Here is a 57671-nt window from a genome sequence, read left to right as displayed (position 1 = left end):
GTCGAGATCTTTGTGAACTGTGCCTATGGTTACGACATTCAGTGTGAGGTGGTTGGCGAGAGCGGCATTGCCCGCCTGCCTGAACCAATGTCGGTGCAAACCCGCCACGCGGCGCAGCTCTCCACTGGCATTCTGACCGACTGGAAAAAACGTTTCATCGCTGCCTATGACGTTGAGCTGCAGGATTTCATTAACAACGTGCTGTCAGGCAATATGACTGGCCCGTCGGCGTGGGACGGCTATGCCGCCGCCGTGGCGGCCGATGCCTGTGTTGCGGCACAGAACAACGGTGACATTGTCCCGATTACCATGCCGCCACGTCCGGCTTTCTATCGTTAATCCCGTCACATCGCGGCTGGCGCACCCTAACCGGTGCGCTTTGTGTGACGTTGTCACCTGTTGACAGCTGTCTTTCCGTCAGTCACCGCCGCGCCTCACATTTGTTACCGATCCCGTGTATCATCGCCGCCTTTATGTTGTGCAAGGAAAAGTGTGATGACGGAGAGCGTAATGGCGCGCCGCCAGCCCTCGGTATGGTGGGGCGCCATGATCATCTGTGGGACGGTAGTGGGCGCCGGTATGTTTACGTTACCGATCGTGATGGCCGGGGCGTGGTTTGGCTGGGCGCTGCTGCTGCTGGGCATAAGCTGGGGCGCAATGCTGCTGTCCGGGCTGCTGTTTATGCGTGTCAGCCTGCATTATCCGCCGGGCGCAGGTTACGATACGCTGACGCGCGATTTGCTTGGGCGCGGCTGGGCCAGCATTAATGGCCTCAGCATCCTGTTTGTGCTGGGCATTCTCACCTACGCCTATATCTCAGCCAGCGGTCCGGTTTATCAGCACTCGCTGAATCAGCTTGGCGTGCCGCTCTCAACCGCCGGGGCAAAAATCGCGCTGACGTTGTGTGTCGCCGCTGTGGTATGGCTCGGCACCACCGGCGTCAGTCGTTTGATGACGTTCTGTGTGCTGGCAAAAATCCTGCTATTGATTTTGCTGTTCGGCGGGCTGTTAACCCAGGTGGATGTGCCCTCGCTGTTCGCTGCCGCCGCGCCGGGAGACAGCTACTGGCCTTACGCGCTGGGCGTGCTGCCGTTCTGTCTGGCCTCTTTTGGCTATCACGGTAACATCACCGGGCTGGTGAGTTATTATCAGCGCTGCGAGTCGCCGGTGACACGCGCGCTGGTGCTGGGCACGCTGATGTCGCTGGCGCTGTATCTGTTCTGGATTGTCTGCACCATGGGGAATTTGCCGCGCGCCGCGTTTCCTGACATCGTGCAGCAGGGTGGAGATATTGCCGCGCTGATGGCCGCGCTGCGCGATCATCTGCACGTGCGCGCGTTATCGCTGATGATGTCGGTGTTCTCACATTTCGCGGTGATAGCCTCGTTTCTCGGCGTGACGGCAGGCCTGTTTGATTTCATCGCCGACCGCCTCGGCTGGGGACATTCCCCGCGCGCGCGGCTACAAACCGCCTGCCTGACATTTTTGCCGCCGCTGCTCGCTTCGCTATGGTGGCCGCATGGCTTCGTCGCCGCCATCGGTTTTGCCGGTCTGTTTGCCACGCTGTGGGCGGTGATTATTCCAGCGCTGCTGGCACGGCGTGCGCAACAGCGCTTCGCCGATCGGCCGCGTACGCCACTGGCGATTGGCCTGGTACTGCTTTTCGGCGCGCTGAATGTGCTGGCATGGACGCTGAGCTGGCTGGGTGTGTTACCGCAATTTGCTGCGGCCTGAGTGGCGTGAGCCATGGGGTTCAGAGGTGAGGTTGCACACTATTCGTAGCGTAGCGGCGCGATTTATCGCGCGAATCTGGCCACCGCAGCGTTGTAAATTGCGCAATGAATTGCGCCGCTACCCGGCGCTGGGGCTACGAATGGGTTGAATAATTCACTCTGCTCAAGTCAGCGATAAGACCCGGTCCGTTGGGCTGCCAGTTGAGCTGCTGCCGCGTCCAGGCACCGCTGGCACGCAGATCCAGCCTGGCGAAAGCAGCGAACCAGCCGAAATGCTCCGCGGCCTGATCGGGATTGGCATGCTGAAAGACCAGCTGTTCATCGCGCAGCGCCTCGACGCTGACAATGACCGGGCGCAGGTTGAGCTGCGCCAGAAGTTCGCCGTTCCCGGGCAGAAGGCCCTGCGTCGGGAGCGCACGATTACGAGGTTACTAAATGAAAACGAAGAGTTACGCCGCTGGTATGGCACTGAGCTCCCTGCTGCTGTGCGTAGCCTGCACACCCGCGCCACCTGCGCCTCCGCCGGTCGTTGTGCTGAACGCCTGCCCGAGGGTGAGCCTGTGCCCGATGCCGGGCAGTGACCCGAAGACTAATGGTGACCTGAGCGCCGACATTCGTCAGCTCGAAACCGCGCTCGAATGCTGTGCGCTTCAGGTCCAAACAGTCAAAGAATGCCAGTACAAAACCGATGTTCAAACCGAAGAGCCTGCGCAACGCCTTAACTGATGCGGTGCCGGTGCTGAAACAGAACCCCGAAATGCTGCGCGTGTTTCTCGACAGCGGAAACTCGCCTCTACGCTTGCGACCTCGCTGTAGTTCGAAAACAGGTACACGCTTAATATTATCGTGACTGATTTTCCGGGCGATATTGATTTGATCCTCGTACCGATTCTGGCATGGCTGCGGGTCAATCAGGCCGACATTATGACCACCGATGACGGGCAAAAGCGCGGCTTTACCTATGAGGCGGATATTAACAACGATGACAGCGCAGACCTCAGTATCAGCCCGATGCTGACCGAGCGCACTATCGTTAAAGAGGTTGGGGCCGAATTGCATATCGAGCATGCGCCAGATCCGCAGTCAAACGAGCTGGTGAGGCGCCCAACGCAGTTCTATGTCCATCATGAGCTTGTGAGCGAATGGCATGAATGAGTTTAAGCCCTTTGATGACCGGCTGGCCGGGCTGATTGCGGCACTTTCTCCGGCAGGCCGTCGGCGGATGGGGGCGGAGATGGCAAAGACGCTATGCACCCGACAGCAGAAGCGCATTAAAACGCAGAAAGCGCCGGATGGCTCCCCGTATGCTGCCCGCAAGCGCCAGCTGGTCAGGGCCAAAAAGGGCAGGGTGAAGCGGAAAATGTTCATCAAACTGAGTACTAACCGCTTTATGAAAACCGCCGGTAGTGACGAGGCGGCAGTCGTGGAATTTACCGGCAAGGTGCAGCACATGGCACAGGTGCATCAATACGGATTAAAGGATAGGCCAAATAGTAATGGCGCTTGAGTAAGCTATCCTGCCCGTCAACTTTTAGGCTTCGAAAATGGGACCATTGATATTATACAGGGAATAATAGTTAGAAAGATCAGTAAATAATATAAGAATTGCAGCAAGATTAACTCTTGCTGCATATGATTAGATTAACCCCTCAGCTCTTGCCATATTCTCTATCTCAACTCTCACATCATTGACAAAAGATAGCCATTCGGGTGTTGTGGCAAACAAATCAATTACGTCTTTGATAATTACTTCACTCGACTCGGGGTAAAGCGGATAGATAGCATTTACGTAATCGTGTGAGTTTAAAACAACTTGGATTGCTCCTAGTGAATTGTAAATATCCAGTTTTATATCGTTTAGAGTCGCTGGGTCAAGCCTTAGAATACACTCGCGTATATACTGCTCAGGTTTAACACCTTGCGGGAGTTGATATTGCATAATTCTTGGTAGTAGGTCATTTCTCCATGCTCGAGATCTAGCATCTGTGCCACTGATAACCTTGTTGATCTGATCTTGTTTTTCTTGAGGTGTAGAATAAACATCGCCATCAATTATTGAAAGAATTTTATTCTTATCTTTTCCGCTCATTATTAACCCAGCGGTCAAACTAAATGCATTAATGGCACTACCAAACTCATTGATATCAACATATGTTACGATATTCAGTTGTTGGCATATTTTTTTTATAATTCTAGCAGAGAAATCATCTTCAACGAAAAATGAGAGCGGTTTTTCCAATACTCCAGTAAGCGCGCGCATGGCGTCATGGGTGATCTGTTGTATGCATAGTGTTTGCGCGCCAGTTTTATAAATATACCGTATGTTTATTTTATCTGATTTCTTTAGCACCCCCTCCCTATGCGTAGTGAAAATGACTTGCAATCTCCGATTTCTGGAAATTTCAATAATTACTTCAAGCAGCCTTTGGAAAGCATCCTCGTGCAATAGTAAATCAATTTCATCAATTAGAATGAGAGAGTACTCAGGTGCTTCGTATAATACATTAAGAATTTTGATGACACGTTGTTCTCCAGCTCCCATGCTTACTTGCGAATATGTAACGCCATTAATGCCTAGCCCATAAACGACTTCATTCCATTTTTGAATAGTATGCTTGTAAATTTCACTGTAAGCTCTATTAAATACATAGCCTGTTTTGTTTTTAATGTTGATGCTATCAGTATCTGTTAATAGTGTCGTTGTATACTTAACATTCTGTGAGCCGGTGCGGCTTTTATTTTTAATGTAATTTATGTATTCAAGGGTAGGTGTTGATGTATAAATCCCTATAAAAAATATACTGCGATGGGGTTTAGATTCTTGTCTAGGGGACCAACGAGTATTTCGTTTTTCGCTGGGAGCATCGGTTACCACTACAGGAGCATTGGGACTTGCTCTGTCAACATATGTGTAGCTTAAGTAGAATTTGGTTCCTGACCATAATGCGTGGGGGTTTGGTTTGAAATACTCACTCATTTTATGTGTTTCTGAGAGGTCGTTTCCATCAGGTCTAAAACTAGATGCAAGGGCATGAAGTAAACTGGATTTTCCAACGCAATTTGCCCCAAGAATCGCGGTAACTCCATGAGGAGTAAAAGTGAGGCTATTCAAATCTTCAATGTTTTTGAGTTTATCAATTTTAATTGACATTAAATTTTGCTGTGTAAAGCGGCCCATCATCACTCCTTTAAAGTTATGCTGCATTAAGTTTATGCAATTTGCCGTATTCCATTGTTTGGTAACTCATATATCGCTAAATCATAACCTCTGCAACACAATTTTGGCATCATCATTTTCATGATGAATCTAAATGCTATTCAAGAGGTCGCGCGTCAAATCCGCAACCTCATTCGTACCGGTGTCATTATCGAGACCGATCTTGATGCGGGGCGCTGTAGCGTGCAGACCGGCGGCATTGTCACCGACTGGCTCCAGTGGCTGACCGCCCGCGCCGGGCGCTCGCACACATGGTGGACTCCCTCGGTGGGCGAGCAGGTACTCATTCTTGCCATTCGCGGCGAGCTCGATACTGCCTTTGTGCTGCCCGCCATTTTCTCTAACGATTTCCCCGCGCCCTCGGCGTTTGCCGATGCGTTTCACATTGCCTTTCCTGACGGGGCGGTCATTGAGTACGAGCCCAACACAGGGGCACTCCTGGTTTCCTGTATCACTACCGCCGACGTCACCGCAAAAGAGTCCATTACCGCCACTGTGCCGATCGTAATGATTAAGGCTGACACCCGCGTCACGCTCGACACGCCCGAGGTCGTGTGTACCAACAAGCTCATCACCGGCTCGATTGAGGTGCAGAAAGGCGGAACGATGAAAGGCAACATCGAGCACAGTGAAGGCTCGCTGTCTTCTAATGGCAAGGTGCTACATCTCCATAAACACCCCGGCGACAGCGGCGGGCAAACGGGGACTCCGTTATGACGACACGCTACATCGGCATGAATCGCAACACCGGGCGCACCATTACCGACGCTGACCACATCAGCCAGAGCATGAGCGATATTCTGCGCACGCCGGTCGGCTCGCGGGTGATGCGCCGCGATTACGGCTCGCTGCTGTCCTCCCTGATTGATATGCCGCAGAACGACGCGCTGAACCTTCAGCTGATGTCTGCCTGTTACATGGCGCTGCTGAAGTGGGAGCCCAGCGTCACCATTACGTGGCTGACGATTGAGCGCCAGTTTACCGGTCAGATGGTGGTTGACCTGACCGGCGAAATCAAAGGCTCCGGCGACCCGTTATCCCTGACCATTCCAGTGAGTTGAATTTATGGCCTCAATTGACCTGAGCCAGTTCCCCGCGCCCGACGTGGTGGAAACGCTGGATTATGAATCCATCCTCGCCGAGCGAAAGGCGGTGCTGATTTCGCTTTTCCCGGAAGACCAGCAGGAGGCCGTCGCCCGTACCCTTGCGCTTGAATCCGATCCACTGGTCAAATATCTGGAAGAAAACGCTTTCCGGGAATTGCTCTGGCGCCAGCGTTTGAATGAGGCCGCGCTTGCCGTCACGCTGGCCTATTCCGAGGGCAGTGATCTCGATGTGATGGCGACGAACAATGACACGGAGCGCCTCACAATTACGCCCGGCGATGACACCACCATTCCGCCGACACCGCCGGTCATGGAATCCGATGCTGATTTGCGCCTGCGGGCACAGCAGGCTTTCGAGGGGCTGAATGTCGCCGGTCCGGTGGGCGCGTATGAATACCACGGACGCAGCGCCGACGGACGGGTTGCTGATATTTCAGTCGACAGTCCGACGCCTGCTTGTGTGACGATTTCCGTGCTCTCCCGCGAGGGTGACGGCTCGGCGTCTGATGACCTGCTGGCTGCGGTTGAAAAAGCGCTGAATGCGGAAGATGTGCGACCTGTGGGTGACCGCGCGACCGTCCAGAGTGCCGCCATCGTGTCGTACCAGACTGACGCGACGCTCTAATTTTATCCCGGCCCGGAAGCGAAACCTATCCTGCAGGCGGCGGAAGACAAGCTGAAGAGCTACATCAGCTCGCAACAGCGCTTAGGCCGTTACATTCGTAAGTCTGCCATTTATGCCGCGCTGCATGTTGAAGGCGTGCAGCGTGTCGAGCTGGCGGCACCACTGGCTGACATTGTGCTCAGTAAATACCAGGCCTCTTACTGCACGGAGTACAGCATCACCGCCGGGGGTACGGATGAGTAACCCCCGGTTTTTACCGACCGGCTCGTCGACGCTGGAGGTGCTCGCGGCAAAAGCCGCCACTGATATTGACCGCGTACCGGGCGCGAAGATATTTATCCTGAAATGCCGGTGCGAGTCTCAGGCTTTAAGCGCGTCATAGACGAACAGGCGTGGTTAATCAGTAAGGTGACACACAGCCTCAATAATAACGGCTTCACGACGGGCGTTGAGCTTGAGGTAAGGCTTTCGGATGTGGAGTATGAAGCCGATGAGGATGATTGATTTAATGAATCTATCTGTTTGTTTTATATTAATTTAATGGGTAAAATGTTGGCGTTAAATCATAAAGGAGAGGTGATAAAAATGTTCCATTGTCCGTTATGCCATACCGCAGCGCATGCCCGCACGAGTCGTTACTTTATTGACACGACAAAGGAGCGTTATCACCAGTGCACAAATATCAATTGCAGCTGCACGTTCGTCACGACCGAAACGGTCGAACGCTTCATTGTGAAGCCGGGCAAAGTTACGTCAGCTCTGCCTCACCCGACATCATCTGGGCAGCAGCAAATAACATGGATGTGAATAAATGTAATAGCCCCGAAACTTTGGGGCTATTGCTTTACAAATTTGTGATTAAATCTGTTTAGCTTTGAATAGTGAGTTGGTTAAGTAGATACTCCATACTTTCTCGAGACTCAGGGGTATGTGAGAAGTCCACCTCATTACTGTTTTCTCTTAATGCCTCAAGAAAATCTTCTAGCTGACACGCGCGATGATATATATTCCATAGGACATAGAGTACTTCCCATTGACTGTCAGTGTAGCGTGGTGTTTCAAGTTTACGGCAATACGCGTCTTGTACGTTGGATGAATATGAGCTATAGAAGGCGTGAGGATCATCTACACGTTCTGGTCTTATTTCTTCAATGTGTTTGAGCAGTGTTGCATCAGCATCACTTTGATTTTTCCTGCCGCATAACTGCCATACTCGGTAGTAATCTTCAGGGCGATGAAACCGTGCGCAAAGCATAAGTTTGATTTCAGCATCACCAGTGAGTTGGGCTCTGACTTTATCCTTCAACTGATTGCAATACTTCAGTAAGGTTGGGTCTCGCCCGAGAGAACTATCTTCATAGGCAGCACGTGCATATATAATGAATAATAGCGATTCAGTGTACATGCGACCCGTTTGCTCAAGTCTATCGGCTAGGTCATAGTTCCAGTCTTTTAATGGAACGCGGTCAGGCATGTTATCACGTAGATGAATCAGCAACTCTCGTGACATCTTGACAACATCATCCCACTGAGAAAGTTTTTTCTGATCATCTTCCACAGAACTTGCGTAGTTCCACTGATCGAAAAGCAGTTCATACTTTACAGCTAGTTCCCGGACAAACGCTTGCTCCTGCTCTTGCTTGACCATGTGATGTATGGCATTCAACTGTTTATCAAATCCGGCTTGAATTTGGTTGTATACCACATTAATTACGGGAGAAAGGTCGGGAAAATGATAGCGTTTTTGATTATTCTCGTTATCAAACAGACGAATGAGGCTTGTGATCTTCTCATCATCCAAATCAATGTGTGGCCCAAATTTTCCATCATTATGACGAGTGCCTAAAAAAGATCTGCTCTTTCTCATTTTTTAGCCTTCTGTTGACGAGGGTATCAATCACAACACCCTATACACGCCCAAATCGATTATGAGTCTCATATTAACCTTTTAGAATCCGGCGTAAAGGTCAGAAAACGCTTGATGATATAACCTTCAATCTTGTCGGAGGTTTGGATGTAAGGGTTCAAAGAATGCAGTTTAAAGCAAATGCTTATGAAAGGTTCATTTTTGGTTATCAATTTGGAAGAATTGATGGGCAACTGCGCGCTCTGTATAAAAATCAAAGCCCCGCATATGCAGGGCTTCTCGTATCGATGTGGTCAATCAGTGGACGTGACCTGAAATAAATACTTTTATTTCAATATATTACACACAAAAAATGAGTCCGCGTAAGAGCGATGTAATAGCTGATTAATCCCTGACGTTCAGTGTTGTGAACCTGAGGTAAACGCACCACACGCAGATCGATTCCCGATTCAAAGAGCTTAATGCCTTCCAGCTCCGAGGCGACGCGTGGGTTAGGGTGTGCCGGGTTGAAATTCTGCTCAACAGCGGGCTGGCCACTGCCGTCATCACCCATTCCGGTACCAGAAGTGATGAGCAGCGGGCGCTGACTGCCCTGCAATACAGAGCCAATCGCGCGAATAACGCGGCGGTCTTTTTCGCAATTGTCGATAAAACGGCTGAAATCATGATCGAAAGCGGTGTGGATCACCGCATCACATTGTTCTATGCCAGCAATCCACGCCTGGGGATCTTCCAGCGTACCGCGCTGGGCTGTGGCGCCCTTATCGTTTAACTGCTGAGCTGCTTCTTCTGAACGTACAAGACCGGTCACCTGACGGCCGCGAGCCAGCAGGGCCGATACAACGCGTGAGCCGATAAAGCCCGTCGCACCCGTTATAAAAATACGCATAGCCTGTCTCCTGAGTGATTTAGTGCGACAGCGTAAGCGCGGATCTTTTACTATTAAAGTAGTGAGGTTATCAGGGTATAAACATTAACAGGGTGATTTATGACGCTGCTTTCTGAAAATCCGCTGGGTGAGTTTTTAAGGGCACGCCGTCTGGCAATTGACCCGGCTTCGTTTGGTTTTTTGCCGGGCCGCCGCCGTACGCCGGGCCTGCGCCGCGAAGAGGTTGCCCAGCTCGCGAATATCAGCCCGACCTGGTACACCTGGCTTGAGCAGGGCCGGGGGGAGCGCCCTCGCGTGAGGTACTGAACCGCATTGCTGCCGGGCTGCGGCTTACGTCTCCCGAGCGCGATCATCTGTTTATCCTCGCGTTTGGGCATCCGCCAGAAAACCGGGTAAGTCGGTGCGACAGCATAACCCCACGGCTGCAACGCGTACTGGAAAGCCTGACGATTCCGGCGATTATTAAAACCGCCACCTGGGATGTGGTGGCATGGAATCACCCGGCGACGGTTGTGCTGAAGGATTACGGGCAACTTCCGCTCGCGCGGCGCAATATTCTGCGCCTGCTGTTTACCGATCAGGAAGCGCGGGGGATGCAAGACGACTGGGAGGGCGTGGCCCGTCTCATCGTCAACGCCTTTCGGGCGGATGCCGCGCGCCTGGGTGCTTCAGAGGAAATTGATCGACTGGTTGAGGAGCTATCCGCTCAAAGTGCTGACTTCGCCCGCCTGTGGCGTAACAACGATGTGGCCGGGCATGGCGAAGGGTTTAAGGTGCTGCATCATCCGCAAATGGGAACGATTGCCCTGGAGTTTTCGACCTTTTCAGTTGAAGGCAGGCCGGATTTAACGATGATGCTCTTTAATCCGGCAACCGATGAAAGCAGAGCGAAAACAGAGCGCTGGATTTCACAGAACTCAGCTCAGCGCGTAGTCTGAGTCAGACAGTTTTTAATGCGTCAGCCAGCACGCTATAGCAATCACACCAGCCGAAAAAACAGGCTTACCCTGTAATGGGCAGGAGCAACGGAATAGAGATTCTCCTGCCTGATTCAATCGCTTAACGAGGCACCTGTTCAACAAAACGTACTGGTATAAATATACCGTCCGCAGCGCCTTTTTGCTTAATTGCCGCGATAGGTGGAGTAGCCGTACTGGCTGAGCAGCAGTGGAATATGGTAGTGCTGATCGGCATTATCCAGGTTGAACATCACCGGGATTTCCGGGAAAAAGGTCGGCTGAGCGTTTTTTTTGTAATAGTCACCGGTTTTAAAAATTACGCGGTAAATCCCGGTCTGCGCCTTCTGGCCCGCCGGGTAAAGCGCTGGAATACGTCCCTGTTCGTTGGTGGTGCCCTGCGCCAGTTTCACCCACTCTTCACCCTGTTTTTTATCCAGCTCGACCTCAATACCTGCGGTCGGTACGCCGGTTTGCAGATTCAGCACATGCACGCTCAGAGGATTTTTCATCTCAGCGGCCAGGCCGCTCATGCTGAAAGCGCAGAGCGCGCCGCCCAGTAAATAATGCTGCAATTTCATCTCATCTTCCTTTTGGTTAATTGGCCGGGAAAGCATAAGACGAAAACAGTGCAGTCGCGCACAATGGGCTGAAATCTGTGAAATTTCCCAGAGCAGAACCGGCAACCGGGCGGCTGCCGGTCAGGGGAACTACTGGTTGCTAATCAGGGTGCCTTTCAGGCCGTGCGGTTCGGAACGCAGATACTGAGGCGGCGCTTTGGCCTGCGCACCCAGTTCGGCGGCGGCGTGCCATGGCCAGCGTGGGTCATACAGCACCGCGCGTGCCAGCGCGATCAAATCGGCATCCTGCTCCTGCAGCGCCTGCTCGGCCTGTTTCGGTTCGGTAATCAGCCCCACGCCAATCACCGGAATCGAGACCTGCTGGCGAATCTCGCGAGCGAACGGCAACTGATAACCTGGACCGACGCTGATTTGCTGCTGCGGTGCCAGCCCCCCGCTGGAGACGTGAATATAGGCGCAGCCTGCGGCTTCGAGCTGCTGGCTGAAAACAATCGATTGCTGATTATCCCAGCCGCCCTCGATCCAGTCGGTGGCCGAAAGCCGCACGCCAACCGGGATTTCCGCCGGCAGCGCAGCGCGCAGCGCCTTGAACACCTCAAGCGGGAAACGCAGACGGTTCTCTAATGAGCCGCCATATTCATCGTCACGCTGGTTGCTGAGCGGCGACAGAAACTGGTGCAGCAAATAGCCGTGCGCAGCATGCAGTTCGACCAGCTGAATGCCGATGCGTACCGCGCGCAGAGCGCTATCGACAAAGGCCTGTTTCAGCTGCGCCAGATCCTGTTTGCTGAGTGCGGCCGGCGGACGCTCATCCTGTGCAAACGGCTGCGCAGACGGCGCGACGGTCTGCCAGCCGCCGTGTTCCTCAGAGAGCTGCGCACCGCCTTGCCATGGCGCAGCACAGGACGCTTTGCGCCCGGCGTGACCCAACTGAATGCCAATCGGCAGGGTAGCGTAGCGCCGCACGTCCTGCAGCACGCTGGCCAGCGCGGCTTCTGTCGCGTCGTCCCATAACCCCAGGTCGCCCGGCGTGATACGGCCAATAGCTTCCACCGCCGTTGCCTCGATAATCAGCAGTCCCGCGCCGGAGAGCGCCAGCTGGCCGAGATGAATGCGGTGCCAGGCCGTTGCCTTACCTTCTTCCGCTGAGTATTGGCACATCGGTGCAATCACAATGCGATTTTCCAGCGACAACTCGCCAAGCTGCGTCGCGCTAAACAGTAAACTCATGCATACCTCATATCCGCACGTTAATGACTCCCTACAGCATAGGAGCTGCAGCCGGATTTGCAGCAATGCCAGATGTAAGCGGCAATGACACACATTAATTACAACATACTATTAGTGATTAAAGTAATGGTGCCGGGTTCGGCTAACGTGCCGTTAAGGCTAACTAGCGCCCTTTATTCAAACCAGGGGCTGAGGCTCAACAGAATGCAAGCTAACGCTAAGGGATGCTGAATTGTTGGTAGGGTGTACAAGCAAGGATATTTTATAGCGCAAAACCACAGATAAGGATGACAACGGTGTGCATTTCCGGCGCTCCTGTTTGCATGGTAAAGCAACCGGCGAGCGATCCCGCCGGTCACGCCTGTTATCCTTCACACGACGGTGCTTTCGCTAGCGTCAGAAGATCGGACAATCCAACCCGATGTAGCATTTCGGCGCGCAAACGGTCGATGACCGCAAAGCCGATATTCGCGCCGTCTTCGGACGGATCGTTATGGACACGAAATGGACGTGTACCAAATGGCATACCGACAACATCGGTTATTTGTGCTGCAACGCGCGCGGGATCGGCATCCTCCGGCACTATCCCCGCAAAGGCCTTTTGCACAACATCGCCGAATCCGGCATAAGAACCTGCTTCATACTCTGCGACACGCCCGGTGTCGGCAGGACTTCCTGAATGGGCAAAATGGTTCGTTCCTTTGGTAAAGGCTCCCGGCACGATGATTGTCGTCTCAATGCCGAATCGGCTGAGCTCGCGCGCATACTGAACGGCAAGCGCATCCATCGCCGCTTTGGCGGCAAAGTAAGGGGCCAGATAGGGCGGTGTGCCGCCGGTCACGCTGGAACTGGAAATCCAGACCAGCAGGCCTTCACGTCGGGAGCGCATATGCGGCAGTATGGCCCGGTTGACGCGCTGCGTTCCCAGCACGTTAACGTCATATTGCTGGGCGAACTGCTCTGGCGTGAAGGCTTCAGCCGGGCCGAACATCATGTGGCCAGCATTGTGTACCACCACATCAAGCTTCCCGGCGTCGGATATTACCGTTTCAATGGCAGCATCAACCGATATGTCGCTCTGAACATCAAGTTCCAGCGGCCGGAGGTCAATTCCTTCCCGCGTGGAAAGTTCGCTAAACTGGCGGACATTTGCGGCATTACGACCCGCAATATCCCGCATTGATGCATAAACGGTATGGCCAGCACGAGCCAGCGCTTCGGCAGTCAGGCGACCGAAGCCGCTTGACGATCCGGTCACAAGGATAATCTTCTGAGACATAACAGTACTCCTTTGACTAATTCTGCAGTTTGCGGCTCAGACCATTCCGCCATTGGCGCGCAGGATCTGTCCGTTCATCCAGCTGCCCTGTGGTCCGGCGAGGAAAGAAACAACACTGGCGATATCCTCAGGCGTGCCGAGGCGTTCCAGCGGATTCATTTTGGACATGCGCGCGATCAGTTCATCGCTTTTCCCGTTGAGGAAGAGGTCGGTCGCAGTCGGACCGGGCGCGACGGCATTGACGGTGATGCTGCGTCCGCGCATCTCTTTGGACATGATGGTTGTCAGTGTTTCGACGGCCGCCTTGGTCGCGGCATAGACGCCATAATTCTCAAGCTTAAGCCCGACAACCGACGTGGAGAAGTTGATGATGCGTCCCCCAGAACGCAGGCGATTTGCCGCTTCGCGCAGGGTGTTAAACGTTCCCTTCAGATTGATGTCGATCTGCTTGGTAAAACTCTGATCGTCGGCGCTGGCCAGCGGAGATAGCATCATTACGCCGGCATTATTGACGAGCACATCAATACCACCAAACGCAGATTCGGCTAAATCGAACATGCGTTTTACCTGGCTGGCATCAGCAACGTCCGCCTGCGCGGTGATGGCTCTGCCACCGGCGGCTTCGATCTCCTCAACCACGGCGGCGGCAGCCTCTGCGTTGCCGGCATAGTTCACCACGATGGCAAAGCCGTCCGCAGCAAGCTGCCTGGCAATGGCGGCACCAATTCCGCGGGATGCACCGGTTACGATTGCTACTTTCTCTGAAGTGGACATAGATATTCTCCGATTTTCGCGCGGTATCGCGCCTGAACACGGAGAAAATCTAGCACTGTATTCTTTCCGGATAATCAGTCATTATCTGGTATCAGAATCCGATAATGACGAACAATGCCATGGACAGAATTGATACGATGCGCGTTTTCACGCGTGTGGTAGCGCGCCGCAGCTTCACAAGGGCGGCGGAAGATCTCGGCCTGCCACGCTCGACCGTAACGGACGCGATTAAGCAACTTGAGTCGCGCCTGGGCATTAAGCTGCTGGAACGCACCACGCGTCACGTCAGCCCGACGCTGGACGGTGAAGCCTATTACAAGCGCTGCGTTTCTATACTGGACGATATCGAGGATGCCGAGGGCGCGTTTGCCGGCGCCCGGCCGAAGGGATTGCTGTGTGTCGATGTTCATGGCACGCTGGCAAGACATTTTGTTCTGCCGCACCTACCTTGTTTCCTCGAAGCTTATCCTGATATCGAAATCTATCTTAGCGAGGGTGACCGGCTGGTCGATCTGGTGCGTGAGGGAATTGATTGTGTCCTGCGTGTCGGAACGCCGCAGGACAGCGATATGATCGCGCGGTGCGTCGCCACGCTGGAAGAGGTCACAGTCGCTTCGCCCGGTTACGTCTCCCGGTTCGGGCTTCCGTCGGATCCGGATGAACTGCATTCCGGCCACAGGATGATCGGATTCCGCACCACGGGCAGCAGCGGTATCCTGCCGCTGGCCTTCAGGGTGGACGGCAAGCGCATCACCACGACGATCAAAACTTCAATTACCGTTAATGCGGCTGATACCTTTGTATCCGTGGCGCGCATGGGACTCGGCATCATCCAGGTGCCGCGTTATCACGTGGAAGATGATCTGAAGACGGGGGCCCTCGTCGAATTGCTCAAAGCCTTTCCACCTGAACCGTCTCCCGTCTCTGTCCTGTATCCGCGTAACCGACAGCTATCGCCCAGAGTCAGGGTCTTCATCGAATGGCTAAAAGAACTCTTCCTGCAGCACGACGTGGATAGCAATGCCGGCAAGTGATCTGTGTGAAAATCGAAAACGGTGCAGAGGAGTCTGGCGCCGTCACAGATTACACAGATATTGATAGAGCTCCGCGTCCCGCTGATCCGGCGTAAAGCGCGGGCAGCTGTGGCACTGCTGGCTCAGCGTGCGGTAGTGCTGCAGTAAACCAAGTTCACGCAGCATGCGCAGCCAGCCCATCGGGCCATAACACTGCTGCTCATAAATTTTGTCGCGGATACTTTTCACATCCACGCGCAGCAGTGCGGCGTTAAGGTCACTGTAATCCGGGTGCTTTTTCGTGCCGCCGACCTGTTTGAACAGGAAATTGCGCTCGTAAAACGCAGCAACCTTCTCTTTAACCTGAATAAAGATGTCATCCACCTGTTCAATGAAAATGGTGTAGATCATGATTTTCAGGTACAGCATAAACACGATGTTTTCACTGTCTGCCTGATAGCGTACCGACAGCGTGCCAAGCTCTACCACTTTGCGCTTTTCCAGCTGCAGGGCGGCCATCTCTTCACGAAAAAGTTTGCTGCACGGCAGACGGTTATTGTGATTGGCGATGACGCTTAGCGTGCCGAGGATATCCTGGCCTTTGCGGGCGAGAAACAGCGTGCTTTCCGGATTCAGCAGCCCTTCGTTATAGAGAAAAATTGAGCGTTTTTCCTTAACGATTCCACTGCGCCGGTACTGTTCGTTGGTCACCTCCATCCCTTTAAGGAAGTCAATCAATCCGCTTGCCGGTGTAATGCTAATGCGCTGATCGATACCATTAAGTATCCTGCACATTCTGTGGGTTCTTTTTGTCAGTACGCCATCAGAGATAGCGCTGCTAATCACTGATTTCCTTGTTAAATGCACTGTAATCCTCAACCAGTCCACATTAAAGTTTCGCTAATATAATAAATATAATTTAATGATTGAATAAATTTTTGCTGCAAATTTAGATCTTCAGAAAAGCGTGGCGGCAGGGGATAAGGCGCGTTACAGGGGAGAAAATACCGGCGGTAACAACCGGAACGACAGCAGGGTTAATGATTAGCGTGATTTAATATTCGTGGCGGGACCAGCAGCATGGCGCTGGCTGATTTCAACGCCTCGTCGCGACAAAGGATTTTAACTGGTCAATAAACGCTCTCAGCGAGGCCGACATATGGGGATTGTTAACGTAATAGAGATTAAGACCTGAAAACACTGCAGACCACTCGCCCAGTACCTGCCTGAGTTCGCCGCGTTCAATCCAGGGTTGGGCGAACTGATCGCTGGCGATTTATGCAGCATTCACCCGTCGTCCAGTGGCCATCGCCACGCCTGACATCATTACCGTCTTTAATCCTGAAAATCCCGTCGCTGATTATGTGCTTAACTTAGCGTTAACACGGCAACAGGGTGAAACATGACGTTTAAAAGGAAAAATGAAGCGGCAATCATTTCAGGTTCCTCGCTGCTGCGCAGTATTTTGCTGTCCGGCGGATTGCTGATATGCGCGATCATTGCGCTCACCCTGTGGACGCTGCGCGAAGACTGGCACGGCGCGGTGCGCCAGACGGAAGAGATGGCGGTCAATCTTTCCCTGTCACAGTCACGTCAGGCGGAAGATACCGTGCTCCAGACCGAACTGGCCCTGCGTGAAGTGCAGCGCGACCTGCAGGCGCAGCCGCTGGAAAAACTCAACGCCGCCAATCTGAGCCAGATTATGCGCGATCTGCAAAGCCGTCTGCCGCAGCTGCATGGGCTGTTTTACTATGATGAGCAGGGCCGCTGGATCGCCACCTCCACGCGCAGCGTGCCGGTGGGCACCAACAACTCTGACCGTGAATATTTCCGCTATCACCGCAACAACAGCCGTGACAGTTTGCACATCGGCCCGGTGATTCGCAGCCGCAGCACTGGCGATCTGGTTATTCCGGTTTCCCTGCGCGTCAGCGATGCCGCGCGTGATTTCAAAGGCATCCTGTTAGCCACCATTAAAGTGGATTATTTCCGCCGTTTTTACAGTTACTACGAACTGGGGCCGCGCGACGTGCTGGTACTGATGCTGGCAGACAGCACGGTGCTTTATGCCCGTCCGATGCCCGACAGCTATATCGGCAAAAGTCTCTCCGCCAGCCATCTGTTCCAGCAGATGCTGGTGAAAGCCGATCGCGGCAGCGGCGAGTGGAACGCGGCGCTGGATGGCCAGGTGCGCATCTTCGGCTTCGCCAGCTCAGAACGCTATCCGCTGGTCGTCGCGGCGGGTTATGACAAGCGCAATCTGTATCTGCGCTGGGTGAAAGGAAGACTGCAGGATATTTCCCTGAACGTGGCGCTGCTGGTCGCGATTATCCTGCTGGGACTGTTTGTCATTCGTCAGGCTCGGCATAGCCAGCATTATCAGGAAGCGCTGCTCAAACTAAAAAACGACCTCGCCGATGCCAATCACCATTTGGATCAGCTGGCGTTTTTTGATGGGCTGACCGGTCTGGCTAACCGCAGACAGTTTGACCGCTTTTTGCAGAATGCTCTGCATAATCTGCGGGAAAAATCAGCACCGGTGTCGCTGATTTTGATGGATATTGACTACTTCAAACACTACAACGATCGCTACGGGCACGTGGCAGGCGATCACTGTTTACGCCAGGTGGCCGACGCGCTTAAACGCCTTAAGCTACGGCAGAGCGACATGGTCGCGCGCTATGGCGGCGAGGAGTTTGCCATCATCCTCGCCGGTGCCGATCAGCATGCGGCGCTGAATATTGCGCGTCAGGCAGTACAGGCGATTGCTGACCTGCATCTGCCTCACGCCGCCTCCGCACTGCCCGACGCGCAGGTGACGCTCAGCGCGGGCTGTGCGACCACCTGGCATGACGATCAGGCCGGCAACCTGATCGAGCATGCTGATGCGGCGTTGTATCAGGCCAAGCATAGCGGACGCAATCAGGCGCAGGCCTGGCGGGCAGTGAGTGATTAACGGTTAAAACCTGGAATGAAGCGTGAAACATCGACTTCCATAAACTGCGAGCGCTGGAAGTTGTGTTTCAGGTCATACGGCACCGTACAGTCAAAAATGGTTTTACAGGTGATGCCATGAGCGCGAATCGAGTTGCTGAAGGCCGGATCCTGTGAGGGATCGAGCGGGTGACAGCGCACGCCGGGAATGAAGATGGTATCCGCGTCGCCCTGATAACGCGTGGTCATCGCCCAAATCACGTCATTTAAGTCGAACACATCAACATCTTCATCGACCAGGAACACGTGCTTCAGCTCTGAAAAGGCCGAGAAAGCCAGCAGGGCAGCCTGACGCTGGCGTCCCTCATCCTGTGGGCCGCGCTTATTGATTTGCAGCACCGCAACATATTTCCCGGTGCCTGGCGAAGGGCAATGCACATTCTTCACCAGACCGGGTAACGCACGCTCAACCATATCGAGAATGCTGGCTTCGGTCGGGATACCGGCCAGATTGGTGTGCTCGTCGCTCGGTCCGATGCAGGTTTGCAGGATGGGATTTTTGCGGTGCGTCACGGCTTTGACTTTAATTACCGGCACTGCCGCCTGCGCTTCACCGGTATAACCCGGGAATTCCGGCATCGCTTTACCGCTATGGGTATGCTGATCTTCCTGTACGCGATAATCCGGCACCAGTTCACCCTCAATCACGATCTCTGCATGGGCAATGGCGCGGGCATCAACGGCGACACCCTTAACCAGCTCAACCGCCCGACCGCGCAAGCCCCCGGCTATCGCCAGCTCATCAAAACCGAGCGGTGTAGTCGGCGGCTCGAAACAGGCGCCAACTTCGATGGCCGGATCGACACCAATACTGATGGTAATCGGCAACGCTTTGCCCGCCTGCTCAGCCTTAATGCGGAACTGATCAAGATGGCGGCCCGGCACAAAGTACATCGAGATCTCATCTTTGCCCTGTACACACAAGCGGTGAATAGTGACGTCATGTTCGCCGGTTTCCGGATCGGCGGCATAACACATCCCCATGGTGAAATAAGGGCCGGCATCTTCAGGCGTATTGGTAGGCGCAGGCAGCAGGCGGCGGATATCAAAACCGTCTTCCGTGGCGAGGTGCACCACTTCCTGACAAACCGCCTGCTGCTGGCTTATTTCCACCGGCGCAATGGCGTTGTGTACCGATGAACGCAACAGATGCGCCAGCTTTTCTTTCGGCACTCCTAGCAGGCGCGCCACGCGCTGCCGTGAAGCCAGCAAACCAATCAGTACGCGAAAGTTGTCGTAACCTTTGATGTGATTAAACACCATCGCCGGTCCGGTCTGCGTGGGACGCATCACGGTACCGCCCGCGCCAACGTAACGATAGACACCGGACAGTTCCGCTTCGGGATTTACCGGTTCATCGGTCTCAATATACTCACCATCAAATTGTTTCAGCAGTTCGATGGCAGAACGCAGATCGTAAACCTCACTGCTGTGCGAAGAGGGAGATGTGTTTGACATAGGCTGTTCCTTAGTTTGGGAGTGTCAGGTCATCACTGGCGGGATGTAAACCCTGCCAGCGCGTGGCGCCAGCAGTGTCGATACCAAGCTGATCCAGCACGCGACCCACGATATGATTTTCCACATCGGCAATCGTGGCCGGATGGTTGTACCAGGCCGGCATAGGCGGAATCAGGCTGACGCCCATGCGTGACAGCGCCAGCATGTTTTCCAGATGAATGGTGTTGAGCGGGGTTTCGCGCGGTACCAGAATCAGTTTGCGCTGCTCTTTCAGGACGACATCCGCCGCGCGGCCAATCAGCCCTTCCGCATACCCGCTGCGGATACCGGCCAGCGTTTTCATGCTGCAGGGAATAATCACCATCCCGTCGGTGACAAATGAGCCCGAAGAGATAGTCGCGGCCTGGTCACCGGCGGGATGAAACACATCGGCCAGCTGTTTGATGTCGTTGAGAGAACAGTTGGTTTCATGTTCCAGCGTCACTTTTCCCCAGCGTGACAAAATGAGATGCGTTTCGATGTGCGGAATGTCCGCCAGCTGCCGCAGTAATCGCAGCGCGAGTGGGGCACCGGTAGCGCCGGTTACGCCGACAATGATGCGCATAAGGCCTCCTGTGAAAGGCAAAATATTTCCGGCGCGTTCCTGCCGTCGCCGTCCTGCAGGCAAAGATAATGCGCTCGCTAATCAGGGTCTAATTGGTATTATGCTTTCATTAATAACGAATCCTTATCAGGTGTGGCATGGATTACCGTAAGCTGCGTTCTTTTCTGGCACTCGCCGATACGCTGCATTTCGCGCGAGCGGCGGCGGCGGTTAACCTGACGCAACCGGCGTTGTCTCAGCATATTCAGGCACTGGAGCAGCAGTGGGGCGTGAAGTTATTTGCGCGCGACAAGCGTAAGGTGAGTCTGACGCGCGAAGGCGCATTGCTGCTCGGGGAAGTCCAGCAAACGGTGCAGCGTGTGGAGCATCTGCAGGACACGATTAAGCAGGTGGCCGCCGGACGACGCGGCATGTTACGCATTGGCTATGTGGGCACGTCCATGCTGGAGCCGGCGCTGGTCAAAATTATCCGTGCCTTCAGACGTGATTTTCCCCAGATCGCGCTGCAACCCGTGGAGTACAGCGTCAACCAACAGCTAAGCCTGCTGGAGAGCGGCGATTTGGATATCGGCATCCTGCGCGGGCCGCTGCCGGAACGTCGCCAGATTAGCCGGCAAATTCTGCATCAAACCTCGCTGTGTGCGGTGCTGGCCGACGACCATCCGCTGGCGCAGCAGGCCTGCGTCTCGCTGGCTGATTTAGCGGCGGAGCCGCTGATCTTGCAGGAAGATCCGGAAGGCATCGGACTGGGTGGCGCGGTACTTAATCTCTATGCCGCCGCCAGGCAGATTCCCGCCAGCGTGCTCCGCGCACGCGATGTGGCCACCGCCGTTGACCTCGCTGCGCTGGGACTGGGCGTGACCTTCATCCCCCACGCCCCGGAGAGATTTTTGCGGCAGGATGTGGCACTGCTGCCGCTGGCGCAGCAGGATGTCACGACGGCACTCTACCTGTGCTGGAAAACCGGCGCGGCTAACCCGGAGATCCGGCGCTTTACCGGGTACGCGCAGTCACACTATGGTGAGGAACCCGCTGCGTAATCAGACGGGCATTCCAGCCTCAGCGGCGTTATAGGGATCAATATGGCGAATTGCTATGCCATATCGGCTAAATTGTGATTCACTGACGTATCTATTGTCAGATTATGCGTGAGAAGCGTAGTCATGAAGCCAACACTGAATCAGCTAATGAGTTTTTGTACCGTGGCAGAAGTGGGGAATATAGGCCGGGCAGCAGAAAAACTGAATATTTCGCAGCCACCGCTAAGCAGACAAATAGCCCAGCTCGAACGTGATGTGGGTGCGAAACTGTTTACCCGTAATGCCAAAGGCATGAAACTTACCTTTGCCGGCGAGCAATTCCTGAAAGATGCTTACGCCGTATTAAGAATGATGCAGCAGGCGTGTAGTAATGTGCAGGCTGTTTCAGAAGGGCAAATGGGATTGATTAAGCTGGGCGCAACCATGTACGCATCGTACAGTGTGGTGCCACAGCTGGTCATGAAACACAGAATGAATTATCCCAGTATTGATCTGCAATTCCAGGAAATGATCCCGACCGGGTTAAACGCTGCGCTAGAGGATGGGCGGCTGGACGTTGCGATCAGCTTTTCGGAAGTTACCAGCTCCGCGATTAACTCGCTGGTGTTATTGTGTGAACCGTTAATTGTTGCGCTTCCTGCGGACCATCCCCAGGCAAATGTCGAAAATTTCACCCTGGAAACGCTGGCCAATGACCCGTTTATCATTGTGCCTCGCCCTATGTCGCCGCTGCTTTATGACAGAATTTTTAATCAATGTCTGAAAGCTGGCTTTAGTCCACATATTGGCGTTGAGGTTTCGGTCCAGCAAACCATCGTTAATTTCGTCGCTCATGGATTAGGGGTGGCCATCATTCCGGCAAGTATGGCGACGGCGCAGATAAGAGGCATTAATTATCGGAAGATTGCGGACGCAAATACCATCGAAAATATCCTGATGTGGTCTTCTAATAATAAAAATCCAGCGCTGGAACACTTTGTTAACCAATGCCGTGCCCTCGCAGAGGAGTTAAGCACGGCATCGGATACCCGCATCAGTTCTTAGCAATCACGATTTCGATCAGGCTGGGTTTACCGCTGGCGATAGCCTCCTCGACAGCCGCAGCGATCTGTGAAGCCACCTCAATCTTACGCGTTTTCAGCCCCAGCGCGGTGCCAAGTGCCTGATAATCAATCACAGGATCTACCAAATCCATGGCGATAAAGCGATTGGTTTGCGCCGAGGTATAATCGTCTTTAGACCGCATAAAGTTCTTAAGAACATTATATTCAGTATTGTTCATCACAATAAAGGTTACCGGCAATTGCTCATGAGCGGCGGTCCACAGCGACTGAGGCGAATACATTGCCGCACCATCCCCAACAAAACAGACAACAGGGGCTTTGCCCAGTCCGAGGGAATATCCCACTGCAGCGGGCATGCCCCAGCCCAAACCGCCACCGCGCATAAAAGCATATTGATCTGCTCTGTTACTCGACAGCGATCTACGCAGCGATTGTGAGGTCGCAATGGCCTCGTCAACAATTGTTATATCCGGACCAATAGCGCGCGCGGCCTCAAATGCGGCGATCAATGGCGTGATCTTCGTGGCCGACTGCTGCTCTTGTACCGACTGTAATAAGTTCTCTTTAGTTTGTTCGAACTGTGCTGCCGCAGCCGCGAAACGACGCTGATAATCCGGGCGATTATGCGCGGTAGCCTCTTTCAGCTCAGGTAGGAGCACCGCCAGCGATAATTTAATATCGCCGAGAGTAGAAAGCTCGCTACGATAAGTTCGTCCCAAATCGCCGGCATCAGCTGAGAGCTGGAACACTTTACAATGCTCCGGCACGGCACGCCCCTCGGTGTAGAGGATGGTGATGAGCGATTTACCGCCGAGCGCAAAGATTGCATCGTATTGATCAAGCGCTTTGGCAATGTCTATCGCCTGAGTAGAGAGATTGCCTCGCCACAGAGGATGCGCGGTGGGATACGGAATCCGATTCGGCCAGGTTGAGCCATAAACGTCAGCGGCCAGCAACTCAGCCAGTGCGACAACTTCCGCAGCCGCGCCGCTTTGATGAATCTCATCGCCGGCAATAATCGCGACCTTGCCGGGGGTGAAGGCGGCTAACTTTTTGGCTAACAGCGGCAGTGAACCTGCGACCGCTTTACGATCAACGTTAGACGGCGCGCCGATGTCAACGGAGCTCATGGCTTCCATCACATCCATCGGTAAAGAGAGGAAAACCGGGCCTTTGGGTGCGGCGTCCGCATCATGAAAAGCACGGCGCACCAGGATTGGCAGCTGGTCAACGCTGGTGACTTCCTTCGACCATTTGGAAAAAATCTTACCCATACCCACTAAATCCCCCAGCAGCAGAGGATCGGTGATGCTGTGGCGTAAATCCTGCTGGCCAGCCGTCACCACTAATGGCGTTTGCGAGCAAACCGCATTGTGCAGATTGCCCATGCCGTGCCCCAGACCACCGGCCGTGTGCAGATTGAGAAAACCGGGCTTACCGGCAGCCTGCGCGTAACCATCGGCCATCGCAACCGCACTGGCTTCCTGCAAGGCAAGCACATAGTTGATGTTGGTATTTCGGAGCAGGGCGTCCATGAACGGTAATTCAGTCGTACCTGGGTTACCGAACACATACTCAACGCCTTCGCTCTCTAACACTTCCAGCAGGACATCACCACCGCGGCGTACCGGGGTGTCGTTTAATTTTGCAATGGGTTTATTCATCGTTGTTCACCTCTGACTATCGGTTAATAATCCGCCAGTTTCCGGGCTGAATTTATCTTAGAAGCAGGGTGAGCGTTGATTCCAATACTAAGATTGGCCTGTTTGATACCCTAAAAGGTATGGCTATGAAGCAAAGCCGCGTGATTAAAGGTGCCCATTCATCAGATCCACCATCGCCCCGGCATGGGCATCAACGTGGCGAATATAGCGCATCACCGTTTCCGGCTTCTTCCAGGTGCCTTCCTGCATGATCTGCGCGGTGCTGTACTTATTGCTGGCCATGTCGATGGCGGCACCGACCCGGGTGCTATGTCCCGACCAGCCGCGATAGCGATTCTTATTGGGTTGCACGCCGGTGCCCGGTCCCGCTTCACGCCAGGCGCGGACGAAAATATCCTCCAGCGCGCGAGTCGAGAGCGGTTTATCGCAGACAATCTGCGCCTGGTTGGCGCGGTGCACCGGGCCAAAAATGAACGCGTCGGGTTCTGCGATCAGCCCGGATACCACCAGCCATTCGGTCAGCCGTTGTGATGAGAGATCGCCGAGTGCCTTAATCAGTCCCCCGGTCATCACAATGGTTTTGGTCCAGGCGACATCAAGAATGATACGGCCATCGGCCGAACGCGAAATGTCACGCACCCGCAGGCGGCTCAGTTCACTGATGCGTAACAGCGTGGCGTAAGCTACATGCAAAAATGCCAGATCGCGCTGCTGTTGCAGGCGATCGGAACCCGCCCAGCGCTGATCCAGCGTGAGTAAATCCCGAATGCGAAAGGGGATGGCCTGACCGGCACGTTCACCGGCTATCACCGCGCTGCGATTGATTTTTTTCACCGCGCGGAATACCAGCGGCGAAACATTGGGCGGCACCAGACCGGCGTTACGGTGTAACATGGAAATCAGTGCAGCATGAGTTGCGATGGTCGAAGAGGCGCGTCCCGATGCCTGAAGCCATAGCAGATAATCACGCAGATCGGCAGGATCCATCGGCAAAAATTGCCGGCCATGTTCAGTCGCCCAGCGGCTGCCGATGCGCATAACGCTCAGCAACTGTCGCCACGTGTTATCAGAAAACGCTTCTTTATCACTGACAAATTCTCTCAGGCGTTCAGCAATATCCTCATCAGCACTGTGCATCAGGGCCGGGCTGGCGGTAATCCCGGGCAGGGTGTCCGTTTTACTCATTAATTTATGACGTCGCTACGTGAATTCTGTGCATGTTGCAGGGGCATCACCCGCCAAATTTAACGTAGCAGTGCCGGTTTTTTATGCACGGCGTGGCGCTGACACACTGCATCATGTTAACCAAAGGTGATGATCCTGCGGATCCTGACTTCATATAATGCCAATTATATGAAGTCAGCTATTCTAACCGCTGAAAATCTGGATGGACAGCGGTAAAGGGGATGGAAAACGGTGATGGTGAAGTTTTTTCACCTGACAATCGCGCCGTCAGCTGTCAGGCTAAGGATGGGCAGTGTGATAGCGCAGATTAGCGCCTGATTTTGCAGGTTTTTTGCGCAAGCGCGGCCTGCTTTACTTCAGCGCGAGCCTGGTGCAGGCAACATGAAGTTAGCTCATCTTGCTTTGAAATTTAATCACTTTTCCTCACGCAGGGACTCTGGCATAACTAAGGTCATGTTAAATATTTTCGACAATATGACCACTGCTGAATTTGCAAACCTGTAAACGTTTTGAGAACTCCGGTAAAGGAGAGAACAGCGTCAGGTTGCAAGCAGAAATCAGGATGCCCGCTCGCGATGAAAAATGATTTTACCTTTAGTATAAAAAGCACGCGCTTCGATGAGAATTACAATCCCTCCAAAGATACGCGCATTACCACCAATTTTGCCAACCTGGCGCGCGGCAGCAATCGTGAAGAGAATCTGCGCAACGCGCTGATCATGATGAACAACCGTTTCAATTCGCTGGCGAACTGGGACAACCCAAAAGGCGATCGCTATGCGGTTGAACTGGATATCATTTCTGTAGAGATGAATCTGGGTGCTGGCGGCGAGGGTAAAAGCTTTCCGGCGATTGAGATCCTGAAGACGAATATTGTTGATAAAAAAACCAGTGAGCGCATTGAAGGGATCACCGGCAACAACTTCTCTTCATACGTGCGTGATTATGATTTCAGCGTTCTGCTGTCCGAGCATAATAAAGGCCGTTCTGGTTTCAGTATTCCGGATGACTTCGGCGTGCTGCACGGCAATATTTTCCGCCATTTTGTCAACTCAGAGACGTATAAAGCCAACTTCCGCAAAGCGCCGGTCATTTGCCTCAGCGTCTCCAGCAAAAATATTTACCGTCGTACCGGTAATCAGCATCCGGTGCTGGGCATTGAGTATCAGCAAAATGAATCTTCATTGACCGATCTCTATTTTGCCAAAATGGGACTCAGAGCGCGCTATTTCATGCCGGCCAGCAGCGTGGCGCCGTTCGCCTTCTACTTCGCCGGTGATTTGCTCAGTGATTACAGTAACCTGGAGCTGATCAGCACCATCAGTACCATGGAAACCTTCCAGAAGATTTACCGCCCGGAGATTTACAATGCGAACTCACCGGCGGGCATTGAATATCAGCCAGACCTGTATCATCAGGATCACTCGCTGACCAAAATTGTTTACGATCGCGAAGAGCGTACCCGCCTGGCGATTGAGCAGGGTAAATTTACCGAAGAGCAGTTTATTAAGCCTTACCACAGCATTCTGAAACAGTGGTCTGATCATTTCGCTCTTTGATTAACGAATAAATAAGGTTATTGATTAATGAAAACATTATTACCGACGTCAACGGCTGGCAGCTTACCGAAACCCTCCTGGCTGGCGCAGCCGGAAACATTATGGTCGCCGTGGAAATTGCAGGGCGATGAGCTGATTCAGGGCAAACAGGATGCGCTGCGTTTATGTCTGGACGACCAGCAGCAGGCCGGTATTGATATCGTCAGCGACGGCGAGCAAACGCGCCAGCACTTCGTCACCACCTTTATCGAACACCTTAACGGCGTTGACTTTGAAAATCGCAAAACGGTGCGCATCCGTAATCGTTATGATGCCAGCGTACCCGGCGTGGTGGGCGAAGTGAGCCGGCAGAAACCGGTCTTTGTCGATGATGCCAAATACCTGCGTCAGCTGACGCAGCGTCCAATCAAATGGGCGCTGCCGGGCCCGATGACCATGATCGACACGCTGTATGACGATCACTATAAAAGCCGTGAGAAGCTGGCCTGGGAATTCGCTAAAATTCTCAACCAGGAAGCGCGCGAATTAGAAGCCGCTGGCGTTGATATTATTCAGTTCGACGAGCCCGCGTTTAACGTCTTTTTCGACGAGGTGAATGACTGGGGCATTGCCGCTCTGGAAAGAGCCATTGAAGGCCTTAAATGTGAAACCGCAGTGCACATTTGCTACGGCTACGGCATCAAAGCCAACACCGACTGGAAGAAAACGCTGGGTACCGAGTGGCGCCAGTATGAGGAGATCTTCCCTAAACTGCAGAGTTCCGGTATTGATATCGTTTCGCTGGAGTGTCAGAACTCACGCGTGCCGATGGATTTGATTGAACTGATTCGTGGTAAAAAAGTCATGGTTGGCGCGATTGATGTCGCCACCAACACCATCGAAACACCGGAAGAAGTGGCTGCCACGCTGCGTAAAGCGCTGCAGTTTGTAGATGCCGATAAACTTTATCCAAGCACCAACTGTGGCATGACGCCGCTGTCGCGTCATGTGGCTTACGGCAAGCTGCAGGCATTAAGTGCCGGCGCGGAGATTGTGCGGAAAGAACTGCAGGGCTAACGCGTAACGCCTTATTTGTCTCTGACTCAGTCCGCAGGGTTTAAATACCCTGCGGACTGAGCGTTTGTAATTAACTTCCCTGCCTGACTCGCTGGCCTCGCTAAATAATCCTGTAAAACACCCAGCGGCGACGGTCATAAATTCCCCATTTTTATCTGACTCCCTCTCTGCATCTAATCCGGCGGGCAGCCTGAATATCATCGTCTATACTCAGCAACGCGAAGTGATATATGCCGCTGCTTTTCACGCTGCGCTGGCGTTAATTTGATTAGCCCGCGCGAACAACAGCCGCATTGACTCATCAGTACACGCTGTTTTCCGTGCTTTCATCCTTAAGGGACTTCCTGGTATGTTGCAATCTCAATCCTCCCGTTTGGGCAGTTTACTGCTGCTGCTGGCGGCACTCATCGGCTTTGCCGTCGCGCTGTATGCCTGGCTCACGCCACTCACCGGTGTCACCGGCACCATTGGCGCGCTGGGCGTCGCTATTGCCAGCGTCGTGCTGGCGGTGCTGACCTTCCTGCTGCGCGCGGCCACCGGCCGTGCCGGTCGTATTTTCCTGATCGTCATTACGCTGCTGCTGTTATGCGCGATCGGTTTTGCTGCCGCGCTGCTGCATCAGGGGATCATTACACTGGCAATGGTCATCGGGCTGATGGGTCTGATTATGCTGGCGCGCAACCCGGCGCATCGCGTTCGCCACGCCACCGCACAAGGAGCTAACCGTGCATAATGAAAAATACGTTCCGCTGCTCAAAGTCGGCATGACTGCCCTGGCGCTGCTGATGGCACCTGCCACGCTACGCGCCGAAGATAAAGCCGCTGAGGCGTCGATGGGTACGCAGGAGAAACTCAACGTGGATGCGGCCGAACAGCAGGCACCCGGCACCACGCACGCCACCGATGATGTCTCCAGCGGCAAGCGCGACGGCGAGAAAGTGGCCTCTGCCAGCCAGCCGGCCACGCCGCTGGTGCCCTCCACGGCGACGTGGGACAGTTTTCACGGCCAGCTCAACGCGCAGAAATACAGCCCGCTGAAACAAATCACCGCCGACAACGTCAGCAAGCTGAAAAAAATCTGGGAGTTTCACACCGGTGACGTTTCGGATGGCAAGGGCGACACGCCGGCGACCGTCTGGTCCGCCACGCCAATTTTTGCCAACGATACGCTGTACATCGGCACGCCATTTGATCGGCTGATTGCGCTGAATCCGGGCACCGGCAAGGAGAAGTGGCATTACGATACTAAATCGCCACGTCAGGCGCTGACCCAGCCGGTACTGAAAAATCGTGGCGTCTCTTACTGGCAGGCGAAAAATCCGCAGGTGGGTCAGGCCTGCCAGAAAATCGTTTATATGGGCACCGTTGACGGCAAGCTGTACGCACTGGATGCCGATTCCGGCAAGCCGTGCGAAGACTTTGCAGATAAGGGCGTGCTCAACGTCAACCAGTGGAATACGGTTAACGCTAAATTCCCGCTGTCCCTGCTCCAGCCGCCGACGGTGGTGGGCAATCACCTGATCGTTGGCTGGGCGGGCAAAGACTGGGCTTACGCTGAAGCGCCCCCGGGCACGGTGTTTTCAATCAACGCGCAGACCGGGGCACGTGAATGGACTTTTGACGCCATCCCGGCCAGCATTCGCCAGCGCACCGGTACGGCTAACGTCTGGACCCACATGTCGGCCGACGAAGCGCATGGCCTGGTTTATCTGCCGGTGTCATCACCTTCGCCAAACTACTGGGGCGGCAACCGCGTCGATCCAATTCCGTTCGGCACCTCCACGACTGCGCTGGATGTAAATACCGGCAAAGTGGTGTGGTCGCGACAGTGGGTGCATCATGATGTGTGGGATTACGACATCAACTCAGCACCCACGCTGATGGACATTACCGTGAACGGGAAGCAGATTCCGGCGCTGATTCAGGCCACCAAGCAGGGTTTCCTGTTTGTGGTCAATCGCCTGACCGGTGAAGATGTCTGGCCGATTGAGGAGCGTCCGGTGCCGCAGGGCGATGGTTCAGTGCAGGGCGAGAAACTGTCGCCAACCCAGCCATTCCCGACCAAACCGGCACCGCTGCTGGATCAATCCAAAAAACCGGCGATCTGGAAGCTGGCCGATATTGTTGGCGCCGGTCAGTGCTCACGCCTGTGGGACAATCTGAGCTATGACGGCATGTACACACCACCAACCACCCAAGGCGAAGGCGCACTGACCTATCCGGACAGCGCGGGCGGCGTGCAATGGGGCGGCGTGGCGTTCGATCCGCAAAAACAGATCGCCATCGTGAATACTTCGCACATCGTGCAATACGTGAAGCTTTACAGCCGCGCCGATTACGACAAGGCCGATAACGGCTCGGGTAACGAGAGTGGTTTCGCCCCGCAGGAAGGCGCGCCTTACGGCCTGCGCCTGATGGTGGCGAATAACTGGCTAGGCATGCCGTGCTGGCAGCCGCCGTTTGGCGAGATTGTTGCGCTCGATATGCACACCGGTGATGTGAAATGGCGTCGACCGGTCGGCGCGTCGCAGCAGTACGGCTTCTTCATGCCGGAAAGCTGGGGCTCGCCAACCATTGGCGGTCCGGCAGTCACCGCCGGCGGCGTGATCTTTATCGGTGCCTCAATGGATGCCAAAGTACGCGCCTATTCACTGGATAGCGGCGAAGAGCTGTGGTCCGATCAGGTTGAAGCGCCCGCAGTTGCCAACCCCTCGGTGTATGAATACAAAGGCCGGCAGTATGTTGCCTTTGTCGCCGGTGGTAACACCATCCTGAAGGATCAGGTGGGCGATCAGGTGGTGGTTTACGCACTGCCGGAATAACCCAGCGCAGTAAACCAACAAAGTGGGGCCACGGTGCCCCACTTTTTTATGCCTGCAATAAAAACGGCGGCCATTGGCCGCCAAAACCTCAACAGGTGGTTGCCGTTGAGGAAGCAGTGGTACTGATGAATCTTTAACCTTTTACACCGCCCGCCGTCAGCCCGCTCACCAGCCAGCGCTGTGCCAGTAAAAACACCAGCGTGATGGGAATGGCGGACAGCACCGCCGCCGCCGCGAAATCGCCCCACAGATAGTTCTGCGGATTAAGATACTGTTGCATCCCGACCGCGAGGGTATAGCTGTTGACGTCGCGCAGCAGCAGCGAGGCGACCGGTACTTCGGTGACCGCAGCGATAAACGCCAGGATAAACACCACCGCGAGGATTGGCACCGAAAGCGGCAGCAATACCAGACGAAACGCCTGCCAAGGCGTGGCACCATCCAGCGCCGCCGCTTCCTCCAGCGAACCATCGATGGTTTCGAAATAGCCCTTAATGGTCCAGACGTGCAGTGCGATACCGCCCAGATAGGCGAAAATTACGCCGCCGTGGGTATTGAGGCCGAGAAACGGCAGATATTGCCCCAGCCGGTCAAACAGCGCATAAAGCGCCACCAGCGACAGCACCGCCGGGAACATCTGAAAAATCAGCATGCCCTTTAGCAAACTGGCGCGACCGGCGAAGCGCATGCGGGCAAACGCGTAGGCGCAGGTGGTCGAGAGCGCCACAATCCCCAGCGCGCTGATGGCAGCGATCTTCACTGAATTCCACAGCCACAGCAGCACCGGGAAGGGCGGCGGCGTCACGCGACCATCGGCATGGGTGACGCTGAACCCGAGCGCCAGCCGCCAGTGTTCCCATGAAATCTGTTCCGGGATCAGACTGCCGGTGGCGAAATTGCCGCTGCGTAGCGAGATGGCAATCACCATCAGCAGCGGGAACAGAATTGCCGCGATAAACAGCAGCAGCAGCAGGTGCGTCAGCAGCAGACGCAGCTTCTGCGATTTCGGTTGTACCATGGCCATAACGTCTCCTTAATCAAACTTCATGCGTAGCGCTTTCAGGTTAATTACCGCCAGCGCACCGACCAGCAGGAAGATCAGCGTGGCGATGGCTGCCGCCAGGCCGAAGTCCTGACCGCCGCCGCCCTCAAAAGCGATGCGCCAGGTGTAGTTGACCAGCAGATCGGTGTAGCCCGCCGGCGTAGTGGTGCCGAGTCGATCGGGGCCACCATTAGTCAGCAGCTGCACCAGCACGAAGTTATTGAAGTTAAAAGCAAAGCTGGCGATCATCAGCGGCAATAGCGGTTTCAGCAGCAGCGGCAGCGTAATCAAAAAGAAATTCTGCAGCGGCCCGGCGCCATCCATCGCGGACGCTTCATAAAGATCGTCCGGGATCGCCTTGAGCAAGCCCATGCACAGGATCATCATGTAGGGATAACCCAGCCAGGTATTGACGATCACCAGCATGGCGCGCGCCAGCGTCGGATCGCTGAACCACGCTGGCTTGAAGCCAAACAGCGCATTGAGCATGACGTTGATTTCGCCAAAACTCTGGTTAAACAGCCCCTTGAAAATCAGTATCGAAATGAATGCCGGTACCGCGTAGGGAAGAATCAGCATCACGCGATAGATGGCCTTGCCCCGCAGCGCTTCCCACTGCACCAGACACGCCAGCACCATGCCCACCGCGACCGTCAGCAGCACGGTCAACAGCGAAAACAGCATCGTCCAGCCAAATATCGCCAGGAACGGTTTCTGGATGCCCTGATCGGTGAACACGCGGGCAAAGTTTTTCCAGCCCGCGCCAACGGTAAAGCCGGGGCTGAGCTGTTCGCTGGCCCAGCTGCCATCTGCATTGATCTGCTGATAGAACCCCGTGTCCCGGTTGGCCTGATAGCGAGCACCGTTTTGCTGATTTCTCAGCTGTCCCGGTGCGTCCAGCACATACAGCGGCCGCGTGCCGGAAAACTGGCGCAGCGAACTCATCACCAGCTCGCGACCGTCCGGCAGTCGGGCAGTTAACTGACTCAGCGCCTGACGGTTTTGGGTGATGATTTTTAAGCTGGCGCGCGCGGTGGCGGGCAGCGCGGCTGGCGTGAGGCTGAGCTGCTGTTCACCAACCAGCGTAAACGGCGCAGACAGGAAGCTGTTTTCGCCCGCGCTGAGCGCCAGCTGCCAGCGATCGCCCTGTGGATAGAGCGCGAAGTTCATCGCGTCCCCGGCCTGATACTGGCGACTCAGCAGCACCTGCTGCGCGCGCGCCTCACTGAGCTGATTGGTGCTGCTGTAGTTGGTGAAGGCAATGGCGACGGTACAGGCCAGTGGAAACAGCACGAACAGCGCCATGCCAGCCAGTCCCGGATAAACGTAGCGCCAGGCATAGGCGCGCCGGTTGGTGTAAATCCACAGGCCTGCGGCGCTGACTACCAGCGTGACCAGCGCAAACAGGTATTCACCCTGAGCATACATCAGCACCAGAAGGTAGCCGACCAGCAGACAGCCGATCCCGACCAGCAGGCTGCGCAGCACCAGGCTGTGCCGTCTCTTTTGCGGTATTCCTGACATGATACGATGTTCCTTAACAGCCAGTGGCGAGCCGACAGCCGTCGGCTCCGTAACAGCATTACTTATTGAGACGCGCCTGCGCATCCTTCAGCGCCGCATCGACGTTTTGACGACCACTCAGCGCATTCAGCGTCGCGGTGCGCATCGCATACCAGAAGGCCGCCATCTGCGGGATGTTAGGCATGATGTCGCCATTGCGCGCATTGTTCATGGTGGCGGCGATGCGCGCGTCTTTCTCCAGCGTTTGCTGGAATGACTTCAGGGTGACCGCGCCCAGCGGCTTGTCCTTGTTAACCGCGTTGAGACCGGCGTCAGTCAGCAGGTAATTTTCCAGAAACTCTTTGGCCAGCTCTTTATTAGGACTGGCCGCGTTGATGCCCGCGCTCAGTACGCCGACAAAGGTTTTGGTTGGCTTGCCGTTCAGCGTCGGTAACAGTGTAACGCCGTAGTTGATGCCGCTTTTGTCGATATTGCTCCACGCCCACGGACCGTTGATGGTCATCGCGGTTTGTCCTTTATTGAAGGCCGCTTCGGCAATCGAATAGTCGGTATCGGCATTAAGGATTTTGGCTTTCACCTGATCGACGAGGAACTGCATGCCTGCTTTCGCGCCGGCGTTGTCGACGCCGGTATCTTTCACGTCATAGCCGCTATCGGTCTTTTTGAAAGCATAGGCGCCACCGGCGGCCAGCAGCGGCCAGGTGAAATAGGGTTCCTGCAGGTTAAACATGATGGCGCTCTTGCCTTTGGCGCGCAGCTGCTTATCCAGCGCCGCCATCTCTTCCCAGCTTTTCGGTGGGGTGGGCAGCAGATCTTTGTTGTAAATCAGCGACAGCGACTCCACCGACACCGGATAGCCAATCAGTTTGCCGTTGAAGCGCACCGCATCCCAGGTAAACGGAAACAGTTTTTGCTGGAAGTTTTGATCCGGTGTGACTTCGGCGAGCAGCCCTGACTGGGCATAGCCGCCAAAGCGATCGTGCGCCCAGAAGATAATGTCCGGCCCATCCCCGGTCGCGGCGACCTGCGGGTATTTCTCTTCCATTTTGTCAGGGTGTTCGACCGTCACGCTGATACCGGTGTCCTGCTCGAATTTTTTGCCTACCTCGGCGAGGCCGTTATAGCCCTTATCACCGTTGATCCAGATGACCAGTTTACCTTCTTCAATTTTGGCCACGGCCGAAGCCGAAAACAGTACGGCCGTAAGGGCGGAAAGGGCCAGAACGCGTGCGCCGGTTTTCATTGTCATAACTCCATCCTGTTAGCGGAAGCGGAAATCATTAGTGGCATCATTGTGCGGCGTTATGCCATTTCCTCATCCTCCTGCGCTCTACGCCCAACGGCACTAAGCCGTGATCGCGCTTGCAAAACAGCGCCTTAATACGCGCTGGCGCACACTATTGACGCGTCAGCTCTGCGTGACAGCTCACAAAATTGCCGTGAACGTCGCGCCGGCGCGGCTGGCGTACGTGTACTCCTCCTCCCGCCTCATCCCCCAGTAAAAACCCACACGGTGGAGGATGTTGCGCCGTCTGCCCCTGCCCATAGTGGTCGCCGGAGTCTGCCTGCGGTGCTGCAGGCAAGCATGAGCCTGCGAAGAGGAAAGCATCATGGCGAGCGTTGCGTTACACCATGTCACCAAGGCCTGGGGCGATACTGAGGTATCAAAAGACATCAATCTGGAGATCGGCGAAGGGGAATTTGTGGTGTTCGTCGGTCCCTCCGGCTGCGGCAAATCAACGCTGTTACGCATGATCGCTGGCCTGGAAACCATCACCCGCGGCGATCTGCTGATTGGCGGTCAGCGCATGAACGATGTTCCGCCCGCTGAGCGCGGCATCGGCATGGTGTTTCAGTCTTACGCCCTTTATCCCCACCTTTCGGTGGCCGAAAACATGTCGTTTGGCCTGAAGCTGGCGGGCGTAAAGCGCGCTGAAATTCAGCAGCGCGTCAATCAGGTGGCGGAGGTGTTACAGCTGGCGCATCTGCTGGAACGGCGACCCAAAGCGCTGTCGGGCGGACAGCGGCAGCGCGTGGCCATCGGGCGTACGCTGGTGGCCGAACCGCGTGTGTTTCTGCTCGACGAGCCATTGTCCAACCTCGATGCCGCGCTGCGCGTGCAGATGCGCATTGAAATTTCACGCCTGCATAAGCGGCTGAAGCGCACCATGATTTACGTGACGCACGATCAAATCGAAGCGATGACGCTGGCCGACAAGATCGTGGTGCTGGACGCCGGTCGCATCGCCCAGATCGGCAAGCCGCTCGAACTCTATCACTATCCCGCTAACCGCTTCGTTGCCGGTTTTATCGGCTCGCCGCGCATGAATTTTCTGCCCGTCAAAGTGACCGCCACCGCCATCGATCAGGTGCAGGTGCGTTTGCCCAACGATCAGCTTGTATGGCTGCCGGTGGAGAGCGCCGGCGTCCAGATCGGCAGCAACATGTCGCTGGGTATTCGTCCGGAACATCTGCTCTCCAGCGACATCGCCGATGTCACGCTGGAGGGCGAAGTGCAGGTGGTTGAGCAACTCGGCCACGAGACGCAAATCCATATCCAGATCCCCGCCATTCGTCAGAACCTGGTGTATCGCCAGGAGGACGTGGTGCTGGTAGAAGAGGGCGCCCTGATGGGTATTGGCCTGCCGCCGGAGCGTTGTCACCTGTTCCGCGAGGACGGGAGCGCCTGCCGCAGGCTGCATCAGGAACCCGGTGTTTAGCCCTGCAAAACAATAAAAGCAATGACCTCAGGAGATAGAAAATGTTAACTCTGCGCAAACTTCCCATCGCGATTGCCATCGCAGCGGGTACGCTCTCCGCTCAAGCCATGGCGGTCGATTTTACGGGTTACGCCCGTTCGGGTATCGGCTGGACCGGCAGCGGCGGCGAGCAACAGTGCTTTCAGGCTACCGGCGCGCAAAGCAAATACCGTCTGGGCAACGAATGTGAAACCTATGCTGAACTGAAACTGGGCCAGGAAGTGTGGAAAGAGGGCGATAAAAGTTTCTATTTCGATACCAACGTCGCCTATTCCGTTTCCCAGCAGAATGACTGGGAAGCGACCTCACCGGCCTTCCGTGAAGCCAACGTGAAAGGAAAAAACCTGATCGATGCGCTGCCGGGTTCCACCCTCTGGGCCGGTAAACGCTTTTATCAGCGTCACGATGTTCACATGATCGACTTCTACTACTGGGATATCTCCGGTCCGGGTGCCGGTCTGGAAGATGTCGATCTCGGGTTTGGTAAGCTCTCGTTCGCTGCGACGCGCTCTTCCGAAGCGGGCGGCTCTTACACTTTCTCCAGTGACCAGATTCGTGATTACGCCACCAGTACCGCCAATGACGTTTTTGATGTGCGTCTCGCCGGCCTGGAAACTAACCCCAATGGCGTGCTGGAACTGGGTGTCGACTATGGCCGCGCCAACGCGCGTGACGGCTATCGCTTAGATGACGGCGCGTCGAAAGATGGCTGGATGTTCACCGCGGAACACACGCAGAGCATGCTGAAAGGCTATAACAAGTTTGTGCTGCAGTACGCCACTGATGCGCTGACCTCGCAGGGCAAAGGCCTGCCACAGGGCAGCAACATCAATAACAACGGCAAGATGTACCGCATCCTCGATCACGGCGCGATCTCGCTGGCCGATCGCTGGGATCTGATGTACGTGGCGATGTACCAGAACGTCGATCTGGATAACAACCGCGGAACCGAGTGGTACACCGTCGGCGTACGTCCTATGTACAAATGGACGCCGATCATGAGCACCCTGCTGGAAGTAGGCTATGACAACGTTAAGTCACAGCAGGTCAGCGAACGCAACGGCCAGTACAAAATTACCCTGGCGCAGCAGTGGCAGGCTGGCGACAGCATCTGGTCACGTCCTGCGCTGCGCCTGTTCGCCACCTACGCCAAATGGGATGAGAAGTGGGGCTACAGCAAAGACGCCTCCGGCGATATCACGTCGCTGGCCGCGGCGGACAGCAGCGGCAACGGTCTGTTCACCAACAGCCGTGGCGACAACGATGAGTGGACCTTCGGCGCACAGATGGAAATCTGGTGGTAAGGCGCTGCGCAGGTTAAGCAAACATCCGCCGTGCGTCAGACGCATGGCGTTTTCGGACAGCGGCGGCCATTGCCTGGTCCACGCCGCTGTCTGACAGCTTGTTGGGATATCACAATGAAAAAACATCTTATTGCCTTCTGCCTGAGCAGCGCGCTGCTGACCGGCGTCATTATGCCAGTCCAGGCCGACATCAATCTGGTACCGCAGGATCTTTCCGCGGCGCCGTCCATTCCCACAGCGCGGCTGCAGCAGCTCAGCTGGCAGCCGGTAGATGCTTCGCGTGCACAAACCACCACGCTGACACAAAGTGCAACGCCGCTGGATGTACGTGGCGTCACGGGGGCCATCGCGGCTTACAGCCTGCCTGCCAATCAGGGCGAGCTGACGGTTACGCTAAGCAGCGAGGTGGTACACAATCAGGTCTTTGCCCCTAATGTGCTGGTACTGGATGAAAACCTGCAGCCGGCCGCGTGGTTTCCGAGCCGCTTCTTTAGCTATCAGCAGCCCGGCGTGATGAGCGCCGACCGGCTGGAAGGGGTGATGAAGCTGACGCCGGTGCCGGGCCAGCAGAAAATCTATTTGCTGGTGTTCACCACCGACCAGGATTTAACCCAGACCACGACGCTGCTGGATCCAGCCAAAGCTTATGCCAAAGGCACCGGCCATGCGGTACCGGATATTCCCGATCCGGTGGCGCGTCACAGCCGCGACGGCAAAATCAAACTGAGAGTAGCAACCAGTTCCGGCTCGTCGATTCTGGTTGGCCCGTTGTTTGGCTCAGCCGCGCCTGCCGCTGTCACCGTTGGCAGCACCCGGCCGGCCATGGCCGCCACGACGGCGCGCGCGCCAGCGCCTGAACCGGCACCGCTGGTGAATGAGACGGAAAGCTATTTCAATCAGAGCATTCGTCAGGCGGTGCAACAGGGCAATATCGATAAAGCGCTGAAGCTGCTGGATGAAGCGGAGCGTCTGGGTTCGACCTCGGCGCGGCAAACCTTTATCAGCAGTGTTAAAGGCAAGGGGTGAAACTGCCCCGACAGTGCTGAGTTGCCCCACCTGGTGCGCTTCGGCGCACCTTTTTTATGGCACTCCGACCTGCACGCAGCAGGTCGGTTTCGTGCTACTTACGCTGACGCTGACGTGATTGTACCGCCGTCAGCAACGCATCGATTCTGTCATCTTCCGCCATCGCTTCCAGCGTTACGCTTAGCTTACGTCGCCAGTTGGGATACTGATCGACGGTGCCCGGCACATTGACCGGCAGTGCCATATCCAGCCACTCTTCCGGCTGCAAACCGAGCAGCGCACACTGGCTGCGGGCCAGATAGCGATGGATCGCCTGACTAAGCTGATGACTCATGCGTACGCTGGCCCGCCGGAAGCGGCGGCGCGGCGGCAGATCACCGCTGCGCAGCAGCGTGCGCAGCAACGCCTGTTTAGCCAGGCGCCGATCGCGATACAGGCCAGCGAGAATCGCCCGATCGGGGTAAAGCCCCAGCGCACTGCTCAGCCGCAAATCGTCACTTTGCCACCAGCCGCGCAGCGTCGGCATATCATGGGTGGTGGTAACGGCCATCGCCTGACGCGGCCACGCCGCGGGTGCGCGGAAGTGGCGCTGCGATTCCTGCTCAAAGTAGAGCACTTTGTAGGAGTACACACCGGCGTCGTGCAGTTTATCAACGATGGCTTCCGGCACGGTGCCCAGATCCTCGCCAATCACCATGCAACGATGGCGCTGGCTCTCCAGTGCCAGAATCGCCAGCAAATCATCCACCGGATAGTGCACATAGGCGCCGTGCGCCGCGCTTTCGTCCTTCGGTATCCACCATAAACGCAGCAGCGCCATCACATGGTCAATGCGCAGCGCGCCGCAGTCGCGCATGCTGGCGCGCAGCAGGGCGATCCATGGTTCATAGCCGCGCGCGGCCATCACCTGCGGGTCCATCGGCGGCAATCCCCAGTTCTGACCGAGCGGACCGAGGATATCCGGCGGCGCGCCAACGCTGGCGTCCAGGCAGTAAAGCTGCCGATCGCGCCAGGTTTCCGCGCCATCCGCCGCCACGCCCACCGCCAGGTCGCGATACAGCCCGATCGCCATCTGCTGCTGCTGACACAGCTGCCAGCAGGCGGCGAATTGCTCTGCCGCCAGCCACTGCAGCCACATGTAGAAACGCACCTCGTCGCTGTGCTCAATGCGAAACGCCAGCACTGTCGCACTGTTCGCCTGCTGCCATTCGGCCGGCCAGTGTTGCCAGCCATAGCCCGTGCCATCCTGCGCGCCGCGCGCCGCGTGCAGCGCATCAAACAGTCCCTGATGCAGCAGGCTGTCGCCCCCGGCACGCACAAACTCCGCAAACGCCTGCGCCTGTGCATCATCTGCCGTGCGCCGGCGAAACTGCTGCCAGGCAAGCCGCAGTCCCTGCAACTTAAGCCGGGTGACGGCAGTGTAATCCACCCACGCGGCGTCACGCGCTGCCCGAATCGCCTGCTGCGTCTCCTCAGCTTGCCACCAGGCCTGCGCCGCGTCGCTGAGGCCAAAATCTGCCACGGCGCTTACGTCGATATAGAGGATGTTGAGCCAGCGCCGGGAAGAGGGACTGTAAGGGCTGGCGCTCTCCGGTGCGGCAGGAAACAGCGCGTGCAGCGGATTGAGCCCGACAAACGCGCCGCCGCGCCGCGCGGTTTCAGCGATCATCTGCCGCAGATCGCCGAAATCCCCGATGCCCCAGTTAGCCGCAGAGCGCAGCGTATACAGCTGAATACAACTGCCCCACAGCGATTCGCCCGCCAGCAGTTCCGCAGGTTCGTAGCAGCGGCGGGGTGCCACAATAACCGGGCAACGGTGACACTGTAACTCTTGGGTCAATGTCAGCTGGTGATAACCGGCGGGCAACGCGGGCAACACCAATGCCTGACCCGGCTGGCAGCGCCCGGACCAGCTTTCGCCGCTTTCGCTCGTCAGCTGCCATTCCGCGTTGGCGTTGAGCAGCGGTGCCAGACTCAGTGGCTGTCCGACATAAAAAATCACCACCGGCGGCAGCGGTGCGGAGCCGTTTGCAGGGGCCTGCATCAGCGCAGCAAGACGCTGATGGGTAAGAGCAGAAATCTGCCGCGGTTTTCCGTGCGCATCAATATATTCCGCAGCAATAAGCGCGTCAGCACGGCGATCAAGAGCATCTTTGGGTTTCATGGCGTTCCTTAGCGGCTGGCCTGCCAGATACGTTGCTGATAGTCACGAATGGCGCGATCGGCACTGAACATGCCGCAACGCGCGGTATTGAGGATTGCGGCGCGCGTCCAGGCCTCAGGATCGGCCCACAGCGCTTCAACCTGCTGCTGCGCGTTGAGATAGTGGCGAAAATCAGCCAGTACCAGATAAGGATCGCCGCCTTGCGCGCCCAGGCTGTTGACCAGATCGCTAAACGCCGTGCGGTCGCCGTTACTGAAGGTGCCATCTTCCAGCGCGGTCAGCGCGCGATCCAGCTGCGCATCCTTGCTGCGCCAGTTCAATGGCGAGTAACCGGCCTGTTTCAGCGCGCTGACCTGCTCTACGGTATGGCCAAAGATGAAGATATTCTCTTCACCCACCTGCTGCGCGATTTCAACGTTGGCCCCATCCAGCGTACCGATGGTGAGTGCGCCGTTCAGCGCCAGCTTCATATTGCCGGTACCGGATGCTTCTTTGCCCGCAGTCGAGATCTGTTCCGAGAGATCGGCGGCCGGGATCAGGTGCTCGGCAACCGACACGTTGTAATCAGGGATAAAAACAATTTTCAGCCGATCGCCAACGCGCGCATCGTGGTTGATGGTTTCCGCCACTTTATTGATGGCGTAGATGATGTTTTTTGCCAGCGCATAACCCGGCGCCGCTTTGGCACCAAACAGCATCACGCGCGGAGCCAGATTGGCCTGCGGATCGCTGACCAGCGTTTGCCACAGCGCAATCATGTGCAGCAGCATCAGGTGCTGCCGTTTGTATTCGTGCAGCCGCTTAATCTGGACGTCAAACAGCGCATCAGGTTGAACCGCAATGCCGGTTCGGTCGGCGATCCACTGCGTCAGCGCCTGCTTGTTGTGCTGCTTAATGGCGCGATATTCGGCGCGGAAGGCGGCATCATCGGCGAACGGCGTCAGATCCTGCAGTGCATCAAGATCGTTAAGCCACGGACGCTGCAGCGTTTTGTTGATCAGCGCCGCCAGCGCCGGATTGCACTGGTTGATCCAGCGACGCGGCGTGATGCCGTTGGTGACATTGTGGAACTTCTCCGGCCACAGCGCGTGATACTCGGGGAACAGGTCCTGTACTACCAGCCGCGAGTGCAGCGCCGCCACGCCGTTGACCGCAAAGCTGCCGACCACGCACAGGTTCGCCATACGCAATTGCTGATCGTGCACCAGCGCCAGTTTTGACCAGATCGCCTGATTGCCCGGCCAGCGCGCCTCAACCTGCTGTTTCAGCTGCGCATTGAGCGTATTGATGATCATCACATGGCGCGGCAGCAGGCTACGCACCAGGCGCAGGTTCCAGCACTCCAGCGCTTCCGGCATCAGCGTGTGGTTGGTGTAGGCGAAGGTGCGCTGGGTGATGCGCCATGCGTCCTGCCAGCTAAGCTGGTGCTCATCCAGCAGCAGCCGCAACAGCTCCGGGATGGCCAGCGTCGGATGCGTATCGTTCAGCTGGATCACTTCATAATCCGCTAACGTTTCGATGGATCGTCCCGCAGCCTGATGACGGCGCAGAATATCCGCCAGCGTACAGGCACACTGGAAATACTGCTGCATCAGACGCAGCTTTTTGCCGGCCTGATGGTTGTCATTCGGATAAAGCACTTTGGTCAGTTTTTCCGCCTCAATGCCTTGTTGTTCCGCACGCAGAAAATCGCCGTTGTTGAAACGCTGGAGATCAAACGGACGGGCATGCTTTGCCTGCCACAGACGCAAGGGCTGCGTGATGCCGTTGCGGAAACCGACCACCGGCAGATCCCAGGCTTCACCCTGCACAACAAAAGCAGGCTGCCAGTGCGTCACGCCGTCAATGGTGGTCACACTGCCGCCCAGTCCGACCTGCACGTCAAGCGCCGCGTTGTGGCGAAACCAGGGATAACGATCGCGCTGCCAGTCATCCGGCTGTTCGTGCTGCGCGCCCCCGACAAAATGCTGGCGAAACAGGCCGTACTGGTAGTTCAGGCCATAGCCGATCGCAGGCTGGCCGGTGGTCGCCATCGCATCGAGAAAACAGGCGGCCAGCCGTCCCAGACCGCCGTTGCCCAGTGCCGGATCGGTTTCACGCTCCAGCACGTCACTCAGCGTCACTCCAGCTGCGGCAAGCGTCGCTTTGACGCCGTCGTACCAGCCGAGATTCAGCAGATTGTTGCCGGTCAGCCTGCCCAGCAGAAACTCCATCGACAGATAATTAACGTGGCGCTGTCCGCCAGCGGCCGGCTGCGCCGGTATATCCGCCAGCAGTTCGGCCAGCGCGCCGCTCAGCGCGTGCCACCACTGGTCGGGGCTCATTTCCTGCGCATCCGGCAGGCCAAAACGTTGCCTCTGGCGCACCAGCGCGGCAGAAAAACGGTCAGGGTCAAATGTGGGCAGTGCCATAGGGAAACTCCAGTCGAATAAATAGGGTTACAGGCAGTGTGACGCTGCCGCCAGGCGGCTACCTCCTCCTGTAAAAAATTCCACGGGGAGGACAGGGAGGGTGGAGAGGCTGAGGTAAATCTGAAAGCGCGGCAGGAGTGTGATAACACTCGCTTTTGTAAAGCGTAACTAATCAGTTCGCTTGCATTCAGTAACCGAATCTCCGAACGTGTATGACTATTAATTACGAAGCGTAAAAAAATGATGCGCTGAACGTTAACGGAGAAGCGTGCGCCCATGTTGATACCCTCAAAACTGAGTCGTCCCGTTCGTCCTGAAAGCACGGTTACCCGCGATCGTCTGCTGCAAAAGCTCAGCGCAGCGGCGAATTACCGGCTGGTGCTGATTGCCAGCCCGGCGGGCTACGGCAAAACCACGCTGGTATCGCAGTGGGCGGCTGATAAAACCGAGCTGGGCTGGTATTCATTAGACGAGGGCGACAATCAGCCGGAGCGCTTCGCCGATTACCTGATCGCCGCGCTGCAGCAGGCTACCCGCGGCGCATGCAGCCGCAGCGAGACGCTGGCGCAAAAGCGTCAGTACGTGAACCTCAATGCGCTGTTCGCCCAGCTGTTCAATGAGCTGGCCGCGTGGCAGCAGCCGCTGTGGCTGATCATCGATGATTATCATCACATCACTAATCCCGCCGTGCATGAAGCGATGCGCTTTTTCCTGCGCCATCAGCCGGATAACCTGACGCTGGTGGTGCTGTCCCGCAATCTGCCGCAGTTGGGTATTGCTAATCTGCGCGTGCGTGAACAACTGCTGGAGCTGGGCAGCCAGCAGCTGGCCTTCACCCATCAGGAGGCGAAACAGTTCTTCGACTGCCGCCTGAGTGCGCCGCTCGCGCCGGATGAGAGCAACCGTCTGTGTGATGATGTAGCAGGCTGGGCGACCGCGTTACAGCTGATCGCACTGTCCACCCGTCAGGGCGCGGCATCGGCGCAGGACTCCGCTCGCCGGCTCTCCGGTATTAATGCCAGCCACCTTTCCGATTATCTGGTCGAGGAAGTGCTGGATAACGTCGATGCCGCCACGCGCCATTTTTTGCTGAAGAGCGCGTTATTGCAGTCGATGAATGATGCGCTGGTCGCCTGCGTGACCGGTGAAGACAACGGGCGCATGCGGCTGGAAGAAATTGAACGTCAGGGGCTGTTTATTCAGCGCATGGATGATTCAGGACAGTGGTTCAGCTATCACCCGCTGTTCGGCAGCTTTTTGCGTCAGCGCTGCGAATGGGAGCTGGCCAGCGAGCTACCGGCCATTCACCGCGCGGCTGCGCAAAGCTGGATGGCGCAGGGTTTTCCCGGCGAAGCGATTCATCATGCGCTGGCGTCCGGCGATACCGATATGCTGCGTGACGTGCTGCTGCAGCATGCGTGGACGCTGTTCAACCGCAGCGAACTGGCACTGCTGGAGCAGTCGCTGAATGCGCTGCCGTGGCGCACGCTGCTGGCCAGCCCGAAGCTGGTGCTGCTGCAGGCGTGGCTGATGCAGAGCCAGCATCGATTTTCCGAAGTTAACCGGCTGCTGGCGCGCTTTGAGGAAGGCTGCGACTGCGAGATCGACGCTGCGCTGCAGGGCGAATTCAATGCGGTGCGCGCACAGGTGGCCATCAATCACGGCAACGCCGACGAAGCAGAGCGGCTGGCACGGCTGGCGCTGGAAACGCTGCCGGAAACGCGTCGCTACAGCCGCATTGTGGCCACTTCAGTGCACGGCGAAGTGATGCATTGCAAAGGCGATCTGACCAACTCGCTGGCGCTGATGCGGCAAACCGAACAGATGGCGCGCCGCGATGAAGCCTGGCACTACGCGCTGTGGAGTTTGATTCAGCAGAGCGAAATCCTGTTCGCGCAGGGATTTTTACAGTCAGCGTGGGAGATTCAGGAAAAAGCGTTTGTGCTGGTGAGTGAACAGCATCTGGCGAACATCCCGCTGCACGAGTTTTTACTGCGCATCCGTGCGCAGCTGATGTGGGCGTGGGGCCGGCTGGATGAGGCCGAACACGCCGCGCGCGCGGGCATCAAAGTCCTGAAAGGCTATCCGCCCCAGCAGCAAATCCAGTGCCTTGGGCTATTGATTCAGTGCTCGCTGGCACGCGGCAATCTGGATAATGCACGCAGCTATCTCAGCCGGCTGGAAAACCTGATGAATAACGGCGTGCTGCACAGCGACTGGATTGCCAACGCCGACAAAGTGCGGCTGATCTACTGGCAGATGACGGGCGATGCGCAGAGCGCCAGCCACTGGATGCGCCATACCGATAAACCCGCCTTTGCCAACAATCATTTTTTGCAGGGCCAGTGGCGCAATGTGGCGCGGGCGCAGATCCTGCTGGGCAATCTCAGCCAGGCCGAAGTGATCCTCGATGAGCTGAATGAAAATGCGAATGCGTTGCGGCTGATGAGTGATTTAAACCGTAACCTGCTGCTGCTAAATCAAATCTACTGGCAAACCGCGCGCAAAGCGGAGGCGCAGCAGGCGCTGATCGAAGCGCTGAAGCTGGCACGCAGCACCGGCTTCGTCAGCCACTTCGTGATTGAGGGCGAAATGATGGCGCAGCAGCTGCGCCAGTTAATTCAGCTCAATACGCTGAGCGAACTCGATCAGCATCGGGCCCGGCGCATTCTCAGTGAGATCAACAAGTATCACCGGCACAAGTTTGCCCATTTCGATGAGGGCTTCGTCAGCCGGCTGTTGAACCACCCGGATGTGCCGGAGCTGATTCGCACCAGTCCGCTGACCCAGCGCGAATGGCAGGTGCTGGGGTTGATCTACTCCGGCTACAGCAACGATCAGATCGCCGGCGAGCTGGACGTCGCGGCAACCACCATCAAAACCCATATCCGTAATCTGTACCAGAAGCTGGGCGTCACCCATCGCGCCGAAGCGATGCACCAGGCACAGTCAATGCTGAAACTGATGGGCTACGTTTAAGGCAGAAGTCGTGTTGCGGTGAATCTCATTACCTGCAGAGCGCGTATAACGCTGGGCAGGACTTGATATATACATGAGGGAGTGAAATACTTGTAATGACATTTGTATGTACAAGAGGTGTAGGACATGGGCAGCATCAACCTGCGTATTGATGATGAACTCAAAGCACGTTCTTACGCTGCGCTTGAAAAAATGGGGGTGACTCCCTCTGAAGCGCTTCGTCTCATGCTTGAGTATATCGCCGAAAATGAACGTTTGCCGTTCAAACAGACACTGCTGAGCGACGAAGATGCTGAGCTGGTCGAAATAGTGAAAGAGCGGCTTCGCAATCCTAAGCCAGTTCGTGTGACGCTGGATGACCTTTGATGGCCTATTTTCTGGATTTTGACGAGCGGGCACTAAAGGAATGGCGAAAGCTGGGCTCGACGGTACGTGAACAATTAAAAAAAGCTGGCTGAAGTACTTGAGGCACCCCGTATTGAAGCGAACAAGCTTCGCGGTATGCCTGACTGCTACAAAATAAAGCTCAGGTCTTCAGGTTATCGCCTTGTCTATCAGGTGATAGACGAGAAGGTGGTGGTTTTCGTGATTTCGGTTGGTAAAAGAGAACGCGCGGAGGTTTATAACGAGGCCGTGAAGCGCATTCTCTAAAACTAAGCCGGGTATTTCTGTTTCACCTTTAAAGTATCATTCTGCTTTAAGCCAACAGACTCATCGTATTGCCACTGAATCTGCTCCAGACGCTCCCCGGCGTACACTGAACCATACCTCAGCTTTGTGCCGCGAGCTGGCGCGTCAGCCACGCATCCAGCTCGCTTTCCGGCAGCGGGCGCGCATAAAAGTAACCCTGCGCCTGATCGCAGCCGTACTCCGCCAGCGCGGCAACGGTGTCGACATTCTCTACGCCTTCAGCCAGTACGGTGTAATCCAGCTGTTTCAGCATGGTAATGATGCTGCGCGCGATAATCCGCGACGCGGTATCTGAGGCGATTTCGCTGATCAGCGCGCGATCAAGCTTGATCACATCAAGCGGCATCCGTCGCAGATAGCCGATATTGCTGTAGCCGGTGCCAAAGTCATCCAGCGAGATGCCAAACCCACGCAGCTTGAGCATCTCCAGCCCCTGTAGCGCGGCGGGACTGTTAATAATCTGCTCGGTCTCCAGACATTCAATGCCCAGCAGCGAGGTCGGCAGGCGGGCCTGCAGCATCTTCGTTTCCAGCGCATCGGCAAAGCCGGGATCAGAGAAGTCGCGGCTGCTGATATTGATAGTCACCGGCAGCTGGAGAGGGCTGTGCTGCAGGCGTTTTAGCCTGGCGATCGCCTTGTCGGTCACCCAGCTGGTTAAGGCACTGAGCAGCTCGGTCTGTTCCGCCAGCGGGATAAACAGATCGGGAGCGAGTTCGCCGCGCTGCGGATGCCGCCAGCGCACCAGTGCCTCCAGGCCAACGGGCCGGCCACTGTTCAGGCAGATCTTCGGCTGGAACGCCAGCCACAGGCCCTGATCCTGTTGCAGTGCCGCAGCCAGATCGTTCATCAGCAGAAAGTCCTGAGTGCGGCGCTGATCGGCTACCAGGCTGAAGCTCATGGCAGGCACCCGGTTGCCAATCGCCTCATGCAGGGCACTTACCGCACGGCGCAGCACTTCCTGTGCGCGGAGTTCTGCTGGAATGAAAATGACCTCGCCGGTAAAGCAGGTGAGGGCGACAGAGATGCCCGCGTCCAAATCCGCGCTGATCCCTGCCAGGTTTTCCGCCACCGATGCGGCGGTCAGCGGGCTGTTATCCATGGTGAGAATCGCAAAACGCCCGGTGGCGACGGTATAAATGATGTCGTCCGCACCGGGCTGCAGGCGCAAAGGCAGTAACGTGGTGACGTGCTTCAGCAGGCTTTCCACCGGCCCCATGCCCATGGAGCGCGCCAGCTCGTAGGCGCGCGGCATATCAATGCAGTCGATCAGGATCAGCCGCTGCGGCGTCCGGTCCCCGATGGAGGCCAGCCGCTGCAGGTCGCGAATCAGGCGCTGGCGGTTAGGCAGTGCCGTGACCGGATCGGTGAAGCCGGCGCAGTGCCACGCTTCGAGGAAGGACATCACCAGATCGGCCAGCAGCTGTAATACCTTCACCTGATCAGCGCTGAATGAGTGTGGCGCGACGTCCGTGACGCACAGCGTGCCCAGCACATAGCCATCGCGATGTCTGAGCGGCACACCGGCGTAAAAGCGGATAAAAGGGGCACCGATGATCAGCGGATGGCGGGCAAAACGCGCATCCAGCAGGGTGTCGGAGATGACTACCGCGCCGTCACTGTCCACGGCGTGGCGGCACAGCGAATCCTCGCGGGACGAGTGCTCCAGCGCAAAATTGTGGGCGGCGCAGATATGCTGATGTTCATCATCCAGAACGGACACAAAGCTACCCGGAATACCCAGTGCCTGACTGGTCAGCCGGACAAAGTTTTGTAATACGTCGTCACGGCTTTCGTCGCGACTGCGCAGCGCCTTCAATGCCCGTGCGCGGCGATCGTCGTCACCGTTGAAATTCATCAGCATAATTTCCTCCGCGCCGGCCTGGTTCCGGTGCGAAATTTAACAGCAAAAAGTTCAGTATGCGGCCTGCAACACCCTGCCGCTGGCGTGGTTAATAAGCGTAAATATTATAATGGTCTTTCTCATGGTAGGCTTAACACCGGCATCTGTCATTTTTATTTTCTTTAACGAAATTTTTAAGCAGCGACGATTCTGATAATTTATCGTATTATTTTTATCAGTCTGGCAATAACAGGTTACCTGACCTCTCTGCTAACTCTAATTAAGTAGAGCATGCAGGCCATTACTTCCTGAGAATGAAGGCATTATTAATTTCTGGCAGGGATGAGTCGGGTAATAATGCTGGCTTTCTAATAATTAATGAGCAAAATAATAGTATCGCTGCGTATTATTACCCTGATAAAAAACGCACCTGTCGGTATATTTATCATACTGGCTAATGTTATATAAACGTATTGTTCAGTCCGCACTGTCACCGCAAACAGCAGATTTCCCTCTCAAATTATTCCCCGTTAATCAAACTCAGCAGGTGTAACACCGTTTTGGCCGGATGATTACGCCGCCAGGCGAAGGCAATGTCGGTGAACAGCGTATTATTTTCAATGTCACGAAATACCAGCTGTGGATTATTGACGCAGCACAGTGAAGCCGGCACCAGCGCAATCCCGCAGCCTGCGCCCACCATGCCGAGCGAGGAGGTAATCTGCGGTGCCTGCTGAAAGCGACTTGCGGCAAAGCCGGCGCGCAGACAGGCACTGACGATTAATTCGTACAGGCTGGGCGCCACCTCGCGCGGGAAAATAATCAATGATTCTCCGGCCAGCTGCGTCAGCGCAACACTCTGCTGCTGGCTGAGCGCATGGCTGGCCGGCAGCGCCACTTTCATCTCCTCCGTGGCGATCACTTTCAGGTTAAACGCCTTACTGCTTTCACACGGCAGACGAATGAACGCCGCATCCAGCAAACCTTCCCCTAAGTCCTGCATCAGCAGCGCCATGTTCTCTTCCCGGGTGATGAGCTCCATCGCCGGGTAACGCGTTTTAAAGGCGCGAATCAGATCAAACACCGGCGCGCCAAACGCCACCGAGCTGGCAAAACCCAGTGACATCTGGCCGCTCATGCCCCGCGCCACGCCGCGCGCCTTTTCCAGCGCCATATCGGCCAGCTGCACAATCGCTATCGCATCGGGCAGAAACGCGCGGCCCGCATCGGTCAGTTCCACGCCGCGCGTCAGGCGTTTCAGCAGCGGCGTGCCGATCTCGTGCTCCAGCCGCTGGATTTGCTGGCTGAGCGGTGGCTGCGATATGCCCAGCAACTCGGCGGCGCGGGTAAAGTGCTGCGTTTCAGCAACGGCAACGAAATAACGCAGGTGGCGAAGTTCCATATCAAAAACGTCTCGAAGTTGGCAGTTTTCACTATTGGATTCTGTGAGCCATGTAGCCCACCATGATATTAACACGGCTTAACTATCTGATTGTGAGGCAGCAAATGTGTAACTTTGTATCTGATTGTTCATGCGAAGATCAGCTAAAGGCATCCGTCACTCAACTGGGACAGCAATCACCAGAAAAGGTTATCTATCAGACCTCCCTGATGAGTGCGCTGCTCAACGGCGTCTATGACGGTTCAACCACCGTCGCGCAGCTGTTGCAGAAGGGCGATTTTGGCCTCGGCACGTTCAATCAGCTGGATGGTGAACTGGTGGCATTTGACCGGCAGATTTATCAGCTGCGCGCCGATGGCAGCGCCAGCCCGGCACGGCCTGAACAACAAACCCCGTTCGCCGTGATGACCTTCTTCAAACCGGAACATCAGCACCGCTTTGCGCATACCGCCACGCGCGATGACGTCCATCAGGTGATTGATCGCATCATAACTTCCGATAACCATTTCTGCGCGCTGCGCCTGAGCGGTCGCTTTGCCTCAGTGCAGACGCGCACCGTGCCCTGCCAGTGCCGTCCGTATCGCTCTATGCCGGAAGTGCTGGGCAATCAGCCCACCTTCGATTTTCGCCAGCGTGACGGTGAGCTGATTGGATTCCGCACGCCGCAATATATGCAGGGTATTAACGTCGCCGGCTATCACGAGCACTTCATCACCGACGATCGTCAGGGCGGCGGGCATATCCTCGACTATGTGCTGGAGCAGGGCACGCTGACGTTTGGTGCCATCAGCAAGCTGGTGGTCGACCTGCCGCAGGATCGCGAGTTTTTACAGGCCGATCTCAATCCTCAGGATCTCGATGCCGCGATCCGTTCCGTCGAAAGTTAATCGCAGAGGTGATCATGAAACAGCTTAAAACCCAGACGCTGTGGAACAGTGGCGCAGACCTGGTTGTCGCTCAGCTGGAAGCGCAGGGCGTAAACCATATTTTTGGCATTCCCGGTGCCAAAATCGACAAGGTGTTTGATTCGCTGGTAGATTCTTCCATTCAGCTGATTCCGGTGCGTCATGAGGCTAACGCGGCGTTTATGGCCGCGGCAATGGGCCGCCTGACCGGCCACGCCGGCGTAGCGCTGGTGACTTCCGGGCCCGGCTGCTCAAACCTGGTGACCGGCATGGCCACCGCCACCAGCGAAGGCGATCCGGTGGTGGCGATCGGCGGGGCGGTTAAGCGCTCTGACAGTGCCAAACAGGTGCATCAAAGCATGGACACGGTGGCGATGTTTCGCCCGGTGACCAAATTTGCCGTCGAAGTCACTGATGCCTCGGCGCTCGCGGAGTGCGTATCGAACGCGTTTCGCCATGCCGAAAACGGGCGCGGCGGCGCATCGTTCCTCAGTCTGCCGCAGGACATTGTTGACCAGCCGGTGTCAGGCAGCCTGTTACAGCGTTCAGGACACATCACGCTGGGCGCTGCGCCAGACGCGCTGGTGAATGCCGTAAGCCGCGAGATTGCGCGGGCGAAAAATCCGGTGATCCTGCTGGGCCTGATGGCCAGCCAGCCGGAAAACAGCGCGGCGATTCATGAATTGTTAACCAAAAGCCGTATTCCGGTGACCAGCACCTATCAGGCGGCGGGCGCGGTGCGGCAGGATCACTTCTCACGCTTTGCCGGGCGGGTTGGCCTGTTTAACAATCAGGCCGGTGACCGATTGCTCCAGCAGGCGGATTTGATTATCACCATCGGTTACAGCCCGGTCGAGTATGAACCGGCCATGTGGAACCGCAGCAACGCCTTGCTGGTGCACATCGACGTGCTGCCCGCCGAGACCGATAACCACTACCAACCCGACGCTGAACTGGTGGGCGATATCGCCGGGACAGTACGCAAAATCGCCGCGCAAATCACGTCGCCGCTGCAGCTCAGCGACGCTGCCGCCACCATTCTGCAGGATCGTCAGCAACAGCGTCAGCTGCTGGCGATGCAGGGTGCCAGCCTCGATCAGTTCGCCCTGCATCCGCTGCGTATCGTGCGGGCGATGCAGGACATCATTAACAGTGACGTCAGCCTGACGGTCGACATGGGCAGTTTTCATATCTGGATTGCCCGTTACCTCTACAGCTTCCGGGCACGGCAAATCATGATTTCCAACGGGCAGCAAACCATGGGCGTGGCGCTGCCGTGGGCGATTGGCGCCTGGCTGGTCGATCCGTCCCGTAAAGTGGTTTCGGTGTCGGGCGACGGCGGCTTTCTGCAATCCAGCATGGAGCTGGAAACCGCCGTCAGGTTAAAGGCCAATATTCTGCACATCATCTGGGTCGACAATGGCTATAACATGGTGGCGATTCAGGAAGAGAAGAAATACCAGCGCGTCTCCGGTGTGAACTTCGGGCCGGTGGATTTCAAAGCTTACGCGCAGGCGTTTGGTGCCGCTGGATTTTCGGTGAACAGCGCAGCTGAGCTGGAACCCACGTTGCGGCGGGCGATGGAGGTGGAAGGACCGGCCGTGGTGGCCATCCCGGTAGATTACAGCGATAACCCGCTGCTGATGGGGCAGCTGCACCTCAGCCAGCTGCTTTGATCGGCTGTCACCTGAGTCAGTCCGGACCGGCCGTCAACGTCACGGCGGTCCGGAATAATGCGCTATTTAGCGCCAGGCTGGCCGGATGGGGTTAAAAGCTCTGCCAGTCCGCGTCCATTCCGTGACCGGCGGCCACGGGTACAGCAGCCGGACGTTTCAGCGCGGAGACCGTTTTCGGGCGCTCAGCAGGTCGCGCGGACCCGGCCAGTGAAAACTGATTCACCAGGCCGGACAGGGTTTGCGCCTGATCCTGCAATGACGCCGATGCGGCAGAGGCCTCCTCTACCAGCGCCGCATTCTGCTGCGTCACATCATCCATCTGATTGATCGCCAGGTGCACCTGCGAGATGCCGGTGTTTTGCTCTTCCGCAGCCGCCGCAATTTCGCTGACTAAATCATTCACCTGGCGGAACGCGGTTTTCAGTCCGGCCATGTTCTCTTCCACTGCTTCGGCCTGTACCGCACCCGATTCCACCAGGCTGTAAGAGGTATCGATCAGCTGTTTGATCTCTCTGGCCGCCTGGGTCGAACGCTGTGAGAGGTTGCGCACTTCACCCGCGACGACCGCAAAGCCCTTACCGTGTTCACCGGCGCGTGCCGCTTCGACAGCAGCGTTAAGCGCCAGGATATTGGTCTGGAAGGCAATGCCTTCGATCAGCGTGACAATTTCGGTGATTTTTTTCGAGCTGGAGCGGATCTCCGCCATGGTGCTGAGCATATTGCCCAGCGACACCGCGCTGGCGTCTGAAAGTTCTGTCGCGTTACCGGCCAGACGATTGGCCTGGCGGGTATTGTCGGCCGTCTGACGCACGGTTTCGCTCAGTTCCGCCATACTGGCCGCCGTCTGTTCCAGCGAGGCGGCCTGCTGTTCCGTCCGCGAGGAGAGATCTTCGTTGCCGGCGGCGATTTGTGCCGACGCAGAACTGACAGCGTGAGAAGCGGTACTGACCTGCGCCAGCGCGCTGCCAACCCGGTCAAGTAGCTGGTTAAAGGCGCGGGCCATGTTGCCGACTTCGTCTTTTTTGCTGTCATCGGCGGTGACGCTCAGGTCAAGGCTGCTGCCAACGTGATCCATCACCTGCCCAATTGCTTTCAGGCTGTGACGAATGCGCATCAGGGTTAACGCGGTGAGCGTACCCAGTAACAGCAGTGTCAGCGTGACCCCGGCACTCAATCCCCAGAATGTGCGGTGATAGATCTCCTGGTTCACCACGCGCAAGCCGTCACCCAGCGACAAATTAAGCGCCATCTGCTGGCGATAATCATTTTTTAACTGACTGATGGCGCCGCCAATACCGCTTTCGGCTTCCAGCATGCCGAGCGTGACGTCATCCTGATGAGCATGCGAAGCAGCCAGAAACGCCGGCAACCGTGATTCAACCACGCGCAGCGTCGCCAGGCCTTTAATGGTCATCTGCTTATCTTCGTCGCTGGAGATATCATTGGCTAAATAATATTCTGCCAGCGTTTTAATGTCGGCCAGGCGCTGAGCGATTTCTTTCTCGACCGACGGCATACGCGCATTGTCAGTCTGGCTTTGATGTTTATACAGGGAGAGCGACAGTTTATTGCTGCGATCGATCAGTTCGGACAGATCGCGAATAGAGGGAATCGCATTGACCTGAACATATTCAAAGCGCTCCTGAAAACCGCCTAACAGTCGCACAGAAATAATGCCCGTCACCACCAGTGAAGCTGAGAGTAAAATGAAAGCCAGGGTAAGTCTTTGAGTAATATTCATCATATTGTTACCTGGTAAAAAGTTAAAAGGAATAAAGCGACAACCCACCGTACATCGGCAGGACCTCACAAAAGGTTATTTCAAAAATTATGAATAAATTAACTTTTCAGGATCATTAATTTTGAAGTAATTAAATAACTTTCAAAATGCGTGACGTATTATTTTGCGCTAATTAACTGCTTCTTACGGTGGGCTATCCACTCACGATACTGGGCCGGCGTCATCGCCATCACCTGATGGAAGGCTTTACGAAAGGCGGTATCTTCGCTGTAACCGCACTGCAAGGCGGTCTGACGCACGCTGACGTCGGTGCTGGCCAGAATGGTACAGGCCAGTTCAATGCGGATGCGGGTAATAAACTCTTTTGGCGTCTCCTGCGACAGGGCTTTCATTCTGCGCTGCAGGGTGCGCCCGGTAACGTTGAGTGCGGCTGCCAGTTGCGCGGCATTGATGGCGGGATTTTCCAGGCGGATGATCTCCTGCGCCCGCACCAGAAACGGCGTGCTGCTTTTCCCCGCACCCGGCGAGCCGGGAAGGTGGGTGTGCAGCACAGGGTTATCGGCCAGCGACATCTCCCGGGTGAGATCCGCCACCGCCTTGCCGGCGTTTTTTTCAATGATATACAGGGCCAGCGATATCCATGAAAAACAGCCACCGCTGGTAATGACGCGCTCGTCTTCCTCCAGCGTTTTGCCTTTCGCCAGTCGCGCCTGCGGATAGCGCGCCTGCAGCATATGGCTGACCCACCAGGTGGTGGTAAAGGAACGGTTATTCAGCAAACCCGCCTCGCCAAGGATCACGCCACCGGTGCCAGCAGCAGCAACCCAGACACCCTGCTGATAGAGTTTGTTAAACCAGCCGGCAGCCTGACGGATACTGTCGAGGTTAATCGGTTGCAGGTCGGGCCCCAGCAACATGCCGGGCGCAATCACCACATCAACCGCACCAGTCCCCTGAAATGAGCTGTCGATGTGAATCAGGCGGCCTTCCGTATCCCACACCGGGTCACCGTTGGCGCTGACAATCAGCGTTTCAAAAGCTTTATCGGGAAAGCGTGCGGCGTGCACGGGGGAAGAGGCAATCGCTTTGTTGGTTATCCAGAAAAGGTCGGTCATTCCGGCAACGGCGGACAGTACGCTGCCTTCCAGGGCGAGTATGGCGATACGCATAAGGGGTTTCCTGTGTTCAGATTGTCGTGATTTGCGTGAAAAATGTGACATTTTCCGCCGCTGAAGCTTTGTGGCCTCAATAGCGGACTCTTAGTTTATCTGGCCCTTGCGGTTGTCATCGGAAAAGAAACCGGCAATAAGCGGATATCAGTCCAGCAGGGAAGCGAAAAGGGCGCGTGGATGAAGCGATGGGATCGGGCAAACGAGAGGTGTGTGACAGACAACAGGGCGTGTAGCCAGCGCCACCATCATCGTGGCGCTGGTCGTGACGTTAGCTGAATCTTTCCGGGCGGAAGGTCGCCAGCATCGGGTGTTTAACGCCGGTGAGTATCTCCTGCGTCAGTATCTCACCGAGGATCAATGCCAGCGTGGCGCCGGAATGGGTGAAGACAACAAAACAGCCGGGAACCTGCTGCAGCTCACCGACCACCGGTTCGCCATCGCCAGGAATCGGTTTGAGACCGATTTTCCAGCTGCTGGCTTTCAGCGGCGCGCCGTCAGCGATCAGGTTACCTGCTTCCGCCATCAGCTGGTTAATGACTGCGGTATCAATGCTGTACTGCCCGTCGGCCTGCGCGACGATGTGCTCTTCATACCAGTCATGATCGACGGCGATGGTGTTGCCGGGATTAGGCCGGACCGCCGCGCGCGGCGTATTCATTACCACCTGCAGCCGGTGATCGCCGGGCTGGCTGGTCACCAGCATAGAGACCGGAGAACCGTTGGGGATGTGCACGCCGAGCGGGGCAACCACTTCCGGCGTCCACGGGCCACACGCTACCAGTACGCGATCGGCCAGCAGCTCACCGCGTTTTTCGCTGCGAATGCCGCTGGCCCGGCCGTCTTTGGTGATCACGCTGGCTTTACCGGCGTGCTCAACGATCTCTCCGCCCAGCGCGCGCAATGCCTGAACCAGATGCTCAACCAGATGCGGCAGGCTGACCCAGCCTTCACCGGGGTTGGCAATCGCCACCTGACTCAGACTGGCCGGATTCACCTGCGCATCGACATCACCGACCGTGGCGCGATTGATCAGCTTTGAGTCGTAGCCCTGCGCTTTTTCATAGTGATGACGCGCTTTGGTGCCCGCTTCATCGTCTGCGGCCCAGTAAATCGCGCCGTCGAAGCGCAGCCAGTCGAGCTGCGGATGACGGGCAAACAGCGTGCGATAGCGGTCAATGCCCGCCATGCGCAGCGCATGGTAAGGCTGCGAACGCTCGCCCGCGGAGTTGAGCCAGGAGAGGGATCGGCCGGTGGCGCCGGAGCAGAGTGCCGCTTCCGTCACCAGCGTGACCTGCGCGCCCGCCTGCGCCAGCTGCCAGGCGGTTGAGACGCCGAGGATGCCGCCACCCAGCACGATAACGGTTTTTGCCACGGTTTTGTCAGACATCATTCATTCCTTCTGTTAAAAAATGTTCGCCCTTCAGGCAATACGTACGCGATGCTGCTGATGGAGCTGCTCAATAAGCTGTAAAACGCCGAGCGCTTCACGCGCATCAACCGGCGGCGGCCCACCATGTAACAGCGCGTGGGCTAACAGCTGATAGAAAGCGGGGTAGTCGCCACGTTCAATCGGCACCGTTGTGGTTGCCCCGACCGTGCCGGCCCGGGCAACGTTTTCTGCCGGCGTCACGCCGTACTGGCTATCGCCGGGCGACATGCCAGCCGCCAGCTGCGGCTCCTGATTGTCCAGCCCCCAGTGGGTGAAAGCGCCTTTGCTGCCCAGCAGGTGAAAGCGCGGCGCATTCAGTGCCGCCTGGCCATTCATCCACAACCGCGAGCGCACGCCGTTGTGGTGCAGCAATGAGACAAAACAGTCCTCGTCGCTGTCCGATTGCGGGCCGGAATGGCGCGCCAGCTCTGCCGTGGCATGGGCGACCGGGCCAAAGAGCTGGATGGCCTGATCAATCAGATGGCTGCCGAGATCCAGCAGCAAACCACCGCCCTGCGCCAGCGTGACGCTGTCACGCCAGTTGCCGAATCCCTGCGGTCGCCACCACTCGAAACGCGACTCAAAACTCCTTACGGTGCCGAAGGCTTCCTGGTGCACCAGGCGCTGCAACGTCAGAAAGTCGCCGTCCCAGCGTCGGTTGTGAAACACGGTGAGCAAGGTATTGGCCTGCTGCGCGGCGGCGATCATCATTTCTGCCGCCTGCACGTCTGGTGCGAACGGTTTATCCACCACCAGATGGATCGCACGCTGGCTGGCCTGTATAGCCTGCTCCGCGTGTTGCGCCGGTGGCGTGGCCAGCACGATGAGATCGATGCCGATCTCGCCGCCATCAATGGACTTGAGCAGCGCGGGCCAGTCCGGCAGCACGCG

The 57671-nt window shown here is 56.2% G+C and carries 44 protein-coding genes and 7 pseudogenes (2 of these 51 cut by a window edge); 28 read left to right on the top strand and 23 right to left on the bottom strand.

The genetic code is table 11. The annotated features are described in order from the left end of the window. The 6 genes and pseudogenes from F3J41_RS06620 to F3J41_RS06600 form a co-directional block, all read left to right on the top strand. Positions 1-339, top strand: partial view of a Gfo/Idh/MocA family protein gene (locus tag F3J41_RS06620; protein ID WP_166710350.1) — the end only. It extends 672 nt beyond the left edge of the window; the window shows 339 of its 1011 coding nt (coding positions 673-1011); the start codon falls outside the window, past its left edge; its stop codon occupies positions 337-339. Positions 340-495: 156 nt separating this feature from the next. Continuing rightward, positions 496-1734 (top strand): aromatic amino acid transporter, encoded by a 1239-nt coding sequence (locus F3J41_RS06615; protein WP_059012441.1) that lies wholly within the window; start codon positions 496-498, stop codon positions 1732-1734. 298 nt (positions 1735-2032) lie between these two features. Next, the gene (locus tag F3J41_RS06610; RefSeq protein WP_247656258.1) at positions 2033-2314 is read left to right on the top strand and encodes a hypothetical protein; all 282 of its coding nucleotides are present in this window, start codon (positions 2033-2035) and stop codon (positions 2312-2314) included. Continuing rightward, complete coding sequence (gene lysC, locus F3J41_RS23400; protein WP_150059001.1) at positions 2196-2459, top strand: Rz1-like lysis system protein LysC; 264 nt, start codon at positions 2196-2198, stop codon at positions 2457-2459. Before F3J41_RS06610 ends, lysC begins: the two co-directional genes overlap by 119 nt. Then, positions 2422-2888 (top strand): annotated as a pseudogene (locus F3J41_RS06605) (phage tail protein). Before lysC ends, F3J41_RS06605 begins: the two are co-directional and overlap by 38 nt. Further along, a pseudogene (locus F3J41_RS06600) lies at positions 2881-3330 on the top strand (phage virion morphogenesis protein). Before F3J41_RS06605 ends, F3J41_RS06600 begins: the two co-directional pseudogenes overlap by 8 nt. A 39-nt stretch (positions 3331-3369) precedes the next feature. Here the strand turns inward: F3J41_RS06600 and F3J41_RS06595 are convergent. Beyond that, entirely contained in the window at positions 3370-4914 is a 1545-nt protein-coding gene (locus F3J41_RS06595) for an ATP/GTP-binding protein (protein ID WP_150059002.1), read from the bottom strand. Between the two features lie 117 nt (positions 4915-5031). On the opposite strand from F3J41_RS06595, the gene F3J41_RS06590 reads away from it, so the two are divergent. The 5 genes and pseudogenes from F3J41_RS06590 to F3J41_RS06575 all read left to right on the top strand — a co-directional run bounded on the left by F3J41_RS06590 (position 5032) and on the right by F3J41_RS06575 (position 7488). Further along, positions 5032-5667, top strand: a complete 636-nt coding sequence (locus F3J41_RS06590) for a phage baseplate assembly protein V (protein ID WP_371815451.1) — start codon at positions 5032-5034, stop codon at positions 5665-5667. After that, positions 5664-6011: a GPW/gp25 family protein gene (locus F3J41_RS06585; RefSeq protein ID WP_166710344.1), complete on the top strand. Its 348-nt coding sequence runs from the start codon at positions 5664-5666 to the stop codon at positions 6009-6011. Before F3J41_RS06590 ends, F3J41_RS06585 begins: the two co-directional genes overlap by 4 nt. Before the next feature lie 4 nt (positions 6012-6015). Beyond that, positions 6016-6924, top strand: a pseudogene (locus tag F3J41_RS06580) (baseplate assembly protein). A 78-nt stretch (positions 6925-7002) separates the two neighbouring features. Next, positions 7003-7185 (top strand): annotated as a pseudogene (locus F3J41_RS23395) (phage late control D family protein); the annotation flags it as partial. An 81-nt stretch (positions 7186-7266) separates the two neighbouring features. Continuing rightward, positions 7267-7488: a DNA-binding transcriptional regulator gene (locus tag F3J41_RS06575; protein WP_166710798.1), complete on the top strand. Its 222-nt coding sequence runs from the start codon at positions 7267-7269 to the stop codon at positions 7486-7488. Between the two features lie 61 nt (positions 7489-7549). Here the strand turns inward: F3J41_RS06575 and F3J41_RS06570 are convergent, their stop codons facing one another. Both F3J41_RS06570 and F3J41_RS06565 read right to left on the bottom strand, forming a co-directional pair. Next, entirely contained in the window at positions 7550-8548 is a 999-nt protein-coding gene (locus F3J41_RS06570; RefSeq protein ID WP_166710342.1) for a hypothetical protein, read from the bottom strand. A gap of 370 nt (positions 8549-8918) precedes the next feature. After that, positions 8919-9437 (bottom strand): annotated as a pseudogene (locus F3J41_RS06565) (NAD(P)H-binding protein); the annotation flags it as partial. 99 nt (positions 9438-9536) lie between these two features. Here F3J41_RS06565 and F3J41_RS06560 point away from each other — a divergent pair. Continuing rightward, a pseudogene (locus tag F3J41_RS06560) lies at positions 9537-10375 on the top strand (helix-turn-helix transcriptional regulator). 185 nt (positions 10376-10560) lie between these two features. On the opposite strand, the gene uraH reads toward F3J41_RS06560, so the two are convergent. The 4 genes from uraH to F3J41_RS06540 form a co-directional block, all read right to left on the bottom strand. Then, a complete protein-coding gene (gene uraH / locus F3J41_RS06555) occupies positions 10561-10974 on the bottom strand; it encodes a hydroxyisourate hydrolase (protein ID WP_058759144.1) in 414 nt (137 codons plus the stop codon). 129 nt (positions 10975-11103) lie between these two features. Beyond that, positions 11104-12204 (bottom strand): NADH:flavin oxidoreductase/NADH oxidase, encoded by a 1101-nt coding sequence (locus F3J41_RS06550; protein ID WP_166710340.1) that lies wholly within the window; start codon positions 12202-12204, stop codon positions 11104-11106. 364 nt (positions 12205-12568) lie between these two features. Continuing rightward, positions 12569-13483, bottom strand: a complete 915-nt coding sequence (locus F3J41_RS06545; protein ID WP_166710338.1) for an SDR family oxidoreductase — start codon at positions 13481-13483, stop codon at positions 12569-12571. Between the two features lie 36 nt (positions 13484-13519). After that, entirely contained in the window at positions 13520-14257 is a 738-nt protein-coding gene (locus F3J41_RS06540) for an SDR family oxidoreductase (RefSeq protein WP_152390786.1), read from the bottom strand. Positions 14258-14376: 119 nt separating this feature from the next. On the opposite strand from F3J41_RS06540, the gene F3J41_RS06535 reads away from it, so the two are divergent. After that, on the top strand, positions 14377-15291 hold the full coding sequence (locus tag F3J41_RS06535; protein ID WP_166710796.1) for a LysR family transcriptional regulator: 915 nt from the start codon (positions 14377-14379) through the stop codon (positions 15289-15291). A gap of 42 nt (positions 15292-15333) precedes the next feature. Here F3J41_RS06535 and F3J41_RS06530 read toward each other — a convergent pair whose 3' ends face one another. Next, the gene (locus F3J41_RS06530; RefSeq protein WP_127834908.1) at positions 15334-16065 is read right to left on the bottom strand and encodes a hypothetical protein; all 732 of its coding nucleotides are present in this window, start codon (positions 16063-16065) and stop codon (positions 15334-15336) included. Positions 16066-16672: 607 nt separating this feature from the next. On the opposite strand from F3J41_RS06530, the gene F3J41_RS06525 reads away from it, so the two are divergent. Beyond that, positions 16673-18226, top strand: a complete 1554-nt coding sequence (locus tag F3J41_RS06525; protein ID WP_058759152.1) for a sensor domain-containing diguanylate cyclase — start codon at positions 16673-16675, stop codon at positions 18224-18226. On the opposite strand, the gene F3J41_RS06520 is transcribed toward F3J41_RS06525, so the two are convergent. Next, the gene (locus F3J41_RS06520; protein ID WP_058770182.1) at positions 18223-19722 is read right to left on the bottom strand and encodes a UbiD family decarboxylase; all 1500 of its coding nucleotides are present in this window, start codon (positions 19720-19722) and stop codon (positions 18223-18225) included. The two genes, F3J41_RS06525 and F3J41_RS06520, sit on opposite strands and share 4 nt — an antisense overlap. Before the next feature lie 10 nt (positions 19723-19732). Further along, positions 19733-20326, bottom strand: a complete 594-nt coding sequence (locus F3J41_RS06515) for a UbiX family flavin prenyltransferase (RefSeq protein ID WP_159377716.1) — start codon at positions 20324-20326, stop codon at positions 19733-19735. Between the two features lie 137 nt (positions 20327-20463). Between F3J41_RS06515 and F3J41_RS06510 the strand changes: the two genes are divergently transcribed. Further along, positions 20464-21366 carry a LysR family transcriptional regulator gene (locus F3J41_RS06510; protein ID WP_166710337.1) on the top strand — a complete coding sequence of 301 codons (903 nt, stop codon included), beginning with the start codon at positions 20464-20466 and terminating at the stop codon, positions 21364-21366. Positions 21367-21489: 123 nt separating this feature from the next. Then, positions 21490-22410: a LysR family transcriptional regulator gene (locus tag F3J41_RS06505; protein WP_127834904.1), complete on the top strand. Its 921-nt coding sequence runs from the start codon at positions 21490-21492 to the stop codon at positions 22408-22410. Here F3J41_RS06505 and F3J41_RS06500 read toward each other — a convergent pair. Together F3J41_RS06500 and F3J41_RS06495 are read right to left on the bottom strand one after the other, a co-directional pair. Continuing rightward, entirely contained in the window at positions 22400-24094 is a 1695-nt protein-coding gene (locus F3J41_RS06500) for a thiamine pyrophosphate-binding protein (RefSeq protein ID WP_166710335.1), read from the bottom strand. The two genes, F3J41_RS06505 and F3J41_RS06500, sit on opposite strands and share 11 nt — an antisense overlap. Before the next feature lie 144 nt (positions 24095-24238). Further along, the gene (locus F3J41_RS06495; RefSeq protein ID WP_166710333.1) at positions 24239-25279 is read right to left on the bottom strand and encodes a tyrosine-type recombinase/integrase; all 1041 of its coding nucleotides are present in this window, start codon (positions 25277-25279) and stop codon (positions 24239-24241) included. 575 nt (positions 25280-25854) lie between these two features. On the opposite strand from F3J41_RS06495, the gene F3J41_RS06490 reads away from it, so the two are divergent. From F3J41_RS06490 to F3J41_RS06475, 4 genes are all read left to right on the top strand, one after another. Beyond that, positions 25855-26838 (top strand): DUF1852 domain-containing protein, encoded by a 984-nt coding sequence (locus F3J41_RS06490; protein WP_058759157.1) that lies wholly within the window; start codon positions 25855-25857, stop codon positions 26836-26838. A 27-nt stretch (positions 26839-26865) separates the two neighbouring features. Further along, positions 26866-27894, top strand: coding sequence for a methionine synthase (locus F3J41_RS06485; protein WP_021509410.1), 1029 nt, complete (start codon positions 26866-26868; stop codon positions 27892-27894). Positions 27895-28243: 349 nt separating this feature from the next. Then, the gene (locus F3J41_RS06480) at positions 28244-28627 is read left to right on the top strand and encodes a hypothetical protein (RefSeq protein ID WP_031280087.1); all 384 of its coding nucleotides are present in this window, start codon (positions 28244-28246) and stop codon (positions 28625-28627) included. Positions 28628-28658: 31 nt separating this feature from the next. After that, a complete protein-coding gene (locus tag F3J41_RS06475; RefSeq protein WP_211075121.1) occupies positions 28659-30716 on the top strand; it encodes a pyrroloquinoline quinone-dependent dehydrogenase in 2058 nt (685 codons plus the stop codon). A gap of 133 nt (positions 30717-30849) precedes the next feature. On the opposite strand, the gene malG is transcribed toward F3J41_RS06475, so the two are convergent. Genes malG through malE form a run of 3 tightly spaced genes read right to left on the bottom strand, consistent with a single transcriptional unit; the run spans position 30850 to position 34531 of the window. Continuing rightward, the gene (malG, locus tag F3J41_RS06470; RefSeq protein WP_058759158.1) at positions 30850-31740 is read right to left on the bottom strand and encodes a maltose ABC transporter permease MalG; all 891 of its coding nucleotides are present in this window, start codon (positions 31738-31740) and stop codon (positions 30850-30852) included. 9 nt (positions 31741-31749) lie between these two features. Continuing rightward, positions 31750-33282, bottom strand: coding sequence for a maltose ABC transporter permease MalF (gene malF, locus F3J41_RS06465; protein WP_166710329.1), 1533 nt, complete (start codon positions 33280-33282; stop codon positions 31750-31752). Between the two features lie 58 nt (positions 33283-33340). Next, the gene (gene malE / locus F3J41_RS06460) at positions 33341-34531 is read right to left on the bottom strand and encodes a maltose/maltodextrin ABC transporter substrate-binding protein MalE (protein WP_165899346.1); all 1191 of its coding nucleotides are present in this window, start codon (positions 34529-34531) and stop codon (positions 33341-33343) included. 361 nt (positions 34532-34892) lie between these two features. On the opposite strand from malE, the gene malK reads away from it, so the two are divergent. The 3 genes from malK to malM all read left to right on the top strand — a co-directional run bounded on the left by malK (position 34893) and on the right by malM (position 38371). Further along, positions 34893-36002, top strand: coding sequence for a maltose/maltodextrin ABC transporter ATP-binding protein MalK (malK, locus tag F3J41_RS06455; RefSeq protein WP_127834897.1), 1110 nt, complete (start codon positions 34893-34895; stop codon positions 36000-36002). Positions 36003-36043: 41 nt separating this feature from the next. Beyond that, positions 36044-37345 (top strand): maltoporin, encoded by a 1302-nt coding sequence (locus tag F3J41_RS06450; RefSeq protein WP_127834896.1) that lies wholly within the window; start codon positions 36044-36046, stop codon positions 37343-37345. Between the two features lie 114 nt (positions 37346-37459). Then, on the top strand, positions 37460-38371 hold the full coding sequence (gene malM, locus F3J41_RS06445) for a maltose operon protein MalM (RefSeq protein WP_166710327.1): 912 nt from the start codon (positions 37460-37462) through the stop codon (positions 38369-38371). A gap of 94 nt (positions 38372-38465) precedes the next feature. On the opposite strand, the gene malQ is transcribed toward malM, so the two are convergent. Beyond that, entirely contained in the window at positions 38466-40535 is a 2070-nt protein-coding gene (malQ, locus tag F3J41_RS06440; protein ID WP_166710325.1) for a 4-alpha-glucanotransferase, read from the bottom strand. Positions 40536-40543: 8 nt separating this feature from the next. Then, complete coding sequence (gene malP, locus F3J41_RS06435; RefSeq protein WP_166710323.1) at positions 40544-42946, bottom strand: maltodextrin phosphorylase; 2403 nt, start codon at positions 42944-42946, stop codon at positions 40544-40546. A 276-nt stretch (positions 42947-43222) separates the two neighbouring features. Here malP and malT point away from each other — a divergent pair, with 276 nt between their 5' ends. The 3 genes and pseudogenes from malT (at position 43223) to F3J41_RS06420 (ending at position 46576) form a co-directional block, all read left to right on the top strand. Further along, positions 43223-45925, top strand: a complete 2703-nt coding sequence (gene malT / locus F3J41_RS06430) for an HTH-type transcriptional regulator MalT (RefSeq protein ID WP_166710321.1) — start codon at positions 43223-43225, stop codon at positions 45923-45925. A gap of 126 nt (positions 45926-46051) precedes the next feature. Next, positions 46052-46291: a type II toxin-antitoxin system antitoxin RelB gene (gene relB, locus F3J41_RS06425; protein ID WP_058759167.1), complete on the top strand. Its 240-nt coding sequence runs from the start codon at positions 46052-46054 to the stop codon at positions 46289-46291. Beyond that, positions 46291-46576: pseudogene (locus F3J41_RS06420) on the top strand (type II toxin-antitoxin system RelE/ParE family toxin). The gene relB and the pseudogene F3J41_RS06420 overlap by 1 nt, the downstream one beginning before the upstream one ends. A gap of 118 nt (positions 46577-46694) precedes the next feature. Here the strand turns inward: F3J41_RS06420 and F3J41_RS06415 are convergent. Beyond that, positions 46695-48476 carry a sensor domain-containing phosphodiesterase gene (locus tag F3J41_RS06415; RefSeq protein ID WP_166710319.1) on the bottom strand — a complete coding sequence of 594 codons (1782 nt, stop codon included), beginning with the start codon at positions 48474-48476 and terminating at the stop codon, positions 46695-46697. A gap of 499 nt (positions 48477-48975) precedes the next feature. Next, complete coding sequence (locus F3J41_RS06410) at positions 48976-49857, bottom strand: LysR family transcriptional regulator (protein ID WP_104187304.1); 882 nt, start codon at positions 49855-49857, stop codon at positions 48976-48978. Between the two features lie 104 nt (positions 49858-49961). Between F3J41_RS06410 and budA the strand changes: the two genes are divergently transcribed. Together budA and alsS are read left to right on the top strand one after the other, a co-directional pair. Further along, positions 49962-50744 (top strand): acetolactate decarboxylase, encoded by a 783-nt coding sequence (gene budA, locus F3J41_RS06405; protein ID WP_104093266.1) that lies wholly within the window; start codon positions 49962-49964, stop codon positions 50742-50744. Positions 50745-50758: 14 nt separating this feature from the next. Further along, positions 50759-52438 carry an acetolactate synthase AlsS gene (gene alsS / locus F3J41_RS06400; RefSeq protein ID WP_104093265.1) on the top strand — a complete coding sequence of 560 codons (1680 nt, stop codon included), beginning with the start codon at positions 50759-50761 and terminating at the stop codon, positions 52436-52438. 91 nt (positions 52439-52529) lie between these two features. Here alsS and F3J41_RS06395 read toward each other — a convergent pair whose 3' ends face one another. The 4 genes from F3J41_RS06395 to F3J41_RS06380 form a co-directional block, all read right to left on the bottom strand. After that, positions 52530-54179 (bottom strand): methyl-accepting chemotaxis protein, encoded by a 1650-nt coding sequence (locus F3J41_RS06395; protein ID WP_166710794.1) that lies wholly within the window; start codon positions 54177-54179, stop codon positions 52530-52532. A 158-nt stretch (positions 54180-54337) separates the two neighbouring features. After that, a complete protein-coding gene (locus F3J41_RS06390; protein WP_104187303.1) occupies positions 54338-55348 on the bottom strand; it encodes a GlxA family transcriptional regulator in 1011 nt (336 codons plus the stop codon). A 271-nt stretch (positions 55349-55619) separates the two neighbouring features. Further along, entirely contained in the window at positions 55620-56738 is a 1119-nt protein-coding gene (locus F3J41_RS06385; RefSeq protein WP_058776330.1) for an FAD-binding oxidoreductase, read from the bottom strand. Between the two features lie 33 nt (positions 56739-56771). After that, positions 56772-57671: the 3' portion of a Gfo/Idh/MocA family oxidoreductase gene (locus tag F3J41_RS06380; RefSeq protein WP_166710317.1), read on the bottom strand. Its footprint extends 174 nt past the window's final position; only the last 900 of its 1074 coding nucleotides appear in the window; its start codon lies beyond the right edge, outside the window — the gene reads right to left on this strand; the stop codon is at positions 56772-56774.

Source organism: Pantoea sp. Ap-870 (assembly GCF_011752515.1).
Taxonomy (GTDB): domain Bacteria; phylum Pseudomonadota; class Gammaproteobacteria; order Enterobacterales; family Enterobacteriaceae; genus Pantoea; species Pantoea dispersa.
Note: the sequence above shows the minus strand (reverse complement) of the source record. Positions and strands in the feature narration are given on the sequence as shown.

Bases quoted from the DNA above. Each gene is read 5' to 3' on its own strand.
- malG (WP_058759158.1), bottom strand. From the start codon at position 31,740: ATGGCCATGGTACAACCGAAATCGCAGAAGCTGCGTCTGCTGCTGACG.
- alsS (WP_104093265.1), top strand. From the start codon at position 50,759: ATGAAACAGCTTAAAACCCAGACGCTGTGGAACAGTGGCGCAGACCTG.
- F3J41_RS06545 (WP_166710338.1), bottom strand. From the start codon at position 13,483: ATGTCTCAGAAGATTATCCTTGTGACCGGATCGTCAAGCGGCTTCGGT.
- F3J41_RS06570 (WP_166710342.1), bottom strand. From the start codon at position 8,548: ATGAGAAAGAGCAGATCTTTTTTAGGCACTCGTCATAATGATGGAAAA.
- F3J41_RS06500 (WP_166710335.1), bottom strand. From the start codon at position 24,094: ATGAATAAACCCATTGCAAAATTAAACGACACCCCGGTACGCCGCGGT.
- malM (WP_166710327.1), top strand. From the start codon at position 37,460: ATGAAAAAACATCTTATTGCCTTCTGCCTGAGCAGCGCGCTGCTGACC.
- uraH (WP_058759144.1), bottom strand. From the start codon at position 10,974: ATGAAATTGCAGCATTATTTACTGGGCGGCGCGCTCTGCGCTTTCAGC.
- F3J41_RS06395 (WP_166710794.1), bottom strand. From the start codon at position 54,179: ATGAATATTACTCAAAGACTTACCCTGGCTTTCATTTTACTCTCAGCT.
- malP (WP_166710323.1), bottom strand. From the start codon at position 42,946: ATGGCACTGCCCACATTTGACCCTGACCGTTTTTCTGCCGCGCTGGTG.
- F3J41_RS06390 (WP_104187303.1), bottom strand. From the start codon at position 55,348: ATGCGTATCGCCATACTCGCCCTGGAAGGCAGCGTACTGTCCGCCGTT.
- malF (WP_166710329.1), bottom strand. From the start codon at position 33,282: ATGTCAGGAATACCGCAAAAGAGACGGCACAGCCTGGTGCTGCGCAGC.
- F3J41_RS06550 (WP_166710340.1), bottom strand. From the start codon at position 12,204: ATGAGTTTACTGTTTAGCGCGACGCAGCTTGGCGAGTTGTCGCTGGAA.
- F3J41_RS06495 (WP_166710333.1), bottom strand. From the start codon at position 25,279: ATGAGTAAAACGGACACCCTGCCCGGGATTACCGCCAGCCCGGCCCTG.
- F3J41_RS06530 (WP_127834908.1), bottom strand. From the start codon at position 16,065: ATGTGCAGGATACTTAATGGTATCGATCAGCGCATTAGCATTACACCG.
- F3J41_RS06520 (WP_058770182.1), bottom strand. From the start codon at position 19,722: ATGTCAAACACATCTCCCTCTTCGCACAGCAGTGAGGTTTACGATCTG.
- budA (WP_104093266.1), top strand. From the start codon at position 49,962: ATGTGTAACTTTGTATCTGATTGTTCATGCGAAGATCAGCTAAAGGCA.
- malK (WP_127834897.1), top strand. From the start codon at position 34,893: ATGGCGAGCGTTGCGTTACACCATGTCACCAAGGCCTGGGGCGATACT.
- F3J41_RS06540 (WP_152390786.1), bottom strand. From the start codon at position 14,257: ATGTCCACTTCAGAGAAAGTAGCAATCGTAACCGGTGCATCCCGCGGA.
- F3J41_RS06490 (WP_058759157.1), top strand. From the start codon at position 25,855: ATGAAAAATGATTTTACCTTTAGTATAAAAAGCACGCGCTTCGATGAG.
- malT (WP_166710321.1), top strand. From the start codon at position 43,223: ATGTTGATACCCTCAAAACTGAGTCGTCCCGTTCGTCCTGAAAGCACG.
- F3J41_RS06385 (WP_058776330.1), bottom strand. From the start codon at position 56,738: ATGTCTGACAAAACCGTGGCAAAAACCGTTATCGTGCTGGGTGGCGGC.
- relB (WP_058759167.1), top strand. From the start codon at position 46,052: ATGGGCAGCATCAACCTGCGTATTGATGATGAACTCAAAGCACGTTCT.
- F3J41_RS06535 (WP_166710796.1), top strand. From the start codon at position 14,377: ATGGACAGAATTGATACGATGCGCGTTTTCACGCGTGTGGTAGCGCGC.
- F3J41_RS06515 (WP_159377716.1), bottom strand. From the start codon at position 20,326: ATGCGCATCATTGTCGGCGTAACCGGCGCTACCGGTGCCCCACTCGCG.
- F3J41_RS06595 (WP_150059002.1), bottom strand. From the start codon at position 4,914: ATGATGGGCCGCTTTACACAGCAAAATTTAATGTCAATTAAAATTGAT.
- F3J41_RS06575 (WP_166710798.1), top strand. From the start codon at position 7,267: ATGTTCCATTGTCCGTTATGCCATACCGCAGCGCATGCCCGCACGAGT.
- F3J41_RS06610 (WP_247656258.1), top strand. From the start codon at position 2,033: ATGCTGAAAGACCAGCTGTTCATCGCGCAGCGCCTCGACGCTGACAAT.
- F3J41_RS06410 (WP_104187304.1), bottom strand. From the start codon at position 49,857: ATGGAACTTCGCCACCTGCGTTATTTCGTTGCCGTTGCTGAAACGCAG.
- F3J41_RS06615 (WP_059012441.1), top strand. From the start codon at position 496: ATGACGGAGAGCGTAATGGCGCGCCGCCAGCCCTCGGTATGGTGGGGC.
- F3J41_RS06590 (WP_371815451.1), top strand. From the start codon at position 5,032: ATGATGAATCTAAATGCTATTCAAGAGGTCGCGCGTCAAATCCGCAAC.
- F3J41_RS06485 (WP_021509410.1), top strand. From the start codon at position 26,866: ATGAAAACATTATTACCGACGTCAACGGCTGGCAGCTTACCGAAACCC.
- malQ (WP_166710325.1), bottom strand. From the start codon at position 40,535: ATGAAACCCAAAGATGCTCTTGATCGCCGTGCTGACGCGCTTATTGCT.
- F3J41_RS06450 (WP_127834896.1), top strand. From the start codon at position 36,044: ATGTTAACTCTGCGCAAACTTCCCATCGCGATTGCCATCGCAGCGGGT.
- lysC (WP_150059001.1), top strand. From the start codon at position 2,196: ATGGCACTGAGCTCCCTGCTGCTGTGCGTAGCCTGCACACCCGCGCCA.
- F3J41_RS06525 (WP_058759152.1), top strand. From the start codon at position 16,673: ATGACGTTTAAAAGGAAAAATGAAGCGGCAATCATTTCAGGTTCCTCG.
- malE (WP_165899346.1), bottom strand. From the start codon at position 34,531: ATGACAATGAAAACCGGCGCACGCGTTCTGGCCCTTTCCGCCCTTACG.
- F3J41_RS06510 (WP_166710337.1), top strand. From the start codon at position 20,464: ATGGATTACCGTAAGCTGCGTTCTTTTCTGGCACTCGCCGATACGCTG.
- F3J41_RS06585 (WP_166710344.1), top strand. From the start codon at position 5,664: ATGACGACACGCTACATCGGCATGAATCGCAACACCGGGCGCACCATT.
- F3J41_RS06505 (WP_127834904.1), top strand. From the start codon at position 21,490: ATGAAGCCAACACTGAATCAGCTAATGAGTTTTTGTACCGTGGCAGAA.
- F3J41_RS06415 (WP_166710319.1), bottom strand. From the start codon at position 48,476: ATGCTGATGAATTTCAACGGTGACGACGATCGCCGCGCACGGGCATTG.
- F3J41_RS06480 (WP_031280087.1), top strand. From the start codon at position 28,244: ATGTTGCAATCTCAATCCTCCCGTTTGGGCAGTTTACTGCTGCTGCTG.
- F3J41_RS06475 (WP_211075121.1), top strand. From the start codon at position 28,659: ATGACTGCCCTGGCGCTGCTGATGGCACCTGCCACGCTACGCGCCGAA.